Raw genomic sequence first — 57,671 nt, 5'->3', positions numbered from 1 at the left:
TACGGGCAGCAGCCCCCTGCGCCGCCGCAGGCACCGGCCCCCCAGGCGCCTCAGCAGGCCCCTCCGGCCCAGCGGCGGCCCGCGTACGAGGAGCCGGCGGCCCGGCCCGCCCCCGGCCGGGCGCCTTCGGGCGAAGACGGCTTCCACACCGGCCAGTTCTCCTTCGTCGACGAGGAGACGGAGGAGTCGGAAGAGGTCATCGACTGGCTGAAGTTCACCGAGTCGCGCACCGAGCGCCGCGAGGAGGCCAGGCGCCGCGGCCGCAACCGCGTGGTCGCCGCGGTCGTCGTCCTGGCGCTGGCCGCCGTCGGCGGCGCCGGCTACCTGTGGAAGGCCGGCAAGATCCCCGGCCTCGGCGGGGACTCGGGGACCGCCCAGCAGGCCGCGGGCGGCCAGAAGCGCGACGTCATCGTGCTGCACCTGCGCCCGGTCGGCAGCGAGGAGACCTCGACCGCGCTGCTGGTCAGCAACTCGACCACCAAGAAGGGCACCACCGTCCTGCTGCCGAACTCGCTCGCGGTGAGCGGTGAAGACGGCGGCAGCACCACGCTCGGGAAGTCCGTCGTGGAGAACGGTTCCGCCCCCACGCGTGAGGCGCTGGACGGCCTGCTCGGCACCAAGATCAGCGGTACCTGGCGGCTGGACACCCCCTACCTGGACAACCTCGTCGAGTCCCTCGGCGGCGTCCTCGTCGACACCGACGCCACCGTGAAGGCCGGGAAGAAGAAGGGCGACAAGACCCTCGTCAAGCCCGGGAAGCAGCAGGAGCTCGGCGGCCAGGCCGCCGTCGCGTACGCCACCTACCGGGGGCCGGGCGAGGGGCCCGACAAGCAGCTCGCGCGCTTCGGGCAGGTCGTCCAGGCCATGCTGAAGAAGATGTACAGCGACCCGGATCTGGCGACCAAGACCGTCGAGGGGCTCAACCAGGTCATCGAGCCGCCGCTGACCGAGAAGGACCTCGGCAGCAGCCTCGCGGCGCTGTCCGAGGAGGCCAAGGGCGGGGACTACACCACCGAGACCCTGCCCGTGGAGCCCGACGGCACGCTGAGCGAGAAGGCCACCGAGGACGTGGTGAAGAAGGTGCTCGGCGGCACCGTCACCAACACCGACTCCGACGGCATCCCCCGGGTCACCCTGCGCAACGCCACCGGCGTCGCCGCCAACACCGGCGAGGCCCAGGTCCAGATCGTCGGCGGCGGCTACACCTTCGTCTCCGGCGCCACCGCGGGCACGCAGGCCGCCTCGCAGGTGCTGTACGCCGACGCCGACCAGAAGGCGAACGCCGAGGAGCTGGCCAAGACGCTCGGCCTGTCCGCCAAGGCCGCCAAGAAGGGCGAGGTGGCCACCAACGCCGACATCACGGTCGTCCTGGGCCAGGACTACAGCCCGCCGAAGAAGGTCTGACCTGGGCGGGCGCATAACCGGTCGGGGACCGAGGACGGTCCGTGAGACCCTGGACGTACGACGTCCCCGACCGGAAAGCCTCACCAGTGACCGCCACGGACCGCTCCATCGAGCTCATCCAGACCGCCGCGCAGGCGGCCGCCGACAAGCTCGCGCACGACATCATCGCCTACGACGTCAGCGACGTCCTCTCCATCACCGACGCGTTCCTGCTGGCCTCGGCGCCCAATGACCGCCAGGTGAAGGCCATCGTCGACGAGGTCGAGGAGCGGCTGCAGAACGAGCTCGGCGTCAAGCCGGTGCGCCGTGAGGGCGAGCGTGACGGCCGCTGGGTCCTGCTCGACTACATCGACATCGTGGTGCACGTCCAGCACTCGGAGGAGCGGGTCTTCTACGCGCTGGAGCGGCTGTGGAAGGACTGCCCCGAGCTCGAGCTGCCCAAGGACGCGGTCGCCACCCGCGGCAAGGCCGATGAGCACGCCCGCGCCACCGCGGCCGCCGACGCGGACGGAGAGCTGATCTGAACGGGCACGCGCGCGGTCGCGGCCGCCGCGTCGTCTTCTGGCGGCACGGTCAGACCTCGTGGAACGTGGAGGGCCGCTTCCAGGGCTCCACGGACATCCCGCTGACCTCCACCGGTGTCGCCCAGGCCAAGCGGGCCGCACGGCTGCTGGCCGCGCTGGAACCGGACGCGATCGTCTCCTCCGACCTGCAGCGCGCCGCCGACACCGCCGCCGAGCTGGCCGCCGTCACGGGCCTGGACATCTCGTACGACGAGGGGCTGCGGGAGACCTACGCGGGTGTCTGGCAGGGCCTGACCCACGAGGAGATCACCCAGCGGTTCGGCGAGGAGTACGCGGCCTGGAAGCGCGGCGAGCCCGTACGGCGCGGCGGCGGCGAACTGGAGACCGAGGTCGCCGAACGGGCCGCCCCGGTGGTGCTCGCGGCGGCCGACAAGCTGCCCGACGGCGGTGTGCTGGTGGTCGTCAGCCACGGCGGTGCCATCCGCACCACCATCGGCCGGCTGCTCGGGCTGGACCCGCGCAGCTGGGAGGCGCTCGGCGGGCTGTCCAACACCTGCTGGTCGGTCCTCGGCGAGGGCGCCCGGGGCTGGCGGCTGCTGGAGCACAACGCCGGGACGCTGCCCGAGCCGGTGCTCGGCGACGACGACTGACGGTCCGCGGGCCGGGGGCGGGGCCGGGTCGCGGCCGATTTCAGGAATCCGGCCCCTACCGGCTAAGCTTCTTCTCGTTCGCCGGGCGGAAAAGCCCGAGGACAGCGGGGCTATAGCTCAGTTGGTAGAGCGCTTGCATGGCATGCAAGAGGTCCGGGGTTCGAATCCCCGTAGCTCCACAGAAGCACCGGATCCCGTCTCCCCTCAGGGGAGGCGGGATCCTCGCGTTTCGTCCGGCCGGTTCCGCGGCCGACCGCTTTCGCCGCGATTTCCGGCAGCGGGCAGGCGTGCCGGGGTCGGACCGTCGGTTCCCGGCTCTCCTCGTCGGCCGGTCCGGCGGCGGGGGCAGGGCGAACCGGCCCTGCCGGCGGAGCTGTTCACGGTGGCCCGGAGCCGTCCCGGGACCACCTCGCTCAGGCGGGTGCCGTGGTGCGGTCCCCGCGCCCGCGCCACGCGGCGGCCGCCGCGAGGCACAGGAACGCCGCCCCGGCGGCCGGGTAGACCGCGGACAAGGCCATCTGGGGCGCGGACTGGTGGAGTTCGGGACGCGCGAGCCCGTCCCCGTGCGGCGTGAGCCACAGCGCGTACGAGCAGAAGAGCAGGCCGAACAGCGCGGCGCCGCCCCACCGCAGCGCGGGCCGGCGGCCGCGCGGGGCACGTCCGCAGAGGAACACGAGCAGGGGGACGGCCCACACCCAGTGGTGCGACCACGAGACCGGGCTGACGAGGAGGCCCGTCACCGCACAGGACAGCACCGCCCAGGCGTGCTCCCCGGAGGCCAGGTGTGCGGCGGCGACGGCCAGGCCCGCGGCGGCCACGAGGACGGCCACGAGGAGCCACCGGCCGCCCGGGTCGCCGGTGTGCAGGGCGCGGGCGAGGACGCCCCGCAGCGACTGGTTGGCGGTGTCCTCCCCGTTGCCGGCGCGGTCGGCGGAGAAGACGGCGCCGGTCCAGAACCGCCTGGAGTCACGCGGCAGTACGAGCGCGGAAAGGCCCGCGGTCGCGGCGAAGGTGACGAAGGCCACGGCCGCCTGCCGCAGCCACGCGTTCCACCGCTCGCGCCGGCGCCAGGCGGCCACCGCCCCGCCGATCGCGAGGAAGAGCACGAACAGCAGCGGGGTCAGTTTGATCCCCGCTGCGATGCCGATGCCGATCCCCGCCGTCCGGCTCCCGCGCCGGGTGAGGTCCCACAGCACCAGGACCGCGAGCAGCAGGTTGATCTGCCCGTACCGCAGTGTCGTCCACACCGGTTCGCACCACACGGCCGCCGCCGCGACGGCGAGCGCGGCCGCCGCCGGCGGGAGCCGCCTAGGCAGTCCTGCCAGCCGGAGTGACAGATGGGCGAGCGCCACCAGCAGGCCCAGGTTGAGCACGGTCGCCGCGACCCGGCAGGCGCCGGTGCCGAGCAGCGTGAGCGGTGTGAAGAGCAGGGCGGCGAACGGCGGGTAGGTGTTGGGCAGACGGGCGTGGGTGACGCGCATCGCGTAGAGGTCCCCGCCGTTGCGCACCGTCCAGCCCTCGGCCCGGTAGACGGTGAGGTCGATCATCGAGACGTGCGCGGCCCGTTGGGCGGCCCAGAAGGCCGCGAAGGAGACCAGGCAGACGAGTGCCGCGACGAGCGTGGCCCGCCGTACCGGCAGGCCCCGGGGCGCGTTCTCGGCGGCGGCCCTGGGCTGTGTCGCGGTCACTGCGGGCTGCTCCAGTCTCGGTCGGGGAGGGGGTCAGCCGACAGTACCGGGCGCCCTGTCGGGGCGGCCAGGAATGGATTTGGCGAAGGGCCCCCATGGCCGTGTAATGTATGCCAGGTCGCCGGGGGAACCCGGGAGAACGACATCGCGGGGCTATAGCTCAGTTGGTAGAGCGCTTGCATGGCATGCAAGAGGTCCGGGGTTCGAATCCCCGTAGCTCCACTTCCACAGTGTGACGGGAGCCCGTCCGATCGCCTCGATCGGACGGGCTCTTCGCGTTCCGCGGCGGCCGCTTCCGCGGTGGCCGCCCCTCAGCCGGCCGCCGCGCGCCCGGCGAAGGCCAGTACCCTGCGCCAGGCGTCGGCCGAGGCCTCGGCGTGATCGCCCTGCTTCACGTCGAAGAAGCTGTGCGGGGCGCCCGGGTAGGTGACCACCTCGTGCTCGACCCCCGCCTCGGCGAGGGCGTGCTCGAAGGCGTTGACGTGCTCCCGCGGGATGCCGGGGTCGTCCCCCGCCATCAGCGCGAGCACCGGGGCTGTCAGCTCGCCCGCCCGCCGGGTGGGCCCGGGGGAGCCGTCCGGTCCGGGGGCGGGCCAGCAGTAGAAGCCCACGGTCCCGGCGAGGCCGTGGCCCGCCCGCTTCGTGCCCGCGAGGACGGCCAGACGGCCCCCGATGCAGAAGCCCGCGGTGACGATCCGGTGCCGCGCGCCGCCCTCGGGGGAGCGCAGATGCGCCACCGCCGCGGAGAGGTCGTCGTACAGGCCGCGCGGGGTGAGCCGCACCATGTGCTCCTCCACCGGGAAGTCCGGGCCGCGCTCGCCGGCCCCGGCGGTGCGGCCGTAGTAGTCCACGACCACGGCGTGGTGGCCGTGCTCGGCGAAGCGCCGGGCCAGCTCGATGTAGAAGCGGTAGAGCCCGCGCACATCGGGCAGGATGACGACGCCGAGGCCGGAGGGGTTCTCCGGTACGGCCTCGAAGGCGGCGAAGCGGGTTCCGTCCCGCGCGGTGAGCGTGATCAGGTGGTCCCGGACGAGGGCCTGCGGCCCGTGGGGCACCGGAGGCGCGGAGTCGGCGTCGAAGCACATGGTGCGGCTCCCTGGGGGTTCTCGCGGGTCAGTTCTCTGGGCCGGGCGTGGCCATGGCGGTGAACGGGGGCGTGCTCGTGCCCTCGACCCGCAGCCGCTGCCACAGGTCGGGGTCGGAGAGCTGACCCTCGGCCCGGCCGTGCGGGGTGCACACGGTGACGGGGACCGGCCGGCCGGCGACCAGGGCGGACAGCCGGGCGTCGGGGGCCAGCCGGCCGTACCAGTGGTAGCGGCCGTCGAGCGGCTGGAAGCAGCCGGTCAGCCTGACCTCGACGTCGAGGGCACGGCCGGCCACCAGCAGGGTGGCCGGTCCGGAGTAGCCGTCCTCGTCGTGGTCGTGGTCGTGGTCGTGGTCGTGGCGGTCGTGGGGCCCGGGGCCGTGGGCGGTCACGACAGCCAGCCGGCCTCGCGCCAGACCTTCTCCGACGGGCCGCCGATCAGCCCGATCTGCTGGTAGTACGCGGCGATCCGCTGACCCCCGTACTTCGCGTTCTCGATGTTGTTGGGGTTGGCGCGGGCCGCCGCGACCGCGGTCTTCGGATCGAGCCCGGCACGCTGGTACATCAGCGGGTTGTAGCGGTCCTTGCGCATGCCCGCCACGATCCCCGCCAGAAGCCGGCGCAGCGCGCCGAGCCGGGCCCTGGACAGGGTGGGCACGAAGCGCTCGAGCTCGGTGCGGGCGAAGGAGATGTGCCGGGCCTCCTCCACGACGTGGATGCGGGCGACCGCGCGCACGACGGGCTGGATGGTCTCGTCGCCCGACTGCTCGCGCTGGAAGCGGTCGAAGAACTCCTCGGTGAGCAGGATCAGCGCCCACAGCGCCGGCACCGGCGCGAAGGTCTTGAGCAGCAGCCCGCTGCGGAGGGTCTTCGGCGGCGTCGGGTAGATCTCGGCCCCGGTCTTCTCCACCAGCCTGGCGAACATGATCATGTGCCGGACCTCGTCCGCCACCTCGGTCAGCGCGAACTGCACCTGCGGGGTCGACACGTCGCGCTTGTAGACGTACCGGGAGACCAGGTGGAGCAGGACGTGCTCGGTCCACACCCCGACGGCGACCGAGGCGGCCAGCTCCTCACGGCTGAGCAGCATCTTCTGCTCGGTGCCGAGCGAGTCCCACAACTCGGTGCCGTAGAGCGAGCAGCGCTTCTCCGCGAGGAACCACTTGCCCTCGGCGAGCGGGGCGTCCCAGTCGATGTCCACCAGGGGGTCGTACGAGTGCCGGGCGGACGCGATGAGCAGCTGGGCCGCCTTCTTCGTCTGGCGGGCGGCCGGATCGGCCTTGGGATCGGGCTTGAGCAGTTCGGACGTCATCTCTTCCTCCTAGGACTGCGGTCGGACGATCTGGTGGACGTCCAGCGACAGGGCCTCGCGGACGGGACGGCCGGCCAGCACCTCGACGACGTAACGGGCCGTCAGGACGCCGAAGAGCAGCGAGGTGTAGACCAGCTGCGGAACGCTGTAGTCCGGCTCGTCGCGGTGGGCGCGTATGTCGGCCAGCAGGTCCCCGGGCACCAGCTCGCGCGGCACGATCCGCAGCAGCAGCTCCCACACCGACTCGGTGGCGACCTGCTCCGCGGTGACCTCGCCGGCCAGCGGCGGCAGCCCGAGGCGGTAGTCGTAGTAGCGGACGTACTGGGTCCCGGACATGTCGTAGCCGGAGACGACCGGACGGCCCTGGGCCGCCGCCTCCGCGTGCAGGGCGTACTTGGCGCGCCAGCCCGCCGGGGTGGTCACGTCGACACCGTCGACGACGATGTCGCAACCGCCCAGCAGCGCCTTGGCGTTCTCCGGCCGGATGCCCTCCGGGCGCACCTCGGCGACCGCGTGCGGGTTCACGGCGCGGACGCGCTCGGCGGCCACTTCGGCCTTGTTGCGGCCGATGTCGGCGTGCGCGGCGTGCTGCCGGTTGAGGTTGTTCAGCTCGTACGCGCCGGGCTCGGCGAGGACGAAGTGCTGGACGCCCAGCCGGGTCAGCGGGTCGACGGCCGCGCCACCCGTCGACCCGCAGCCCGCGACGAGCACCACGGCCGTCCGCAGCGCCCGCTGCGCGGCCTCCGGGATCAGGCCGCGGTTGCGCTCGGTGAACGCGGCGTAGAACGTGTCGGGGGCGCCGCCCGTCCCGGCGGCGCCGGTGGGGCCGGGGGCGGTCGTGTGGATGCCGGTCATACGTGAACCCTCCGCAGGCGGCCGCCGACCGTCTCCACCAGGCCCTTGAGGGCGTCGAGCGGATTGCGGTCGGTCAGGGCGCGGTCGATGTCTCGGATCAGTCGCTGCAGTTCCTCGCCGTGCGGAGCCCGCGCCACGAAGGGCTTCACCACGTCGCGTTGCGTGTAGAGCGGGAACATCAGGTCGTCGGCGGGCAGCGAGGGCCGGGTGCCCTCCAGCACCGTGATGTCCTTCAGGCTGCGCAGCAGCCTGCGGATCGCGATGCCCTCCTCGCCGTCGCCCACGAGTACCTCGGGGGCCGGCTCGATACGGCCGAGGGCCGTGTAGAAGCCGAGCATCAGCTCCAGTGCCAGACGCAGCCGCGCGTAGGCGCTGGAACGATTCTGCTCGGCGCGGTGCACCAGCCTCTTGACCTCCCAGACACGGCTGGTGTCGAGGTCCCCGTCGCACTCCACGTGCTCGAAGAGGTTGACCCCGTGGGCGACCTCGCACGGGAAGAGCGCCCGCGCGGGGTCCTTGAGACGCAGCGGCACCTGGTCGGTCGAGCCGACCAGCGAGAGGTAGCGCAGGATCGCGCCGCTCTCCCCGTCGAGGGCGAGCACGTGGATCTCGTTCCCGTGACCCCCGTGGGGTTCGGTCACCAGGGAGCGCCGGAAGGCGAGATCCGCGCTGGCGAACCTCAGGCGCAGGTACTGGGCGAGCCGGAAGCCGTAGATGCCGTGGCGGTACGGCTCCGGCAGCCCGTCGTTGCGCACGGCGAGGACGGTCGGGCCGCCGGGCCGCTCGCAGTGGTAGAGGAGGCTCTCCGCGGGCACCTGGGCGGCGAGCCCCGTGAAACTGGTCAGGCTGTGCACCATCTGCACCTCGGCGGCGTAGACGTCGGTGCTGCGGGCCCGTTCGAGTGTCTGCTCCATGACGATGACTCCCCCGTTCCAACAGCGCGTCTCAGGCGCGGTGGCCGTAGAGGGCGCCGGTGACAGCCAGCGCGAGGACCTCGGGGGTGCCCTCGTAGATGCGGGCCCCGAAGGACTCGCGGACGAACTTCTCGACGTCGTACTCCCGGCAGTAGCCGCGGGCGCCGAGCATCGACATGGCCTCCTCGGCCACCTCGATGGCGATCCGGTCCGCGAAGAGCTTGGCGGCGGCCGGGCCGTAGGTGGGGGCCGGCAGCATGTTGTCGGCCTGGTGCGCGGCCTGGAGGTACAGCAGCCGGGCGGCGTCGATCTTCACGGACATCTCGGCGAGCTTCCGCGCGCTGAACTGGTGCCGGTACAGCGGCACCCCGGCCTGGACGCGCTCGCCGCACCACTGCCTGGCGATCTCGAACGCGCCCCGGGCGACGCCGGTGGAGATCGCGGCGACGGTGGTGCGGGCCTGGTTGGACTGCATGGTGAGGAAGTTCCAGCCGTTGCCCTCGCCGTGCACGACATTCGCGGCGGGCACGTGGACGTCCTCGAAGACCAGGGTGGTGCCCAGGCAGGCGCGGTAGCCCATCTTGTCCGCGACCGGGCCGCGGGTCACGCCCTCGCTGTCCAGCGGGACGACGAAGGTGGTCAGGCCGTCCGCCCCGGGATGCCCCTCGAGGTTGGCGAAGACGGTGCACCACTCGGCCACCGCGCCGTTGGTGATGAACCGCTTGACGCCGTTGAGGACGTAGCCGTCGCCCTCCCGGCGGGCGGTCGTCACCTCCTGCGCGTGCGGGGAGTTCTCCGGGATGAGCAGGTCGCAGCCGGCCACTTCCTCGGTGATGGCGTTGCAGGCGAGCACCGGCTCGGCGCCGAGGAACCCGGGGACGAACCGGGCCTGGAGGGCGGGGTCGCCGGAGGCGAGCACGCTGCTCTGGCCGAGCAGCGAGGCGCCGAAGACCAGCGCGGTGCTCGCGCAGACCGCGGCCAGCTCCTCCAGGGCGACGGCGACACCGAGCACCCCCACGCCGCGGCCGCCGAACTCCTCGGGCAGCGTCATCCGCAACAGCCCCAGCTCGTGGCCCTTGCGGACGATCTCCCAGTCGAAGTCGTCGTGCGGCGCGAGGTCGTTCGCGAGCACGCGGGGCCTGACGACGGTGCGCGCGAACTCGCGGACCTCGTCGCGCAGCCGTTCCACCTCGGGCGGCAGCGTGAACAGGGAGGGCATGGCGGCCGCGCTGAGGGCGGCGGTGTCGGACAGGGTCGGCGCATTGGTGACGGTGCCGGTGCTGACGGCGGCGGTCATGGCGGTCATGCCTTTCATGGGTGTCGTCGTACGGTCGTCGGACGCGTCAGGAACGGGGCCGGGCGGACAGCTCGGCGTACGTGGCGCACACGGCCGGCAGCAGGTCGGCCAGCTGCCGGACCCGGCCGACCGGGCCCTTGATCGCCAGCCGGCGCTCCACCACGGCGTTCATCAGCGGCAGCCGGCCGCTCCAGATCTCGTGGGCGGTGTCCTGCCCCATCTCGAAGCGCAGGGTGGGCGGGAACGGCGGCTCGCCCGCGGCCACGCCGTCGGAGGAGACGAAGACGGCGGCGCCGGGCTCCGGCGGGACGAAGTACAGCGAGAGCCCGCGGTCCTTCAGTCGTGCGGTGAAGTCGTCGTCGGCGAGCAGGGCGCCGAACAGCGTCCGGTGGTCCACGGTCATGGCGGAGGGGCCTTTCGGTTCGTCGGGCTCGGGTCAGGTGGCGCGCAGCAGGTCGGCCGCGCGCTCGGCGAGCATCACGGTCGGGGCGTGGGTGTGCGCGCGGGGGATGACGGGAAGCGCGGCGGCATCGACGACGCGCAGTCCCGCCGTCCCCCGGACGCGGAACCGGGGATCCACGACCGACGCCTCGTCCGCCCCCATGCGGCAGGTGCCCACGGGGTGGTAGAGCGTCTGCGCGTGGCGGCGTACGAGGGCGGCCACGGCGTCCGCGGAACCGTCCAGGACCCCGGCGACCAGCGGCTGCCCGAGCCACGGAGCCAGCGGTTCCCGGCGGAGGATGTCCTGGGCCCGGCGGACGCCCGCGGTCAGCGTGGCCAGGTCGGTCCCGCCCGGGTCGGTCAGGTAACCGGGGTCGATCAGGGGCGCGGCCGCCGGATCGGCGGACCGCAGCGTGATCCGGCCGCGGCTCTCGGGCTGCAGCAGGACGACGCTGAGCGTCACCCCGTGCCCGGGATCGCCGCGCCCGTGGTCGAGGAACGGCACCGGCATCCAGAGCAGTTCGACGTCCGGTGGCGCCGGCCGCTCGTCGGTGCGCAGCCAGACCACGGCCTCGGCGAGGTTGGAGCTCAGCTTCCCGGTGCGGTGGCGGAAGTAGCGCATCACGTCCTCGCCCTGGTCGCCGACGCCCGGCGAGACCGGCTCGCGGGCGGCCAGCGCGAGCGGCGCGAAGAGGTGGTCGCTCAGCCCCTGTCCCACCTCGGGCAGTTCCACGGCGACCGGGATGCCGTGCGCGCGCAGTTCCTCCGGGTCGCCGACGCCGGACAGCATGAGCAGGTGCGGGCTGCCCACCGCGCCCGCGGCGAGGATCACCTCGCGGGCCGCCGCCACCGTCCGTACGCCCTCCGGGGTGGCGACCTCGACGCCGACCGCGCGGGTGCCGTCGAGCACGACCCGCCGGGCGTGCCCCGCGGTGAGCACGGTCAGGTTGTCCCGGCCGAGGGCGGGGCGCAGATAGGCGTCGGCGGTGCTCCGGCGGCGGCCGTTGCGCTGGGTGACGCGGATCGGCCCGCAGCCCTCGGGCGCCGTCCACTCGGTGTCGCCCATCGGGGGGACGCCCGCCTTGGCGCAGGCGGCGAGGAAGTCGGCCGTGGTCGGGTTGGGGTCGCGCAGGTGACGGACGTCCAGTGCCTCCTCGGCCTTGCGGAAGTACGGCTCCACCTCGGCGAATCCCCAGCCGGCGAGGCCTGCGGCGGCCCAGCCGTCGTAATCCGCCCGGTGACCGCGCGTCCAGATCTGCGCGTTGAGCGAGGAGGAACCGCCCAGGGTCCTGCCCCGCGGCCAGTAGACCTCGCGGCCGCCCAGGGCCGGCTGGGGGGCGGTGGAGAAGGCCCAGTCGTACTCCGTGCCGAAGAGCTTGGGGAAAGCGGCCGGGATGCTGATCTCCGCTCTGCGGTCGGGTCCGCCCGCCTCGACGAGGACGACCCGCACCGAGGGGTCCTCGCTGAGCCGCGCGGCGAGGACGCAGCCGGCGGAGCCGGCGCCGACCACGACGTAGTCGGCGCCGGCGACCGAGGCGGCGGGCCCGGTCACGCGATGTCCTGCGCGAGGTTGCGGATGATCTCGGACGCGAGCACCGCGTGCCCGTGCATCGAGAAGTGGATCCCGTCCCCGCTCATCAGCGTGGGCTCGTTCCGCACCGGGTGCCGCTCCATCTCCACGACGGTGGCCTCGTAGCGGCCGGCCACGGCCCTGATCCGCTCGTTCAGCGCGGTGATCCTGGTGCGGAACTCGACCAGTTCGGGGAAGGCGTCGAAGATGTCGGCGACCGTGAAGGCGAAGATGTGCGCCTTCTGCTCGCGCAGCGCCCGGTAGACGGCGTCGAGGTCGGCCTCGACGGCGTCCAGGTCGGGCTCCGGCACGAAGAGGTCGTTGCCGCCGGAGGCGACGTTCACCAGATCGGGGCCGAAAGCCAGCACCCGCTCCAGCTGCGTCTCGCGCACCTGCGCCGTGCGCAGCCCCGTCTCACCGGTGTTGAGGTACTCCAGGCCGCGCCGGGTGGCCCGCAGGGCGTTCGCCACCCGCTCGGGCCAGGACACGTCGGCGTAGCCGGGGCACGGGCCGCCCACGCCCTCGGCGAAGCTGTCGCCCATCACGGCGAACCGCTGCCAGGGCGCCGGGCGCAGCAGCTCCGCCGCCTCGTCCGCCGGGAGGCAGTGCCGGTCGGCGCCCTCCTTCGCCGGGGTCACGGCGGCGCTCATGCGGCGTCGATGGGGGTGGCGAGGGCCCGCACGACCAGGTCCTCGACGTCCTGGACGGTGGTGATGTCGGGCACCGTCCCCTGGCTCATGGAGCTGAGGCCGAAGGCGGACTCGATCTGCAGCGACAGCTCGATCACGGCGAGGGAGTCGTAGCCGAGGTCCTCCACCAGGAGGTCGGCGGGGGCGACGTCCCGCTTGCCGCTCGGGCTCATCTCGCCGACGATCTCGCGGACCCTGGCGCGGGTGTTCTCGTTGGGCATGACGGACTCACTTTCCTGAGAGGGGTACCGAGGGGTGGTTCACCGGGCGGCGGCGCGGGCCGCGGCGGCACGGATCGGGTGCGGCGCCGACCAGCGCTCCTCGTAGGCGGACAGCGCCTTGTCGATCTCCGCGCGCCAGGCCCGCCCGGCGCGGTCGGCCAGTTGGGGCAGGCCGATCAGGCGCAGCTGCTTGACCAGCCGCTCCTCGCCGATGTCGACGGCCCCCTGCAACTGCGCGGCCCGGCTGGCGAGCGCGGCGGGGATGGCGGGAGACGGGTTGTGCCGGGCCGGGCCGACGAGCACCCAGGCCGCCATGCCGATCGCCTCGAAGTGGGCGTCCTCGACCACCCGGCCGTATCCGCGCGCCACACCGTCCTCGGCGGCGCGCAGCCCGAACGAGACGTGCCGCGACTCGTCGCGCGTGACGTTGGTGAGCCCCTCCTCCAGGGCGGCCAGTCGCAGCCGCCGGGCGAGGAAGCGGGTGGTGCGCAGCGCGGTGGCGGCCAGTACGCCCTCGGTGATCAGGTGGTAGTAGACCAGGGCGCGGTACCAGGACTCGGTGTCGCCGCTGCGCCGGACCTCCGAGGTGACCCTGGTGAGTTCGGGGGCGAAGACCTTGGCGTAGTCGGCCGCCGCCTCCAGGTCGCCGCCCTCCGCGGCGTCGAGGTCGATGCCGCAGGCGTCCTCCAGGTAGGTCTGGAAGAACCGCACATGGCGCGCCTCGTCGGCGAGCTGGGTGCACAGGTAGATGCGGTCGTCCTCGGTCGGCGGGCTGTCGATGAGCGTGCCGAGGGTGTGGGTCACCGCGACCTCGCCGACCTCCAGTTCGGCCAGTGCGCCCAGCATCTGCTGCCGCATGAAGGGGGTGAGGGCGTTCCAGCGCTCCGCGTCCCGGGCCGGGGCGACCTGCGCGACGCTCCACTGCTGGCGTTCCCAGCGGCGGTAGAGGTCGGCGGAGGTGGCCAGCCGGCCCTGCCGTTCCTGCCCGTGCTCATCGGTGCCGGGTTCCGCGGTGATGTCGGGGACATAGCCCTGGCCGGGGCCGGTGTCCGTGGTGGCGGCAGTCGTCATTGCACTTTCTCCTTGTGGGAATTCACGTCTTCAGGGCATGCGTGACCGCTGCGGGAACGCGGTGGAATTCACGAATCGCGGAAGGACCTCACGGCGGATGCGCGTGCCCGGTGGGGGCGGGCGCCCGGAGGGCGCGGCGTCAGCCGGTGACGGGGGCGGCGGGAGCCGTGCCGTGCACGACCTCCCCGAGGGCCGCCCCGTCCTGGAAGCGGCGCCAGAGCAGGCGCCGGCGCGGCTTGCCGCTGGAGGTGCGGGGGATGCCGCCCCGCGCGGCGCGGACCACGGTGACCCTGACGGTGTCGTCGGTGGCGGCGCGGATCACGGCGAGGGCGCCGTCGAGCCAGCCGGAGTCGCCCGCTTCGACGACGGCCACCACGTGGTGGGCCTCGCCGGTCGTACCGAGGGCGACGGCGCAGCGCCCGGAGGGGATGCCGTCGACCGCGGTGAGCCCGGTCTCGAGGTCCTCCGCGTGCACCTTGCGGCCCCGGACCTTGATGCTGTCGCCGACCCGGCCGACCACGAACAGCTCGCCCTCCAGCAGGAATCCCGCGTCGCCGGTGCGCAGGCCGTTGTCCGTGAAGTTCGACGAGGCGTCCGGTACGCGGGAGCGGTAGCCGCCGGCCACGGACGTCCCCCGGACGCGGATCTCGCCGAAGTGCCCCTCGGGGAGCACGGCGCCGTCCTCGTCGACGATGTCCACGGCGGCGCCCGGCACCGCCGGGCCGCAGGAGGTCAGCCAGCTCGCCCCGCCGTCGGGGTGGACGGTCCCCAGCTCTCCCCGGCCGGTGGGCACGACGGGCCGGCCGGTGTGCAGTCCGCCCTCCAGCCGTACCGTGCGCGCCCCGGAGCCCGGCGTGACGCCCGAGACCGCCAGGGTGGCCTCGGCGAGGCCGTAGCAGGGGGCGAAAGCGGTGGTGCGGAAGCCGTGCGGGGCGAGCAGCGCGGCGAACGCGGCGGCGGCGCGGGGGTCGATGCGCTCCGCCCCGTTCATGGCGACCCGCCAGTGGGAGAAGTCCATTCCCTCCAGGTCCTGCGGACGGACGCGTTTGGCGGTGTAGCCGTAGCCGAAGTTGGGGGCGGTGGTCATGGTCGCGCCATGCCGGCCATGCGCCTCCAGCCAGCGCAGCGGGTTCCGCACGAAGTCCAGGGGCGACATGAGCCAGAGGTCGATCCGGGCCGTGAGCGAACCGAGGAACGTCCCGATGAGCCCCATGTCGTGGTAGAGCGGGAGCCAGGACGAGCAGGAGTCGGCAGCGGTCGTGCCCAGCCACTCGTGAATGCTCCGGACGTTCGCCGCGAGATTGTCCCGGGACACGCGGACACCCTTCGGCGAACCGCTGGAACCGGAGGTGAACTGCAGCAGCCCGAGTTCCGCCGGAGTGCGTCGCGCGGAATCTCCGACCGATAATCCGGCCGACTCCTCCAGAAGTATCACGTTGCCGCCGCCGAGTTGCGCCGAGGTCTTCTCCGCTATTTCCGCGAGGGATGCGTCGGACAGCACCAGAGCCGGTTCCGCGACTTTCAGGACGTCCGTGACGTGCTCGGTGTACCGATCATTTCCCTGGAAAGTGAGGGGCGAGGCGATCGGAGCCGGGGTGAGGCCGGCCAGCATGGTGCCGAGGAAGGCGGGTGCGAAGTCACGTACCTCGTTGACCAGCAGAGACACCACATCGCCGGGCTGCGCGCCGTGAGCGTGGAGCAAGGCCGCCACCCGGTGGGCCTCGCCGGCCAGTGTGCTGTGGGAAACGAACGACCAGCCGGTCACGGAATCGGAGAAGTGGATTCCCCGGTCGTCGGCGGCATGGTCGATCCAATCAAGAACGGTGTGCACCAGGTCCCCCCGTGGTCACTGATCTACGAGCCGGAAAATGGTCGTTCCCGAACTTCCGGCCCTGCCGCGACCGAGTCTGCCACGGGGAGGGGTTGACTGCAAGAAAATTGTTTGTGCCGACCCATTGGTAATGATCGGCGGGAGCGGATTGGTTTATTCCTTGAATTCTTTCCGGAGTGTTTTACTCCGTCGTTCGCCGAGTAATCGTGGGGAATGTTGACGGAAAACGGGAGGATGGCGGCCGGGAGAACGATTCAACGTTCTCCCGGCCGCCCGTCTCCCCGGTTCCCGGGGGGTCTCAGGATCCGGAGACCTCCGCCGGTGTCTGCGTGCCCGTCTCCTGCCGGGGGGCGGCCGCGGGGGTCCGGTCGGTCAGTCCCAGGGCGGCGAGCGCCGCCACGACGGTGACGGCCGTGCACACCCGGTACAGGTCGTGGAAGGCGTCGATGCCCGGCGCGGAGTGCGCGGCCATGATGGCGGCTAGCATCGCCGTGCCCAGGGCGCCGCCGATCTGGCGCGCGGTGAGGTTCATGCCCACCCCGGCCGCGAACTGCAGCGGCGGCAGCGCGGTCGCGGCGATGGACGACAGCGAGGTGACCGCGAAGCCGAGGCCGCCGCCGCCCAGGAGTCCGGTCGGGACCCAGGCTCCCCAGAAGTCGGGATCCGGGCCCAGGAAGTCACTGCCCATCAGCGCGGTGCAGGCGGCGAACATCAGCGCGCCGAGGATCACCAACCGCCGGTGCGTGGCCGGTTCGGAGGCTCGCCCGGCCATGGTCGAGGTGACCATGGAGGCGACCGCGCCGACGCTCATCGCCCCGGCGGCCTCCATGATGCTCCAGTGCCACACGCCGGTGGCGAAGAGCGCGCCCGCCAGCAGCCAGGCGAACATCGACACGCCGAAGACCGCGGAGACACCGTTGACCACGGCGTACTTCCGGCTTTTCCACAGCTCGGTGGCGATGGCCGGGGACGGGTGCCGCCGCGACCTGAGCACCGCGAAGGCGCCCAGGGCGAGTCCGCCGGCGAGCAGCCCGAGCGTGCGGGCGCTCGTCCAGCCCCAGGAGTCGCCCTCGGTGAGGGAGGCCACGACCAGGCCGATGCCGAGCGCGAGCGCGGCGGTGCCGACGACGTCGGGAAGCCTGCTGCCCGTCTCGGGACGGTGGCGGGGGAGCGCCCTCAGTCCGGCGACGGCCAGCAGGACACCGATGGGTACGTTGATGTAGAAGACCGCTCGCCAGCTCATCTGCTCCACGAGCACGCCGCCGATGGCCGGGCCGACCACGGCGGAGAAACCCGCCACCGCCGACCAGGTGCCGATCGCCTTGATCAGCTTCTCCGGCGGGGTCGAGGACATGATCAGGCTGAGCGCCGAGGGGATCATCCCCGCCGCCAGCGCGCCCTGCGCGAACCGCGCCACGATGAGCCACTCGGGGCCGGTGGCCGCGCCGCAGGCCAGTGAGGCGAGCGTGAAGCCGGTCAGCGACCAGAGGAAGACCCTGGTGCGCCCGACGGTGTCGGCCAGCCGTCCCGCCGGGGTCAGCACGGCGGCGAACATCACCGCGTAACCGCTGACCACCCAGGTCAGCGTGGCCATCCCGGTGTCGGGGAACTTCTCGATGATCTTGGGGAACGCGATGTTCACGACGGACAGGTCGAGGAACGCCATGAAGGTCGCGCCCGAGCAGAGGAGCAGCACCAGGCCCGGATTGACCTCGGGCCCCTCCTGCCCACTCTCTAAGCGATCGGACATAGTGCGGCACACCTCCGGTGAGCGGGTACGCGGAACTGCCGAGGGCCGGCCGTCTCGGGTAGGATCGACAGGGCCCTTACGTTCTTAGCGTGCCAAGAACGTAAGGTTCCTGTCAATGCGAGGGGAGACCTGGGTGGACGCCGACATCGATGAGCTCTGTCTGAGCTTCCTGGTCCGTCAGGCGTGGCTGAACATGCGCGGGGCCATGGACGGCGCGTTGTCGGGGCTCGGGCTGTCCGTCGCCCAGTACGCCTCCTTGCTCGTACTCGCGGACCAGCCGGGCATCACCATCGCCGACCTGGCCCGGGCCGTGGCCAGCACCCGTCAGTCGGCCAACGAACTGCTCGCCGGACTCGCCGACCAGGGTCTGGTCGAGCGCCGGCGCCACCCCACGGACGGCCGCAGCCAGCAGGTCTTCCTGACGGACGCCGGTCGCGAGCGCCTCGAGGAGGCCCGGCCCGTGGTGCGCGAACGCGAACGGGAGCTCGAGGCCGGGTTCAGCCAGGAGGAGCGCCGGCTGGCCCGGCAGTGGCTCAGGCGCATGACCGGCGACCAGCCGGCGTGAACGCCCCGTGCCGGCCCGCCGGCCGGCACGGACGCACGAGGGGCCCGGCACCATGGTGGTGCCGGGCCCCTCGTGCGAGCGCGGTCAGCGGCGGCCGCCCTCCTCCATGCGCAGCGCCAGCGCCGGGCAGCGGGCCACCGCGCGCTGCGCGGCCGCGTCCAGGTGCGGCGGTACGGGCGTGCCGGCGATGTCGGGGTAGCCGTCCCGGTCCAGCCGTACGATCTCCGGCAGCACGCCGGCGCACAGGCCGTGGCCCTTGCACAGCGTCCAGTCGACGTTCAGCCGCTTGTTGCTGGGCGCCGCGGCCGCTGCGCCCGCGGAGCCGCCGCCGCGCGGCATCGGGGGATCGGACTTCAGCAGCGGCAGCACGCCCACCGTGGGACGGCCGCAGCCGCCGCCGAGCACATGGGCGGCGAGATCGTCGGTGAAGGCGTTGATGCTGGACATCACAAAGCGCATCGAGCCGTCGGGGTGCTTGCACACGCCGCGCCCCTTGACCGCCACCGCGGTCTGCCGCAGCTGCTCCAGCGCGGCCTGTCCGCCGCCGTTGAGCACGTCCTGGAGCAGCCCGGCCATACGGGGCAGTCCGAGGCGGCACGGTCCGCACTGGCCGGCCGTCTCGGCGGCCAGCCACTGGGCGACCAGCAGCGACTCGCCGAGCGGGCACAGTCCCGGGTCCAGCGGCAGCAGGGCGCCGGCGCCGAGGGTGGCCTTGTGGGCCTCCAGGCTCTCCCTGGATATCGTCACCATCGAGGCGACGCTGGGGTCGATCCAGGCGCCGTGGTAGCCGCCGACGAGCACCCCCTGACCCGGGTTCCCGCCGCACATCTGCAGGATGTACGACATGGGGACACCGGTCGGGGTCTCCACGACCGTCTGCCGCGGCACCGAGCCGGAGACGGTCAGCATGGCGGTGCCGGGCTCGCCGGGGGCGCCCGCGGAGCCGAAGCGGATCGCTCCCATGCGGGCGCCGATGGCCAGTTGGGTGAAGGTCTCGGTGTTGGAGAAGAGCGTCGGCATCCCGCCGAGGCCGGACTCGCTCGCGCTCACCTTCTTGCCGGGCGGCAGGGGGAGGCCGCCGTTGGCCGCAGAGATGATGCCCGAGGACTCGCCCGACACGAAGCGCTCCGGCATGCGCACGATCCGGGCCCTCAACTGGCGGCCGCGCTTGGTGCCGAGGCCTCGCTCGGCCAGGGCGTCGCGCACGGACTGCTCGTTGGTGTCGCGCGTGACGCTGATGACCAGTTCGCGGGCGCCGAGGATCTCGGCGCACAGCAGGGCGCCGTCCAGCATGAGGTGCGGGGCGCGGCGCAGGATGACCGCGTCCTTGCGGCAGGCCGGTTCGCCCTCGCAGCCGTTGACCATCACGGCGGTCGGGGTGCCGCGCCGTCGCGCGGCCTCGCCGACGGCCTTGAGCTTCTTGTAGAAGGGGAAGCCCGCGCCGCCGCGGCCGCGCAGTCCCATCAGCTCCGCGAGGTCGAGCAGTTCGCCCTCGGTCAGGCTCGGCATGGAACCGTGCACGTTCAGATGGGTCACCCGGTCCAGGCGCTCCACCTCGTCGAAACCCGCGGTGATCCGGGGCAGCCCGACGGTACGCACGTCGGGGAGCACGTCACCCGCCCCCGAGCGAGGGGCGGGTGACCGGTCCGGTATGGCGGGAACGCTCATCGTTGTCCTTCATAGGGGCCGGGCGTGGACTGCTGCCAGGCGATCGGCTGGAGCCGGTCGGCCCCCAGCGGATCCACGTCCTGTGCGCCGCCCTGCACCGGCGTGCCCCATGCGGGGGTGCCGTCCCAGCCGGTCTGCTGGGGCTGCTGCTGGTACGGCACCTGCTGTTGCTGCGGGTACGCCGCCTGGGGTTCGGCGGGTACCGGCGGCATCTGCATCGTGGCGGCCGCGGGATCCAAGCCGAGGGTACGGTCCGGGACCGGGGGAGCGACAGCCGTGTACTGCTGGGCGGTGGGGAAGTTGGGCAGCGGCGGCAGCGGCTGGCTGTAGGCGCTGGCCAGGCTGGGCCCGGTCTCCTCGCGGGGTACGGCGCGCCGGCGGCCGCCCGAACCGCCCCGGGACGCGGCCCGTTCGCCGCCGAGCTTGCGGAAGGATGCGGAGCGCTCCCGGGTCTCGGGGAAGAGCGCCTCGCCACGGGTCCTGCGGAGGCGGTAGATCAGGCCGATGGCGACACCCACCAGGCAGATCCCGTAGGCCACGATGATCCACGACTTGGCCGAACGCCCGGACTGCAGGCCGTGGATCAGCGCCATGCACCAGGACGCGTAGGCGGTGCTGTGCAGGATGCGCCACCGCACGGGGTGGCGGTTGGCGGCGAAGACGCTGCGCATCGCGCCCGTGGCGGCGGCGAGGATCATCAGGTAGGCGGCGAGCACGCCGAGGGCGATGAGCCCGTCCCGGCCGGTCACGCCGAGGGGGAGGAAGGCGCCGGCGGTGGTGACCCGTACCTCGACGATCTTCGTGGTCACGTGCAGGATCAGGAACCCGATCGCGGCGACGCCCAGACCGCGGTGGATGCCCTGGGTGAGCAGGCGTTCGCGGGGCCCGAGGAAGACGGTGTCGGTGGACACCAGGCCCCAGATGACGGTGCAGCTCAGGGAGACGAGGGTGAGGACGCCGGCGCCGAAGTCCAGGAACGCCCGCAGGTACGGCCCCGCGGTGACGGCGAGGACGAGCAGGGCGGCGGCGGTGCCGGCGATCGCCCAGGCGCGGGGCGACCGTGCGGCGCGAAGGGCCCCGGACAGGATGTCGCTCGCCGGTATCGGGGGGGTCCGGCGACCGTCCGGGGACTGTCGGTTGGTGCGCATGGGGCAGACGCTAACCCCTACGGGTGGCCAGAACGATCGTCTTTCGACAACCCGGGATGAGGATCATTACGAACTGCTAACGTTGGTTTGTTCGGGCTCCGTTCGGCAAGGATGATCGGCTCCTTCTCCGAACGTCCGGTCTCCGGCACCATATGTCCGCATTCCGGATCGGATCGCCCTCCCAATTGCCCTTTCGTGGGCCTTCCTTGAGTCCTTCTTGGCGAACACATGTACCTGGCATGAGCTGTTCATCGCGAGAGTGGCGTGGCGGTCTCCGCGCGCTGCCGGTTCCGGCGCGCCGCCACTCCGCGAGAACTTCACACAGCAGGGGGTTACATGAGTTCAACCCGCTCGAGAAGGCGGGCCGGCCTGGCCCTGGCGGCGACACTGCCGCTGGTCGCCGGCGCTCTGGCGATGGGCATACCCACCGCGCAGGCCGACGCGCCGCACGGACGGCACGGCCTGGCCGGAAGCAAGCCGGTCTGGGCCACCGCCAAGGCCGACAGGGGCGCCACGGCCGACTCGGCCGACGTCACCCTCCGGGTCTACCTCGCCGGCCGCGACGCCCAGGGGCTGGCGGCCTACGCCAAGGCCGTGTCGGACCCCGATTCCGCCTCGTACGGCGCGTTCCTCTCGGCCAAGCAGGCCAAGGCCCGCTTCGGCGCCACCGCGCAGCAGGTCGCACAGACCCGGCAGTGGCTGGAGTCCTCCGGGCTCCGGGTCACCGGCGCCAACGACCACTACCTGACCGTCACCGGCGACGTCGCCGACGCGGAGCGGGCGTTCGGCACCCAGCTCCACAACTACGCGAAGGGCGCCAAGACCTACCACGCCCCGACCGGAACGGCCTCGGTGCCCGCCTCCCTGGGCGGCGCGGTGCTCACGGTCACCGGCCTGGACAACTCCCCGCGGCGCGCACGGCACCAGGACACGCTGCCGCCGCCCGGCGCCGTCTTCAAGAACGCCGGCCCCTTCTCCACGTACTACGGGTCGAACACGAACAAGAAGCTGCCGGTCGCCTACGGCACGCGCGCCCCCTACGCCGTCAAGGGCTACACGGGCAAGCAGCTGCGCGCGGCCTACGGAGCCGGCTCGTACAACGGCAAGGGCGTCACCGTCGCCATCACCGACGCGTTCGCCTCCCCGACGATCGTCGCCGACGCCAAGAAGTACGCGGCCCGCAACGGCGACGCGGCGTACAAGCGGGGCCAGCTCTCCCAGGTGCTGCCGGGCGACTACCGCTACACCAGCCCCGACGAGTGCGACGCCTCCGGCTGGTACGGCGAGGAGACCCTGGACGTCGAGGCGGTGCACGCGGTCGCCCCGGCCGCCGACATCACCTACGTCGGCGCCTCCTCCTGCACCGACGACGACCTGCTCGACGCGCTCGGCAAGATCGTCGACCACCGCCTCGCCGACATCGTCTCCAACTCGTGGGGCGACCTCGAGTCCAACGAGACGCCGGACATCGCCGCCGCCTACGACCAGATCTTCCAGATCGGCGCGGTCGAGGGCATCGGCTTCTACTTCTCCTCCGGCGACGCGGGCGACAACGTCGCGAACCCGCTGGGCACCGGCGCGAAGCAGGTCGACACCCCGGCGAACTCCCCCTGGGTCACCTCCGTCGGCGGCACCTCGCTCGCCGTCGGCAAGGGCGACAAGTACCAGTGGGAGACCGGCTGGGGCACCCTGAAGGCGACGCTGGCCGAGGACGGCTCGAGCTGGACGGCCTTCCCCGGCGCCTACACCTCCGGCGCGGGCGGCGGCACCAGCAAGCTGTACGCGCAGCCGTTCTACCAGCGCGGCGTCGTCCCCGACTCGCTCGCCCGGGCCAACGGCGGCACGGTCAGGCAGCGCGTCGAGCCCGACATCGCGGCCGTCGCGGACCCGAACACCGGCTTCCTGGTCGGCCAGACGCAGGCCTTCCCGGACGGGTCCCTCCAGTACAGCGAGTACCGGATCGGCGGCACCTCGCTGGCCGCGCCGGTCATCGCGGGCGTGCAGGCGCTGGCGCAGCAGGCCCGGCACGGTGTGCCGATCGGCTTCGCCAACCCGCTGATCTACGACCGCTACGGCACCGGTGCGTACCACGACGTGACCGACCACCCGCTGGGCCGCGGCAAGGACCTCGCGGTGGTCCGCGTGGACTACGCCAACGGCTTCGACGCGGCGGACGGCACGATCACCTCGCTCCGCAGCCTCGGCAAGGACAGCTCGCTGTCCGCGGTCGTCGGCTACGACGACGTGACCGGCGTCGGCACCCCGGCGCGCGGCTACCTCGACACGTACAAGCCGCACCACCGCTGAGCACCACCGCTGAGCACCACCGCTGAGCACGGCCGCTGAGCACGGCCGGAAACGGCACGGAAGGGCCCGCACCGGGGGGAACCTCGGTGCGGGCCCTTCCCGCTCTGGGGTACCCTGACCCCATGCGTGCCGTACGCCTTCTGCTTAGTGAGCCGTGCTGACCAGGATCGATGTCAGTGCGGCGCCCCTCCTGTGCGAGGGGCTTTTTCGTTTCCGCAGCTCCGCGGTTCCGCAGGCAGATGCCCGTACGGCGGCCGGGCCGCAGGCCGTCATGACAGCGATGGAGTACGAAGGACGATGAGCGAGACCACCCCCGCCGCGGAGGCGGCTGCGCCCCACCGCTACACGGCCGCCCTGGCCGCCGACATCGAGAGCCGCTGGCAGGACTTCTGGGACGCGAACCAGACCTTCGCCGCCCCGAACCCCACCGGTGACCTGGCCGGGGACGGCGAGCTGGCCCGGCCCAAGAAGTTCATCATGGACATGTTCCCGTACCCCTCGGGCGCGGGACTGCACGTCGGCCACCCGCTGGGCTACATCGCCACCGATGTCTTCGCCCGCTTCCAGCGCATGACCGGCCACAACGTGCTGCACACCCTGGGCTTCGACGCCTTCGGCCTGCCCGCCGAGCAGTACGCGGTGCAGACCGGCACCCACCCCCGGGTGTCCACCGAGGCCAACATGGAGAACATGAGGCGGCAGCTGCGCCGCCTGGGCCTGGGCCACGACACGCGCCGGTCGTTCGCCACGATCGACCCGGACTACTACAAGTGGACCCAGTGGATCTTCCTGCAGATCTTCAACTCCTGGTACGACGAGCAGGCCGACCGGGCCCGCCCGATCGGCGAGCTGGTCGAGCAGTTCGAGAAGGGCGAGCGGGACACCCCGGACGGGCGCCCCTGGGCCGAGCTGACCCCCGTCGAGCGTGACGCCGTCCTGGGCGAGTACCGCCTGGCGTACGCCTCGGAGTCCCCGGTCAACTGGTGCCCCGGCCTGGGCACCGTGCTGGCCAACGAGGAGGTCACCGCCGACGGCCGCTCCGAGCGCGGCAACTTCCCCGTCTTCAAGGCCAAGCTGCGCCAGTGGATGATGCGCATCACCGCCTACGCGGACCGCCTGCTGTCCGACCTGGACGCGCTGGACTGGCCCGAGGCGATCAAGCTGCAGCAGCGCAACTGGATCGGCCGCTCCGAGGGCGCCAAGGTCGGCTTCGCCGTCGAGGGCCACCCGGGTGATCCGATCACCGTCTTCACCACCCGCCCGGACACCCTGTTCGGCGCCACCTACATGGTGCTGGCCCCCGAGCACCCGCTGGTCGACACCGTGGTGCCGGCCGCCTGGCCGGAGGGCACCAAGGACGCCTGGACCGGCGGCGCGGCCACCCCGGCCGAGGCCGTCGCGGAGTACCGCAGGCAGGCGCAGGCCAAGTCGGACGTCGAGCGGCAGACCGAGGGCAAGAACAAGACCGGCGTCTTCAGCGGCGCGTACGCCGTGAACCCGCTGACCGGCACCCGCATCCCGGTCTTCGTCGCCGACTATGTCCTGATGGGCTACGGCACCGGCGCCATCATGGCCGTCCCCGGCCAGGACGAGCGCGACTGGGAGTTCGCCACCGTCTTCGACCTGCCCGTCGTCCGCACCGTCCGGCCGCCGGAGGGCTGGGAGGGCGAGGCGTACACCGGCCAGGGCCCGGCGATCAACTCCGCCAACGACGAGATCGACCTGAACGGCCTGGAGGTCGCCGACGCCAAGCGCAAGGTCATCGCGTACCTGGAGCAGCGCGGCATCGGCGAGGGCACCATCAACTACCGCCTGCGCGACTGGCTGTTCAGCCGCCAGCGGTACTGGGGCGAGCCCTTCCCGATCGTCTACGACGAGGACGGCGTGGCCCACGCCCTGCCCGAGTCGATGCTGCCGCTGGAGCTGCCCGAGGTCGAGGACTACTCCCCGCGCACCTTCGAGCCGGACGACGCCGACACCGAGCCCGAGACCCCGCTGTCCCGCAACGCGGAGTGGGTCCACGTCGAGCTGGACCTGGGCGACGGCCGGGGCGTGCGCCCGTACCGCCGCGAGACCAACACCATGCCCAACTGGGCCGGTTCCTGCTGGTACGAGCTGCGCTACCTGGACCCGCACAACGACCGCAAGCTGGTCGACCCCGAGATCGAGCGGTACTGGATGGGCCCGCGCGAGGGGCAGCCGCACGGCGGTGTCGACCTGTACGTCGGCGGCGCCGAGCACGCGGTGCTGCACCTGCTGTACGCGCGTTTCTGGTCCAAGGTGCTGTTCGACCTGGGGCACGTCTCGTCCGTCGAGCCGTTCCACAAGCTGTTCAACCAGGGCATGATCCAGGCTTACGTCTACCGCGACGGCCGCGGCTTCCCCGTCCCGGCGGCCGAGGTCGAGGAGAGGGACGGCGGCTACTGGTACGGCGGCGAGCAGGTCAAGCGCGAGCTGGGCAAGATGGGCAAGTCCCTGAAGAACGCCGTCACCCCGGACGAGATCGCCGCCGAGTACGGCGCCGACACCCTGCGCCTGTACGAGATGGCGATGGGCCCGCTGGACGTCTCCCGTCCCTGGGACACCCGCGCCGTCGTCGGCCAGTACCGGCTGCTGCAGCGGCTGTGGCGCAACGTCGTGGACGAGACGACCGGCGAGGTCACGGTGACCGGGTCCGAGCCGGACGAGGACACGCTGCGCGCCCTGCACAAGGCGATCGACGGCGTCCGCCAGGACCTGGAGGGCCTGCGTTTCAACACCGCCATCGCCAAGATCACCGAGCTGAACAACCACCTGACCAAGGCGGGCGGCCCCGTGCCGCGCTCGGTGGCCGAGCCCCTGGTGCTGCTGATCGCGCCGCTGGCCCCGCACATCGCCGAGGAGCTGTGGCGGCGGCTGGGGCACGACGGGTCCCTGGCGCACGAGGACCTGCCGGTGGCCGACCCGGCGTACGTGGTGGACGAGACCGTCACCTGCGTCGTGCAGATCAAGGGCAAGATCAAGGCCCGTCTGGAGGTGCCGCCGACGATCTCCGACGCGGACCTGGAGGCCCAGGCCCTGGCCGACCCGGCGGTCGTCGCCGCGCTGGACGGTGCGGGGGTCCGCAAGGTGATCGTGCGGGCGCCCAAGCTGGTGAACATCGTCCCGGCGTGACGGCGTGACGGCGTGACGGCGTGACGGCGTGACCGCGTGACGGCGTGACGGCGTGACGGCGTGACGGCGTGACGGCGTGACCGCGCGTCGGCCGGGTGATGGGTGGCGGGCTGACGGCCGCCTGATCACCGGGCCGGCGCAAGTCGGTGTAGGGGGCGGGCAAGGGTTCTCCCGGAACCCTTGCCCGCCCCCGTCCGTTTACCGTGGACGTACAACCGGTCCAGCAGACCGGGCCGGTCGGACGGACCGGGCCGACCAGGCAGAGGAGCCGCCGTGGATGTCGCCGTCGCCGTGATCCTGCTGCTCTTCGCCTCCTTTGTGGCGCTCGGCGTCGTCGCCGCAGTCAAGACGGCGCGGGCGGTCAAGCGCGGGGTGGAGCGCACCAGCATCGAGGCACGCCGCGTGGTCGAGGACACCGGCCTCAAGGCCCGCCGCTACAGTCGGCCCGGGCCCGCCGGGAAGCTCGCCGAGCTGCGCCTGGCGCTGCGTACGTCCGTCACGAGCACGGGCGAGGCGCTGGAGGGACAGGCGGCCGTCGACCCGTCGCTGAGCGAGGCCGTCGCCCTGCTCAGCCGCCTGCGCTCGCACGCCCGGGAACTCGACGCGGAGCTGAGGCTCCTGGAGCGCGAGCCCGACCGCGCCCGCATCGCCGCCCGGATCGGCGAGCTCGAGGAGCGCACGCGGCGCATCACCCACTCCGCTGACTCGCTGCGCTGGGCCGCCCAGGATCGCGCCCGCCGCTTCGCCGACGACGACCTCGCCGCGCTGGGCCGCGACATCGACCTGGAGGCCGGGGCGTTGCGGCACTGGGCTCCCGCGGCGCTCCCGGAGCCGGGACCGGGGCCGGCACCGGAACCGCGTATTCAGCCGGGGGCGCGGCGCGAGCGGACGTCCGAGCCCGGCGCCGGTCAGCCGCCCAAGGCGCTGTGACGGGCCGCACGCGGCCGGGACGCGTCCCGGGGACGTTCACCCGGGTTCACCTCGGCGGAGCCGTACTGTCGCCCGGCCTTCGGCGCGGGTAACCTCCCGCACATGTCGTCCCATGTCGCTATCGTCACCGATTCCACGGCCTACCTGCCGCAGGAGGCCCTGACCCGGCACCGGATCACCGTGGTGCCCCTGGCGGTGGTGATCGGCGACGAAGCGCTGGAAGAGGGCACCGAGGTGTCGGCGCCCGCGGTGGCCCGCGCCCTGCAGCGCCGCAAGCCCGTCACCACGTCGCGGCCGAGCCCCGAGGAATTCGCCGCCGCCTACCGCGCGGTGGCGGAGTCGGGCGCGACCGAGATCGTCTCCCTGCACCTGTCGGCCGAGTTCTCCGGCACCTATGACGCCGCGCTGCTCGCGGGGGCGCAAGCGCCGGTGCCGGTGCGCGTGGTGGACACCGCCATGGTCGCCATGGCCCTCGGCTTCCCCGTGCTGAGCGCCGCCGAGGCGGCGGAGGCGGGCGGTTCCGCGGACGAGATCGTGGCGGCGGCGGAGAAGCGGGCCTCGGACACCTCGGCGTACTTCTACGTGGACACCCTGGACTACCTGCGCCGGGGCGGCCGCATCGGCGCGGCACAGGCACTGCTGGGGTCGGCGCTCGCGGTGAAGCCGCTGCTGCAGCTGGACGAGGGCCGCATCCAGCTGCTGGAGAAGGTCCGTACGGCCTCCAAGGCGCTGGCGCGGCTCGAGGAGATCGTCGTCGAGCGGGCGGGCACCCGGCCGGTGGACATCGCCGTCCACCACCTGGCCGCCGCGGACCGCGCCTCCGCCTTGGCGGAGCGGCTGCGGGCGCGGGTCCCCGGACTCAGCACCCTCATCCTCAGCGAGGTCGGCGCGGTGATCGGTGCGCACACGGGCCCCGGGCTGCTGGGGGCGGTCGTCTCTCCGCTGTGACGTCTGGCGGGTGACGGAGTTATCCACAACCTGCGGACAATCCACAGGACTTGAGCAAGATCATCTCTTGGGCGGTGGTCCGCCTACCGTCCCTGACATGGGATCGACCACCGCAACTCCTCGTCACCGCAGGCATTCGTCGGCAGCCGCCGGCGCACCGGACCCTGCCGCGGTCCGGGAACGGGCCGCCGCGCTCTTCGACCGTCCGCCGTCGCGTCCCGCGCCACGGGGTGCGCCGCGGCCGCCGGAACGAGGGGTCCGGCCGGAGACCGAACGACCGGGGCGAGCGGAGCCGGCGGCGCGACCGGAACGGCCGGCCATGCCGGACCCGCCGGGGCGCCGGGCCGTGCCGGACCCGCCGGGGCGCCGCGTCGGGGGCGCCTGGCGTCTGGCCCTCACCGAACGCCTCCCCACCTGGTTCTCCGTCCGCTGCGGCATCGAGGCGAGGACCGCGGCCGCCCTCGCCGTCGTGCTCCTCGTCGCCCTGGCCTTCGCGGTGCACCACTTCTGGACCGGCCGGCCGCGCACCGTCGCGGTGCCCCCGGTCGCCGCGGCGCTGCCCGCCGCGGAGGCCCCGGCCGCCGCCCGGACCTCCGCCGCGGCCGGGCCGCGGGCGCCGAGCCCCGCGCCGGGCGCGAAACCGGTGCTGGTCGTGGACGTCGCGGGCAAGGTCAAAGTGCCGGGGCTGCGCCGGCTGCCCGCGGGGTCCCGCGTGGCGGACGCCGTGGCCGCCGCCGGGGGAGCGCTGCCCGGCGCGGACACCAGCGCCCTGAACCTGGCCCGCCCGCTGGCCGACGGGGAGCAGATCGTCGTCGGCCGCCCGGTCCCGCCGCCCGTCGCCGGGGTCCCGGGGGTCGCGGGGGTCGCGGGCGCGAGCGGTCCGGTGAGCCTCAGCACCGCCACCGCCGAGCAGTTGGACGCCCTGCCCGGTGTGGGTCCGGTGCTCGCCCGGCACATCATCGACTACCGCGGACGGCACGGCGGTTTCACGTCCGTGGAGCAACTGCGTGACGTCAACGGCATCGGGGACCGCCGGTTCTCCGATCTCAAACCGCTGGTCACCCCGTGAGCGCCTCCCGCCCGGCGGTGCACGCGGCGGCCGTCTCCCCCCGGGGCGCGTCGAACCCGCGCCAGGAAGGCCCGCCGGACCTGCGTCTGGTGGCACCGGCCGTCGCGGCCTGGCTCGCCGCGGGCGTCGCCCTCGCCGTGCCGGGGCGAGCCGTGGCGTGGGCGTGCGCGGTGGTCCTCCTGGCGGCGGCGTCGCTCGTACGCCGGTGGGCGACGGCGGCCACCATGGCGCTCTGCGCGGCGGCGTCCGCGGCCGTCGCGGGGCTGCACGCCGCGGATCTGCATCGCGGTCCGGTGCCCGCCCTGGCGGCCGAACACGCGCACGCGCGGGTCGAGTTGCGGCTGACCGCGGATCCCCGGCTGATCCGCCCGCAGGTGAGCGGGGCGGTGCGGGCCCCGGACGCGGTGCTGGTGGAGGCCGAGGCGGTGCGCGTGGCGGCGAGGGGCGCGGCGACCGCCGTCCGCACGCCGGTCCTGCTCATCGCCCGGCAACCGGCGCGCGAGTGGCTGACGTTGCTGCCGGGGACACACGTCGACGCGGAGGCCCGGCTCGCTCCGGCGACGGGCCCGGGCGACCGGATCGCCGCGGTGCTGTCGGTCCGCGGGCCGCCCCGCGTCGTCGAGCCGCCGGGCCGTGCGCAACGGGTGGCCGGCGGGCTCCGGGCGGGACTGCGCGAGGCCACCGAGGGCCTGCCGCCCGACGCCCGGGCCCTCCTTCCCGGGCTGGTCGTCGGGGACACGTCCCGTGTCCCGGTGGAGCTGCACGACGCGTTCGAGGCCACCGACCTGACCCATCTGACCGCGGTCAGCGGTTCCAACCTCTCCCTGGTGCTGATCCTGCTGATCGGTCCCCCGGGGCTCGCCCTGCGCGCCGAACGCGGCGGCCTGGCGCCGCGACTGGCTCTCCCGCTCCGCGTGACGGCCGTGCTCGGCGGAGCGCTCACCGCGGGGTTCGTCGTCGTGTGCCGGCCGGACCCGAGCGTGCTGCGCGCGGCCGCCTGCGGGCTGATCACCCTGCTGGCCATCGGTACGGGCCGCCGCCGCAGCCTGCTGCCCGCGCTGTGCGGAGCCGCCCTCCTGCTGCTCCTCTACGACCCCTGGCTCGCCCGCTCGTACGGCTTCGCGCTGTCCGTGCTGGCCACCGCCGCGCTCCTCCTCCTCGCGCCGCGCTGGAGCGCCGCCCTGCGACGCCGGAGGGTGCCGCCGCGCCTCGCGGAGGTCCTGGCCGCGGCGGCGGCCGCCCAAGCGGTGTGCGCCCCCGTGGTGGCGGTGCTGGCCGCCCACGTCAGCCTGGTCGCCGTCCCCTGCAACCTGCTGGCGGAACTCGCGGTCGGCCCCGCCACCGTCCTCGGGTTCGCCGCCCTGGCCGCGGCGCCCTTCGCCATGCCCGTCGCCAAGGCCCTCGCCTGGGTCGCGGCCTGGCCGGCCGGCTGGATCGCGGCGGTGGCCCGTCGTGGCGCCGCCCTGCCCGGGGCGACGATCGACTGGCCCGGCACCTGGGCGGGCGCCCTGCTGCTGGCCGCCGTCACCGTGGTGCTGGTCGCAGCCGGGCGCCGCGTCCTGCGCCGTCCCTGGCTGAGCGCCGCCGCGGCGCTGCTGCTCGTGCTGGCCGTCGTACGTCCGGTGCCGCTGCCCCGCGCGGTGACGGGCTGGCCGCCGCCGGCCTGGCGGCTGGTGGCCTGCGACGTCGGCCAGGGCGACGCGCTGGTGCTCTCCGCGGGCGACGGCGCCGCCGTCGTGGTGGACACCGGCCCGGAGCCCCGCCTCGTCGACCGCTGTCTGCGCTCCCTCGGGGTCACCAAGGTTCCGCTGCTCGTCCTCACCCATTTCCACGCCGACCACGTCGCCGGCCTTCCGGGGGTTCTGCGCGGCCGCTCCGTGGGCGCCATCGAGACCACCACCCTCGACGAGCCCTCCGACCAGGCCGCCTTCGTACGCCGTCAGGCGGCCGGCGCCCGTGTCCCCCTGCTGCGCGCGGCGCCCGGGGAGCGCCGCCGGCTGGGCTCCCTGGACTGGAGCGTGCTGTGGCCGGCCGCGCCCTCCCTCCTCGAGGGCGCCGACGACGCCAACCCGAACGACGCCAGCGTCACGCTGCTGGTGCGCACGGCGGGGCTCACCGTGCTCCTCCTCGGAGATCTGGAGCCCGCGGCCCAGCGCGCGCTCCTGACCACCGTCCCGGACCTCCCCCGCGTCGACGTCCTCAAGGTCGCCCACCACGGTTCCGCGTACCAGGACCCGGAGCTCCTGGCCTGGCTGCGGCCCCGTCTGGCGCTTGTGAGCTGCGGTGCGGGCAACCCGAAGGATCACGACTAGCAGTCCTAGGAGTGACCCACTTATGGCGGCATCTTCGCTGGTCAGCGGCACCGGGCAATCGACTCCCTTGACCACACACGTGACGACTATCGACACCCTCCGCGGAGTGAGCGCGCTTCGCCTGTCCGTACTGACCGACGAGACCACAAGCCCCGAGCGTCAGCGGGAAGCCAACCGTGCTGCCGCCGCCGCGCTCGGTATCGACCTGGGCGACCGGGAGGCCGTAGACCTGGGCGTCAGTGCTTCGAAGACCACGCCGTTCGAGCGGCCGGAGCTAAAGGAGTGGCTGCGCCGGCCGGAGGATTTCGACGCGCTGTTGTTCTGGCGCTTCGACCGTGCCGTGCGCTCCATGGACGACATGCATGCTCTGAGCACCTGGGCGCGCGATCACCGCAAGATGATCGTGTTCGCGGAGGGTCCGGGCGGCAGGCTCGTGCTCGACTTCAGGAACCCGCTCGACCCCATGGCACAGCTCATGGTCACGCTCTTCGCGTTCGCAGCGCAGATGGAAGCACAAGCGATCCGGGAGCGCGTCACGAGCACGCAGGCAGCCATGCGGGTCATGCAGCTTCGCTGGCGTGGCAGTCGTCCCCCGTACGGCTACAAGCCGGCACCGCTCGAAGGCGGAGGCTGGACGCTCGTACAGGACCCGGAGGCGGTTCCCGTCATTGAGCGCATGATCCGTGAGCTGATGGACGGGAGCAGCGCAGCGGCCATCGCAGCGGGGTTGAACCGTGACAGCGTGCCCAGCCCGCGCGATCACTGGAGCTTGCGGCAGGGACGCGAGACAGGTGGGAAGACGGGTGGCCGCGCTGGCGAGACCGTCACACGCGGGCGCTTTGCCTGGCGGCATGGCACCGTGAAGGGCGTTCTCACGTCGGAACGCGTCCTCGGTTGGAAGCTGGCCGGCGAGAAACCCGTACGCGACAGCGAAGGCGCGCCCGTGATGGCCACGCCGGAGCCGATCCTGACGCGCGAGGAATTCGACGCGATCGGCGCGCGCTTCGCTGAACTGGCCATGGAGGACAGCGCGGGAGCTGCTGATCGCGTGGACACCGTGGCGCTTCTGCTGCGCGTGATCATCTGCGACGGGTGCGGCGGACGCTTGTACTTGCAGCGCGCCGGCCGCACGGAGATCTATCGGTGCGGGTCGATTACGCGGGGGCATGCCTGCGCAGCGCGCGCCACGATCAAACGCACGTGGGCGGAAGACTTCGTGGAGCGGGAGTTTCTGCGCGCTGTCGGCGGGCTGAGGCTCACGCAAACGCGCACGGTCCCCGGATACGACCCGCAACCCGAGATCGACGCGACAGCCGCGGAGTACGAAGCGCACATGGAGTCTGAAGGGACGCAGACGAACCCGGTTACGCGCGGCATTTGGGAGAAACGCCGTGACGCACTGGACAAACGGGTCACAGAATTGATGGCGCGCGATCGTGTGGAGCCGCGCACGGAAGTGACCCACACGGGTCGCACGTTCGTGGAGGAGTGGGAGGCGGCGGACACGGGGGAGAGGCGCGCAATGCTCGTTGAAGCGGGCGCACAGTTGCGGGTGCGGAGAGCGAAGCGCGGCAAGCACGAGCAGCTTGACGAAGGACGTGTGAGCTTCGAGCTTAAGGAACCGTTCTTCGCGGACGCAGCAATGGAGTTGGGGGCGGTGCTGTGATGACGGGAAGCCGCGCGCTGCTGACAGCCGGCGAGGTAGATAGCTGGGCATCGGAGTATCAGGCAGTGTCCGTGCGCTGGGAGACGCTGAGAGCGCGGCTGGCTACTGAAGAGAACGAAGACCGGCGAGACCGCATCAGACAGCAGCTACGGCGGATCGAAGCTCTCATGGCGGCGCTGCTGGGCGATACGGCGGCGCTGAGCCGGTAGCGACACCACACGGGCCCCGGACGCTTCCCTCACAGCGGGGGAGGTGCCCGGGGCTTCGTCGTGGCAATCGACCCGCTAGACACAGAATGCAGGCAGTTTTCCGGGGACTGGCGGAGCGGAGGAGAGAACGTGAGCGCTGACGCGATTTGGGAAACGATCATGTCGTGGGCTGCGGAGGACTCCCACCGTGGACGACTCACACGAGCGTTTCGCGACAACACGGGTGACAGCGCGGTACTTCAGGCAAAGCGACTGGCGATGCTTGGGCTGCTCGCAGAGAAGCAGGCAACTCGCGTGGCGGGCTTGTCGCTGGCCTAACCTCCCGACACCACACGAAAAGCCGTCCGGCACTGATACCGGGCGGCTTTTTCGCGCACAAGTTTCGTTGCATTTCGTGGCAACTCGCGAACGAATCGGTGACGAAAGCCGCCAACATCACGCCGCACGCCACGAAAGGCAACGCATCAACCACGAAAGGCAACGTAACTCATGCACCGTTCGCAACTCATCACGCTACTGCGCGTAGCCGAAGCCGTGCTGTGGGATCTCGGCAACGTATCCCCTGAAGTGGTCGACGCACACCAGCGGATTGCAGCCGGTCTGCGCGCTGTAGACGCAGCCGAGACCTGCCCACAGTGCGGGAAGAGCCTGCAACAGCGCGGTACGGGGCGACCTAAGACGTACTGCGGTGCGACCTGCCGTTCGGCTGCCTACCGGGCTCATCGGGCCGACTGAGACAGCGGAGCAGGTGCCTACTTTCTGTTAGCTGTTTCTTTTTTAGGTACTACAAATACACATCCAGACTCCCTATGGGCCCTTAAGGAAAACCAAGAGCCTGTACGGACTCCCGAAAAGGGGAACGCACGTGTGGACCGACGGCGCAGACCGCTGTGAGCGCTGGGGATGCGAAAAGACTGTTCATGGGGACTCCCGATACTGCTCCCCCGGATGTCGCGCCGGCGACTGGCGGGATACCCAGCGCGGAACGCTGCGCGATGAAGTGGACTGCGAACTGTGCGGCTCACCGTTCTTCCCGCGCTACGGGAACCAGCGGATATGCGACTACAACAGTGGGCAGGCAGACACGACTTGCAAGGGACTACAGGATGAGCTGATGGACGCGCGGGAAGAACTTCATGAAGAGCGCATGCGCGCTGTCTGTGAGCGTGACGGGTGCGCTGATCCGGTTTTCAGCCCCGGTCGTGGTCGTCCGCGGCGGTTCTGTTCTCCGCGTTGCAAGACCGCGCACTACCGGGCAGCGAAGCGGAGCTAGCTTCCGGCTACCGAGCCTTCGACTCCCTAGTTACAGGGTGAGGCAAGCAATCGACTCGCTAGTTACTTGGTGAGAGGTGATTTCGCCTCACGCGGACGGGCAGCACCCGTAGATGTCCGCACCTTAAGCCCCCGCGCGTGGGAGTGCCGCTTAGCCGCACGCATACGCGCATCTGACGGCCGTACCGGTCGAGCAAGAACAGTGGACTGCTGCCCCGCTGCTCGTGCTCCCGGTGCGGCCGTTTTTGTTTTTGGCAGCAATCCAAAGGATTTTTCGCATGCCTACTTATCAAGCTGTGCACCGCCGTTTGCGTACCCAGCGCGGACCCGCCAGACACCGCCCGTGCGCATGGTGTGGCAGGAACGCCAACGCTTGGGCGTATCAACACAACGGCGGTGATGACGAGTTGCGCAACCCTGCCGGCGCGCCGTACTGCGCAGACCTTTCGCGATACAAGCCGATGTGTCACGGCTGTCATCACACGCTTGATCGGCTGATGCGCATTGACGACGAGTATCGCTACTTGCGCATCCTCGTGCGCAGCGCGGAGAGGTACATGACTACCTCGCCTGAGCGTCGGGAGCGTGACCGCGTGATTCGCCTGGCGCGTGTGGCTGCCGCTGCTGCCTATGCGGAGTCATGCACGCGGCCTACTCACGGTGAGTGGGTTGCGTCGCTGCGCCTTGCGCCCGGGGAGGCTGTGCGAGGTACGACGCTATACGCGCGTTACCGCACGTGGTGCGCATGCAACGACGTGAAGCCGCTGGGCAAGCTCACGTTTTATCGGTGGCTTTCCGACGAGCACGGCTTCGTCAAGAGCCCCGGGGTTGTGCTGGCCGCGCCATGCTGAGGAGACAGCAAATGGACACATACGAAATTGTCAAGGCGTTCGTAGACCTCAACACCGAGCGCGTATCCCAGCACCGCTGGACAAAGTTTGACTTGCTTCACCGTGCTGTGACGGCGTACAACGCGCGCTTTGGTCTCGGCAGACTCCGCGACGATGAAGAGTTCGCGGCCGCTTTCCGTGCGCTGGGGCACGAGGTGGCTTGGATTGAGCACGAGCGCCAGGGAATTGTACGTGCCGTATTCGGCTTGAACGCCATCCGCGGAGATTGGACACCGCCAGCGCGCTGAGACGCGCATTAAAGCTCCCTAGGAACCGTTCCTAGGATTACCGCGGGGAGCCAAACCCCGCAGAACGGATAGTGACATGCAAGCCCCTAACCCCGCTGATCTCATGGCTGAAGCCACCGAGCTGGGCCCGGTCGTCGCCACCGCCCGGACCGTCGTTACCGTCGAAACGCGCGGTCTCAACACTGGGCAGGCCAGCGCCATGGCGGATGAGCTTGTGCAGGCTGCCCGCAAGGCGCGCACCACGCTTGCCGACGTGACTAAGTACCCGGAGGGTCGCCGTGCGCGGGCTGACGAGATCATCGCTGACGCGCAGACCAGCTACAACGAATGGCGCGCGCGTGTCGAGACCATTGAACTCGTGTACCTCGCGGAGCTGCGCGCGGAGCTTTTCAAGGCACCCACGGGCACTGCCGGGCTGATCGCTCGGCAGGACGCTGAGCAGTTCCTCCGCCGGCGCGACATCCCGCTGCAGGCTGTGTTCCAGAATCTTGTCCGTGCCGGTGGAGACGTTGCGCAGCTTGCCGTGTCCCCTTGGCTGGAGATCGTCGCTGCCAGCCGCAACGCGGACGCCAAGGAACTGCGCAAGATCGCCGAAGCGGAGTACATGCGGCGAAACGCTGGCGCGGAGAAGCTGACTTCCGCGCCGATCCAGTACGCCAAGATCCGCGCGGCCATGGCTGCTATCGCGCGTGAGTGCCTGGGAGTCAACGCGTCTGCGTTCGCTAAGCGTGCCCTGTACTGGGGCAACAATGAGGCGATCAAGGATGCGGAGATCGACGCTCTGCGGGCTCAGCTTGTCCGGCAGCAGGAGAAGCAGCAGTAGCCGTCTGTCGGTGGGGTCGCTTGGCACAGCGCGTGCTGAGCGGCCCTTTCGGCGTACCCGGGCATACCCAGCGGACGGACACAGCCGACTGCCCCCGACCTGCCGGGGGATCAGGCGACTGACCGTGCTGACGCCGATCGCTCGACCGTCACGCACGGTGCCCAGGGGGTGGGGGACCACCTGCTAGGGGGTGGGGACGATGAACGCGGGGGAGGGCGCTGTCCGGTTTGCCCAGTTCAAACACCCTGATGTGACGTGCGACACACGCACGCACTGTTACCGCCGGCAGGAGGTGATCGGCCATGGCACGCGGAGGCGCATGAGCCCGTTCGGGGCCGGTGTCGATTAGCGCCTACCTAGGCTGCCATCGTCGTCCAATGCCGCTTGCGCCCGAAGGGCAAAATCGTCTATCGCTCGGTTGACTTTCCTGGCAAGGGCTACAACGTCCCTACGGAAACTTCGCTGGAGTCGCTTACCGTCGATTAGAGCGTCTGCAGTTTGCGTCAAGTGGGCGAGCAGGGAGATGCGGGCTGCGAGTTTGTTGCCTAGACGGTCGATTTTTATGGCTTCCTGGCTGACTCGACGCGGACCAGCCAAAGCTACGTCCGTCGCACTCTTTTTGAGCCGCGCCGCCGCTTCGCTGATTGAGTCGGCCGCTTCTTCGCCGAGATCATCGGGTATGAGCTCACGATGGGTGTAAGACATAGATTCGACACGGAACGATGAAGTCACGGAAATGAATTCCTTGTAGATCTCAAGACGGGGTTCTCGCCTCTCCCTTCGATGCTCTGCGCGGGCAGCGATGCGCGCCCCCTCTCGCTGTGCCCAACCCGTGGCCAGCGCTGCGCCTATCGTCGCTACCGAACCCGCAAGTGCCCCTAGTACGGCGGCTGTCCCAGCGTCCATGTCCGGCATGGTGCCGTAGGGACGCCAGGCTCACAAGGCGGCATCCGCGTCGCCAGCGATCACAGCGTGCGCATCCTGCGTGAACGCGCTCAGCTGCCCGCTGAATTGCTGCATTGCGGATGTGTTCTCAGCAAACCAGTCTTCCCGCTCCTGAAAAAGCTCTACCCCTATCCCCTGGAGCTGTGTCACGGTTCGGTTGGCCTGCCTGTACATCTGCTCGGGACCTACGAGCGCGATCAGTGCCACGACGCTTGTGGCCGCTTGTATGGAAGCCAAGTGCTCTTGCACAAGCGGGTTTGCGACGTCGTGGCGTGGTGGCGAGCCATCACCAGCCATCCGCGCCCGTCGGATAGCGAGCAGAGCATCTCTGGTTCTATAGCAAGCATCAATAAGCGCTCCGTACGCCTTCTGCCGCTCCTGCCGTAGCCAGTTGCGGTGCTCCGCTCCTTCCTGATCTCGCACTTGCTTGCGCGCCGAACGGGCAGCGACGAGTGCGCCCCCGAGTGAGCCAAGCAGGGTGCCAGCGATGCCGAATGCTGCCGCGATGACTGCGGCGCTGCCTTCATCCATGGTCGGCATGGTGCCGCAACTGGGCTTGTGCTGAGGTGGATTGCCTCAGCCGGCTGGCCGCGTGAACGAGTGAGCCCCGCAATGATCAGCCTTCAGGCCGGTCGGTGCGGGGCTCTCTTGCGTTGTCAGCCTGCCTGCCGCCATCGGTTACCGGGCACACACGTGACACACGCGCACGGAGGCCATACCTGCGAAGCCATCGGAGGCAGGTGATCGGTCTGCGTCGTCTCCACGGTCCGGCCGAAGGTGCGCCCGCTGTCGTGGCTCACCCGGAGCGTCATCAGCGCACGGGGCTCGGCAAGCTCAGCCAACAGCGACGCGACGACTTCCGGCCACGGGGCGTGCTCCCACATGTCACCCACCAGTGGGCTCCGCGGGCTCGTCCTCCGTGCTGTCGTCGGTACGCATCCCGTCAAGGCGCATACCGCGCGACACAGCGACCCGCAGCACGTCCACGAGCGAGGTGGACGCGGCAGTGAGCAGCACGCGGGACGGTTCGTTGATGAGCCGCGTCGTCTTGCTCAAGTCGAGCAGTTCCGTGATCTTCGACAGCACATCTGCTGCGCGTTCGATCTGCGCGTGCTCAGTCTCGTCGGCAAGGCGCGCGATCAGACCGCTCGGATTGTCGTCTGGCGTGTACGCGGGCTTCCCGTTCAGTTCAGTCCACGGGAGCAGTCGCAGCCCGGCGATTCCTTCGCTCATGCCGCGCGCCGGGGTTCGGGCCCATGTGTGGCACGCGTCGTTCACGTGGTCGCCACTGTGGTCAGCCGGAAGGTTGCAGGCCCCGTACCGCCAGCTGTCAGCGGGCGCGTCGGGAAGGTTGCCGCAAGGCTTTGCCGCAGCGTTCATGCCGCACTCTCCCGCGCGTAGTCCTGCCCCATGGCTGCCAGCGCGAGAGCACGGCGCCGTTCCCGCTGTCGTCGCGCTTCCTCGGCACGTTCGTGGTGGACGAGATACCGGGGCACGAGCGGCAGGCTGTCGGCGTCGAACACTGTCGCTGGGCGCGGAGAACGGTGGGCGGGTAGCGCGCTGCGGACGCGTCGGACCCGCTGTGCCGGCTGCGGTGCTGCTGCGCGACGACGACCATGAGCGGGCAAGAGCCACGCGACGAGCGCAGCGATAAGGTTCCACATAGCCGAAGCTCCAATCTTCGGTTAGCCCCAGGTGTTGACCCTGCCCGGTCACCCTGGGGCGTTTTATTCGCCGGTTCGAGACTAGCTGACTAGTGCACTACTGCGATAGCCGAACAGCGGACTAGTGCCCACGCTGAGTACATGGATCTTGACCGCTCCGTTCCCTTCGCCCCTCAGGTTGCCGACGATCTACGGCGCCGGCTCGACGCTGGGGAGTGGCAGCGCGGAGAGCGGTTCCCGGGCACCGTGGCGCTGAGCGCGGAGTACGACATAAGCCAATCGACAGCCGTGCGCGCGGTCGGAGTGCTCGTGGCCGAAGGCAGGCTGCGGAAGGTGATCCCGCGCGGGTTCTTCGTGGTGTGAGCGCATCGCGATGATGGGTTGACGCGCCGGCCAATGTGCTAGAACTGCAAGTCACAAGCCTTCGGAAACCCGTACGGGCACCCGTCCCCCCGCACCCTCGCCGCGCTGCGCGCCCAGGGCACCACCGTGCTGCGCACCGACCGGGACGGGCCGGTCGCCGTCCTGGGCGACCGGGAGGGACTGCGGGCGGCCGCGGCCGGTCCGCCGCCCGCCGCGGAGCGGGCCGGGCGGGGACGGCGAAGGGCCCGCACCGGTGCACGACCGGTACGGGCCCCACGGGTGCCGGGGACGGGCGGCGGCTCAGACGTTCTCCAGGCCCATCTCCTCCTCGGGCACGGAGATCACCCAGCGGGTGCTCTGCCGCGGCCGGAGGTAGCAGAGCCAGTAGGCGAGCGAGGCGGCGACGATCACACCGGTGATCACCAGGTCCGTCGCGGTCTGCTGGGTCAGCACGTACGCCAGCACGACGACCAGCAGCAGCGGCACCGCGGGCCACAGCGGCATGCGCCAGGCCGCGCGCTCCTTGTGCCCGCCGCGGCGCGAGCCGAGGGCCGCGAGCGCGACGACGATGTACATCGCGGCGACGGCGACACCGGTGACGCCGCTCAGCGTCTCCACCGGTACGAAGCAGAGCACGGCGCCGGGCACGCCCACCGCGAGCGTCGCGATCCACGGGGCGCCGAACCGCTTGCTCAGCGTGCCGAAGGCCCTGTTGACCGGGGCCGGCCAGGCGCGGTCCCGCGCGGAGGCGTACAGCACCCGGGAGTTCTGGATGACCATCACGATGCCCGCGTTGATGATGGCCAGCGCGATGCAGAGGCTGATGAAGGTGCCGACCGCAGAGTTGCTCCAGCCCTGTACGAGCGCGGAGAGGTCGCCGGCCATCAGGGAGTTCATGTCGGGCGCGCCCAGCGTGATCGCGATCGTCGGCACTATCACCACGACGGCGCCGATGCCGAGCGTCCACAGCACGGTCCGCGAGACCGTGCGCCGCGGGTTCTCCATCTCCTCGGACAGGTACACGGCCGTGCTGAAGCCCTGCAGCACGAAGAGCGCGATCGCCAGGCCCGCGATGATCGTCCCCGCCGTGACGGCCGTGCTCACCCCGTGCCCGGCCTCGGTCACCGGGTGGATCAGCACCGAGGCCGGCCGCGAGCTGTGGGAGAAGCCGAGGAAGGCCACCACCGCCGCCGCGACGACCTCCAGGACCAGGAAGATGCCGGTGATCCAGGCGTTGGCCCGCAGGTCCAGCAGACCCATGACGGTGGCGAGCAGCATGACGGCGGCGCCCGCGATCTTCGGGTCGATCTGCATGATCGGCGCCAGGTACTCACCCGTGCCGAGCGCGATGATCGGCGGCACGATCATCACGACGATCAGGGACAGTACGAACACGATCCATCCGGCCAGCCTCCCGATGAGCGTGCCGACCATGGCGTACTCGCCGCCCGCGCTCGGTATCAGCGTGCCGAGTTCCGAATAGCAGAACGCCACCGCGACGCAGAGGACCGCGGCGACCACGATCGTCAGCGCCGTCCCGGTTCCCAGGTCGGCGAAGAGCGGGGGCACGATGACGAAGAGCGAGGAGGCGGGCGTCAGGCACGACAGCGTCAGAAGCGTTCCGCCGACCACGCCGATCGACCTCTTGAGCGACTTGGGCGCCTCGATGGGCGGGGCGAGCGGCGAGTGCGGGGCCGTCGGCGGGTGGAGCGTGTCGGTCATGCGCGCATCCGATCGGGTCGGGCTTGAGGGGGCTACCGCCTCCGGTCCAGGGAAACACGGAACGGAATATTCACTTCCGTTTCCGAGGATGAAACCGCGCCCGTCAAGCCCCCGTCAAGAGTCTCCGGACAACGAAATCCGAAGATCCACTGCCTCATGTGCGACGTAAAACCGGCAACTTAAGGCAGCCCGCTGTGCATATCAGTGCTCGGAGATCAGAATAGCCACACCCCTTCCTTCATCAGGTCCCGGTCTCGCATCTCGGTCACCGTCCCCCAGGCCTGCACCCATTGCGGCCGGACCGCGTAGAACGCGTAGGAAGGTCCGTCACCGCGGGGATCCCACACGGCCTTCGCCGCGAAGGCGTCGCCGACGCCGTGCGGCAGCCGCGCGAACTCCACGACCCGTGCGGTGCCGTCGATGAGCACCAGATCCCGGGTGTGCCCCAGGCTCAGCCGCACCCGTCCCGATGCCTCCAGGTTCCGCCCGGTGGGATTCGTCCTCCGGGTGGCGAGCCACAACTCCTGCCCGTCCCACCAGAACGACAGCGGGACCAGGCACGGCGCGCCCTCCCCGTCCGCCGTCGCCACCCACACGTCCTCGTCGTCCCTGAGCCGGACCATCGCCCCGGCGTGCCGCTCGCGCAGTGTTAGAGTCATACGGCGAAGCTATCCGGGCCCCGCGTGATCGTCGCGGGTTTCCCAGGACCGGCGCGAGGGACGCCTCCCCGCCCGGCGCGGGTCAGGGCACCACCGCCGTCGCGGTGACCTCCACCAACTGGCCGGTGTACCCGAGGCAGCCGACCCCGAGCAGCGTCGACGTGTGGGGCCCCTCGCCCAGCCCCGAGGCCCGTACGACCTCCCAGACCCGCGACAGGTCCGCGGGGTCGGCGCCCACGACGTAGACCGTGCTGGCCACGACGTGCTCCAGGCCGCTGCCCACGGCGCGCAGGGCCTTGTCGAGGTTGGCGACGACCTGGTGTGCCTGGGCGACCGGATCGCCGGGCCCCACCAGGGCGCCCTGGGCGTCCAGCGGTACGGAACCGGCCATGAAGGCGAGCCGCTGCCCGGCCTCGACGACCGCGGCGTGCGCGTAACCGGGCGGTGGGAACAGGGTCGGGACGATCGTGCGACGCACCACGGGGGCCTCCTGGCTCGAACCGGCTGACCCGGCGATCCTGCAGAACCGCCGCCGCCGGACGCATCCGGTTTTCGCACCCCGGTCCGCTCGCCGCGGCGAAGCCGGGAGTCCGCTGAGAAGTGCAACCGCCGTGTCACGGCTTGCCCATGGCTCCGTCTCGGCACGCATGAAGGGCGGAGGGCCGTGGCAGGTTGACGGCATGACCATCATCGGCTGGATCATTCTGGGCCTGATCGCGGGCGCCGTCGCGAAGATACTGCTCCCCGGCAAGGACCCGGGCGGAGTGGTCGGGACGACGCTGATCGGCATCGCGGGCGCGGTGGTGGGCGGCTGGATCTCGGCGAAGTTCCTCGACCACCCCATCACCAAGGACTTCTACGACCTGCCCACGTGGGGCGCGGCCATAGGCGGCGCGCTCGTCCTCCTGATCATCTACCGCATCCTGTTCGGCGATTCCCGCTGACCGCCGGCGCGGGCAGCAGCTGCACGTCCTCCCGGCGCACGGACAGCGCCTGCGAACGGTCCGGGTCCCACAGCCAGATCCAGTCCCCCGAGGCACCGAAGGACAGGACGGCGTGGCCGGCCGGCACCGGGCCGTTCTCCACGGGGACGGGGCCCCCGCCGACGGGCACCACGCACATCAGGGCGCCGCGCACCCCGAAGTACGCCGCCGGGGCGTGACCCCGGTGGACGGCGCTCGCCGCTTCCCGGGCGGCGCGGTCCGCGTCATGGACCCCGGTGAGGAGCGCGGTGGCCGCGAAGGCCGCCGAGAGCAGCACGGTGAGGGCGACCAGGGCGAGGCGGTTGTCGCCCTTGGCGATGTGCACGTGCCGCAGCCACCCCGCGACCGCCGTGAAGAACAGGACGAACCCCAGCGCGAGGCCGAGCGGTTCGGCGGCGGCCGCGTACGGCCACAGGTCCCCGGCGGAGCGGACGGAACCGGACGGGACGCCGAAGCGGTCGAGGTAGAACGCCTGCATCAGCCGGCCGAGCCAGGTCACCAGCGACCACCCCACCGGCAGGGCGAGCGGCACCAGCCAGACCGCGTTGCGTGAGAACCACGAGTCGCGCAGGGCGAAGTAGACCCCCGGCGCGCAGAAGAGGGCCGCCGCGGTCAGCGGCCACCACAGGAGTCCCCTGCCGTCGAGGGCCGTCCACCCCAGCACCGCCGCCGCGGCGACGGCCGCACCGGGCAGCACCCGCACCCGGGACGAGGCTCGGCGCCCCGCGGCGGCCGTCGCCTCCTCCTCCGTCTCCGGCGGTGCGGGCCGCAGTTCGTAGGCGTCGGAGGCGAAGGTGAGGCCGCCCAAGGGACGTTCCGTGAGCTCGCGCTCGACGGCCTCCCGGGTGAGCCCGCCCGGCAGCCGCAGCAGCCGGTGCGCGCCGCGCCCGCCGCACGCGGCCCACCACCGCGCGAGCCGGTCGCGCCACCCGGTGCCCGCGCCGGGACGCCGGATCACGCGGTACTCGGTCCGCGGGTCGTCCGGCCGCAGCAACAGCGCCGCGTCCCGGACCCACAGGGCGAGTTGGTGGGTCCTCGCCAGCCGCTCCACGGCCCCGCACGCCGCCTTCTCGGCCCGCCGGCGGGAGCCGCTCAGCCGAACCTCGACGACGAGCGCGACGCGGCCGCCGTCGGCCGTGGCCGGGGCGTCCTCACGGCCGGCGCGGCGCACCGCCCAGCCGCGTGCCTCCATCAGCCCCTGGGCGAGGGCGAGCTCGTCGGCCTGGTCGACGGCCTCGACCAGGAGACGTACGCGCTGGTTGAACGGGACGGCCGGGAGCGCCCCGGCCGTCCCGGGGCGTTCGGCCCCCGGCTCCTGCGAGCGACGGCGCTGTGCGGGGACCCGCAGCGGCACGGCCTAGTCCTCCTCCTCCAGCCAGCCCTCGAACTCCTCCGCCAATTCGTTCAGAGCGGTGGGGTCCAGTTCCTCGTCGTCGTCGTTGATGACGACGAGCCATTGGGCGTCCTCGGCGTCGTCCTCGCCCGCGAGGGCGTCACGGACGAGCTGGGGGCGGGCGGGTAGGTCGAAGCGCTCGGCGGCTTCGTCGGCGGCGTCCTCGGCGGCGTCGCGGTCGGGGAGGACGAGCACATGTCTGACGTCATTCACCGGGACATTGTGTCGGACCCGCGTGGGATGCTGGACCGCGATGGCCAGGAACAGTACGACAGACAGCCCGCTCGCCCCCCTGACGATCGCGGTGGGGCAGGAGGACCTGCTCCTCGACCGTGCGGTACGGGAGGTCGTGGAGGCGGCGCGCGCCGCCGACGCCGACACCGATGTGCGCGACCTCACTCCGGACGCCCTCCAGCCGGGCACGCTGGCGGAGCTCACCAGCCCGTCGCTGTTCGCCGAGCGCAAGGTCGTGGTCGTACGGAACGCACAGGATCTGTCCGCGGACACCGTCAAGGACGTCAAGGCCTACCTGGACGCCCCCGTCGAGGAGATCACGCTCGTCCTGCTGCACGCGGGCGGCGCCAAGGGCAAGGGTCTGCTGGACGCGGCGCGCAAGGCCGGTGCGCGCGAGGTGGCCTGCCCGAAGATGACCAAGCCCGCCGACCGGCTGGCCTTCGTCCGGCAGGAGTTCCGCACCCTGGGCCGGTCCGCGACCCCCGAGGCCTGCCAGGCCCTGGTGGACGCCATCGGCAGCGACCTGCGGGAGCTGGCGAGCGCCTGCGCCCAGCTCGCCGCCGACGTGGAGGGCGCGATCGACGCGGCGGTGGTGGCCCGTTACTACACCGGCCGGGCCGAGGCCACCGGCTTCGAGGTCGCCGACCTCGCGGTGACCGGCCGCGCCGCCGAGGCACTGGAGCGGCTGCGCTGGGCGATCGCGGTCGGCCAGCCGCTACCCGGCATCACCTTCGCGCTCGCCTCGGGTGTCCGGGCGATCGGCAAGCTCGCCTCCGCCCCGCGCGGGGCGCGCTCCGGTGACCTGGCCCGCGAGCTGGGCATGCCGCCGTGGAAGATCGACCGGGTACGCCAGCAGATGCGCGGCTGGTCCGCCGACGGCGTCTCCGCCGCTCTGCGCGCGGTCGCCGACGCCGACGCCGCGGTCAAGGGCGGTGGCGCGGACCCGGCCTACGCGCTGGAGAAGGCGGTCGTCGCCGTCGCGCGGGCCGCACGGACCCGCTGATCCCGCGGCGGACGGACCCGGTCATGCCGAAGGGCCCCGTACCGAGGAGGTAGGGGGCCCTTCGGAGGCCGCACCCGCGTGGCGAACGCAGGCCGCGTGCGGCCGGAACATCATGGGTGCCGGTGGAGGAGCGGGTGAGAGGGACCGCTGTGTCCGTCACCGGCGGGTACCGCTACGGGAAGGCTCAGCCCTGGAGGCCGGCCACCTTCAGCGCCAGCGCCGACTTCTTGTTGGCGGCCTGGTTCTTGTGGATGACGCCCTTGCTCACGGCCTTGTCGAGCTTCTTGGACGCGAGGCGCGCGGCCTCGGTGGCCTTCTCGACGTCGCCGGTGGCCACGGCCTCGCGGGTGCGACGGATGGCGGTCTTGAGCTCGGACTTGACGGCCTTGTTGCGCAGGCGCGCCTTCTCGTTGGTCTTGTTGCGCTTGATCTGGGACTTGATGTTCGCCACGAAAGAGCCTTTTCAGGTTTGATGATGGGGTCCGCGCCTCGGGTAGAGGGTCACGAGACGCGACTGCCCAGGTTAGCAGTCGGCCGCCGCGCCGCCCAAACCGGTGGCCGGTGGCGGGTCCCCCGGCCCGTCCCGCACCGCCCGGCACGGTCGTGGGCCCGGGCCATGGGACTATGGGAGCCATACGTATCGATCCGACCAGAGGCGACAGGCGCCTCAAGAGACAGGACCCTGCGTGCCCGCGACCCCTTCGAACGTGCCGGAGCCGAGCCGTACCGACCCGGCGCTGATCCGCAATTTCTGCATCATCGCGCACATCGACCACGGCAAGTCGACGCTCGCCGACCGCATGCTCCAGCTCACCGGTGTGGTGGACCAGCGGCAGATGCGCGCCCAATACCTCGACCGGATGGACATCGAGCGCGAGCGCGGTATCACGATCAAGTCCCAGGCGGTCCGGCTGCCCTGGGCGCCCACCGAGGGCGCAGGCCAGGGGAAGACCCACATCCTGAACATGATCGACACCCCGGGGCACGTGGACTTCACCTACGAGGTCTCCCGGTCGCTGGCGGCCTGTGAGGGCACGGTCCTGCTGGTCGACGCGGCGCAGGGCATCGAGGCGCAGACGCTGGCCAACCTCTACCTGGCGATGGAGAACGACCTCACCATCGTCCCGGTGCTGAACAAGATCGACCTGCCGGCCGCGCAGCCCGAGAAGTTCTCGGAGGAGCTGGCCAACCTCATCGGCTGCGACCCCTCCGACGTGCTGAAGGTCTCCGCCAAGACCGGCCTCGGCGTCGAGGCGCTGCTGGACCGCGTCGTGGAGACCGTCCCGGCCCCGGTCGGCGTCGCCGACGCGCCCGCCCGCGCGATGATCTTCGACTCGGTCTACGACTCATACCGCGGCGTCGTCACCTATGTCCGGGTCGTCGACGGTCAGCTCAGCAAGCGCGAGCGGATCAGGATGATGTCCACCGGCGCGACGCACGAGCTGCTGGAGATCGGCACCAACTCGCCCGAGATGCTGTCGGCCGACGGCCTCGGCGTCGGCGAGGTGGGCTACCTGATCACGGGTGTGAAGGACGTCCGCCAGTCCAAGGTCGGTGACACGATCACCCAGCAGACCAAGGGCGCCACCGAGGCCCTGGGCGGCTACAAGGACCCCAAGCCCATGGTGTTCTCGGGCCTGTACCCGCTGGACGGCTCCGACTACCCGGAGCTGCGCGACGCCCTGGACAAGCTGCAGCTCAACGACGCCGCGCTGGTCTACGAGCCGGAGACCTCCGCGGCCCTCGGCTTCGGTTTCCGCGTCGGCTTCCTCGGCCTGCTGCACCTGGACGTGATCCGCGAGCGGCTGGAGCGCGAGTTCGGGCTCGACCTGATCGCCACCGCGCCGAACGTGGTCTACCGGGTGGTGATGGAGGACGGCGCCGAGCACGTCGTCACCAACCCCAGCGAGTTCCCCGAAGGCAAGATCGCCGAGGTGTACGAGCCGGTGGTGCGGGCCACGATCCTGGCGCCCACGGAGTTCATCGGCGCGATCATGGAGCTCTGCCAGACCCGGCGCGGCTCGCTGCTCGGCATGGACTACCTCTCCGAGGACCGGGTGGAGATCCGCTACACCCTCCCGCTCGCCGAGATCGTGTTCGACTTCTTCGACCAGCTGAAGTCCAAGACCCGCGGTTATGCCTCCCTGGACTACGAGCCCACCGGTGAGCAGACGTCCAGCCTGGTCAAGGTCGACATCCTGCTGCACGGCGACAAGGTGGACGCCTTCTCGGCGATCACGCACAAGGACGCGGCGTACGCGTACGGGGTGCGGCTCGTCGCCAAGCTGCGCGAACTCATCCCGCGGCAGGCCTTCGAGGTGCCCATCCAGGCCGCCATCGGTTCGCGGGTGATCGCCCGCGAGACCATCCGCGCCATCCGCAAGGACGTCCTCGCCAAGTGCTACGGCGGTGACATCTCCCGCAAGCGGAAGCTGCTGGAGAAGCAGAAGGAGGGCAAGAAGCGGATGAAGATGGTCGGCTCCGTGGAGGTGCCGCAGGAGGCCTTCATCGCGGTGCTCTCCAGCGACGAGAACGCGGCCAAGAAGAAGTAGCCGCGGCGGGTCGGCCGAGGCGGTCCGACGCCGCGCACAGGAAGGGCGCTTGTCCGATTACCGGGCAGGCGCCCTTTCGTATGAGAGGTCCGGCATTCGGGTGATTGGCAAAAACCCCGGCCGGTGCGGTTTCTGCCGGGAGTCCACGACGTTACTCATCGTGACAGCGGCGAAAGGCGTCGCTGTGGAAGGGGAATGTGAAGTGAAGTACTCGAAGGCCGCGGCCGTCGTCGCCGGTTCCGTGATCGCGCTGGGCGCCGCCGGTGCCGCCGCGTCCCCCGCCTTCGCCGGGGAGGCCCTCCCGCTCGGCAACGGGCCGATGAAGATCCTGGACGCCAAGGACGAGGTCGCCAAGACCGGTCTGAAGGCGGTCACCGGCAAGACGGGCGAGCTGCTCGGCGGAGCGGGCAAGACCGGGGGCACCAAGGGCATGATCGGCGGGCTGCCCATCGGCGGCTGAGCGCCGCGCTCTCCGCGGTGCCGCCGGTGGGCGGCCGCAGCGGTGGCCGCAAGGCGGGCTCCCCGGATTCCGGGAGGGCCCGCCGTTATGTGTATGCACCATGTATTTGGTCGTCACGGTTGCATCGCGGTGGCCGCGGCCCCTTACCAAGCGGGCGCCGATTCCCTACTCTGATCACCACTCGGTAGTTACTCACGAGTCACCCAGCTAAGAGGCGGGCCCCCGGAGGTTGTCGTGACCGACACGCAGACTTTGATCGAGAACCGGCCGCCCTCCGTGGCGAGCCTGTTCCTGGAGCGCGTCGAGGCGACGCCCGATGCCGAGGCCTACCGCTTCCCGGTGGCGTCGGCGGACGGCGGTGCCGAGTCATGGAGGTCGCTCACCTGGAAGCAGGCCGCGGAACGGGTCCACGCCGTCGCCGCGGGCCTGATGGACCTGGGGGTGCGCCCCGAGGAGCGGGTGGCGATCGCCTCGGCCACCCGGGTCGAGTGGATCCTGGCCGACCTCGGCGTGCTCTGCGCCGGTGCGGCGACCACCACCGTCTACCCGAGCACCAACGCCGACGAGACGGCCTTCATCCTGGCCGACTCCGGCAGCCGGGTGCTGATCGCCGAGAACGCGGTGCAGCTCGCCAAGGCCGTCGAGCGCCGTGCCGAACTTCCCGACCTGGTCCACGTCGTGGTCGTCGACGCCGACGGCGCCGACCTCGGGGACGACGGGTGGGCGCTCTCGCTGGCCGAGCTGGAGCAGCGCGGCAAGGTCTACCTGGAGAAGAACCCCGAGGCCGTCCGCAAGGCCGTGGGCGAGATCACCAAGGACCAGCTGGCCACCCTCATCTACACCTCCGGCACGACCGGCCGCCCCAAGGGCGTCCGGCTGCCGCACGACTGCTGGGCGTACATGGCCAGGGCGATCCAGGCGAACGGCCTGCTGGAGGCGGACGACGTCCAGTACCTCTGGCTGCCGCTGGCGCACGTCTTCGGCAAGGTGCTCACCGCCGGGCACATCACCATCGGCCACGTGACCGCGGTCGACGGCCGCGTCGACAAGATCATCGAGAATCTGCCGGTCGTGCAGCCCACCTACATGGCCGCCGTTCCGCGCATCTTCGAGAAGGTCTACAACGGCGTCGCCGCCAAGGCCCGCGCCGGCGGCGGGGCCAAGTACCGGATCTTCAAGTGGGCCGCCGAGGTCGCCCGCGAGTACGCCAAGGTCACCCAGGACAACCGCCGCCGCACCGGCAACGCGAGCGCCCCCTTCGGGCTCACCGCCCAGCACGCCGTCGCCGACCGCCTGGTGTACGCCAAGCTCCGCGACGCCTTCGGCGGCAAGCTGCGCGCCTGCGTCTCCGGCTCCGCCGCCCTCTCCCCGGAGATCGGCTACTTCTTCTCCGGCGCCGGCATCCACATCCTGGAGGGCTACGGGCTGACCGAGTCCAGCGCCGCCAGCTTCGTCAACCCCGGCGAGGCCTACCGGACCGGCACGGTCGGCAAGCCGCTGCCCGGCACCGAGGTCCGCATCGCCGAGGACGGCGAGATCCTGCTGCGCGGCCCCGGCATCATGCAGGGCTACCACGGGCTGCCCGAGAAGACGTCCGAAGTGCTGGAGTCGGACGGCTGGTTCCACACCGGTGACATCGGGGAGCTGTCCGCGGACGGCTACCTCACCATCACCGACCGCAAGAAGGACATCATCAAGAACTCCAACGGCAAGTACATCGCGCCGGCCGCGGTCGAGGGCCAGTTCAAGGCGGCCTGCCCGTTCATCAGCAACGTCCTGGTGATCGGCGCCGACCGCAACTTCTGCACCGCCCTGTTCGCCCTCGACGAGCCCACGATCCTCGGCTGGGCGAAGGAGAACGGCCTGGCGGGCAGGCCGTACGCGGAGGTCGTCGGCTCCGAGCAGGTACGGGCCCTGATGGACGGCTATGTGCAGCGGGTCAACCAGGACCTGCAGCGCTGGCAGCAGATCAAGACCTTCCGCGTGCTGCCGCGCGACCTGGACGTCGAGCACGGCGACCTCACGCCGAGCCTGAAGCTCAAGCGGCCGGTCGTGGAGCGGGAGTTCAAGGAACTGATCGACGACATGTACGCCGGTACGCGGGAGGACTGAGCGGGCCGGGCGCCTCAGTCGCCCGTCCGGGGGCCCGGCAGGCCCACGCCGCGCAGCGCGCGTTCCAGCCGGGCCACGCGGTGGGCGAGCGCGGTGACGTCCGGGCGGCCGTCGGCGGCGAGTTGCCGCTCGACGGCCGCGAGGCGCTGCTCGACCGCCTCCAGCCGGTCCCGGTCGCGCTCCAGCAGTCCCCGCAACTGGCGTGACTTGTGGTGCAGTTCGAGGAAGACCGTCACCTTGGCGCGCAGCACCCAGGGGTCGAAGGGCTTGGTGAGGTAGTCCGCCGCGCCGGTGGCGTAGCCGCGGAAGGCGAAGGTGGTGTCCAGGTCGTTCCCGGTCAGGAAGATGATCGGGATGTCCTTGGTCTGGTCGAGGCGCTTGATGTTCGCGGCCGTCTCGAAGCCGTCCATGCCGGGCATCAGGACGTCGAGCAGCACCACCGCGAACTCCTGGCGCAGCAGTGCCTTCATCGCCTCCTCCCCGGAACGGGCGCGGACCAGCGGCTGGTCGAGGGTGCCGAGGATGGCCTCGAGGGCGACGAGGTTGTCCTCCATGTCGTCGACGAGGAGGATGCCCGCCTTCCCCGCGACCGTGCCGGTGGCGCCCGTGGTCACGACGCGGGCCTCGCGGGGTCGTCGGAGCCGCCCGGGCCGCCGGGGCCCGGACAGGCCCGTCCGTCGTCCCGCCCCGCCTCGGGGTCGAGCAGCAGGTGCGCCGCGTGCAGCAGGCGGTCCACGTCCACCGGTTTGGGCACGTAGTCGTTGGCGCCGCAGGCGATCGAGCGTTCGCGGTCGCCCGGCATCGCCTTCGCCGTCAGGGCGATGATCGGCAGCGCGGCGAAGCGCGGGGTGCGGCGGATGGCCTCGATCGTCTCGTAGCCGTCCATCTCGGGCATCATGATGTCCATCAGCACCAGGGCGACGTCGGGGTTCCGCTCCAGGGTCTCGATGCCCTCGCGGCCGTTCTCCGCGTACAGGACGGGCATCCCGATGCGGCCCAGGACGTGGGTGAGGGCGAAGACGTTGCGGATGTCGTCGTCGACGATGAGCACCCGATTGCCGGTCAGCACCCGGCCGGCGCGGCCGTCCCGCCACTCGTCGATCCGGTTCGAGGTGGGCCACGTGTCGTCCGGCGCGCCCGGGCCCGACGTCCGGGGACCGGTGTCGTACGTCTCGGCGGCGGGAGCCGGGCATCCCCCGGCCTCGCCGAGGGCGCCCGCGGGGCCGTGCTGCGGCTCCGGCTCGCCGGGGGCGCCGTGGCCCGCGTACACCGCCGGGACGTAGAGCGTGAAGGTGCTGCCCCGGCCGGGCTCGCTCTCGGCGACGATGCGGCCGCCGAGCAGCCCCGCGATCTCCCGGCTGATGGACAGGCCCAGCCCGGTGCCGCCGTACTTGCGGTTCGTGGTGCCGTCGGCCTGCTGGAAGGCCTCGAAGATCACCGGGAGCTTGTCGCCGGGGATGCCTATCCCCGTGTCCCGCACGGCGAAGGCGATCAGGTCGTCGGCGCCCTCGCAGCGTGACACCCGCAGCTCCACCCGCCCCTGGGAGGTGAACTTGATCGCGTTGGAGAGCAGGTTGCGCAGCACCTGCTGCAGCCGCTGCTCGTCCGAGAACATCTCGCGGGGCACGTCCTCGGCCACGGCGACGTCGAAGGCGAGTCCGCGGTCCAGGGTGATCGGCCGGAACGTGGCGTGCACATAGTCCAGCAGCTTGATCAGCGGCAGCTTCTTGGGGCGGAGGTCCATCCGGCCCGCCTCGATCTTGGAGAGGTCCAGGATGTCGTTGATCAGCTGCAGCAGGTCCGAGCCGGAGCGGTGGATCGTGGTGGCGAAGTGCACCTCCTGCTCCGACAAATGGGTGTCCGGGTTGTCCGCGAGCAGCCGGGCCAGGATCAGCAGCGAGTTGAGCGGGGTGCGCAGCTCGTGCGACATGTTGGCCAGGAACTCGGACTTGTACTGCGAGGAGGTGGCCAGCAGGGCCGCCTTCTCCTCCAGTTCGGCGTTGGAGCGCTGCAGCTCGCCCTGCTGCCGCTGGAGTTCGTCCGAGCGCTCCTGCAGTTGCTGGGCGAGCCGCTGGGACTCCGACAGCAGCGACTCCGTGCGGGAGTTGGCGATGATCGTGTTGATCGCCACGCCGATGGTGCTCACGAACTGGTCGAAGAAGGCCAGGTGGACGTCGGAGAAGCGGGAGAAGGAGGCCAGCTCGATGACGCCGAGCAGCTCGTCCTCGAAGAGGATGGGGATGATCACGACACTGGCCGGGGCGGCCTCGCCGAGGCCCGAGGTGATCGTGATGTAGTCGGGCGGCGCCTCCTCCACGAGGATGCGCTTCTTCTCCATCGCCGCCTGCCGCACCAGCCCGTGGCCGGGCATGCCCGGGGTGTCCACCGTGGCGCCCTGCGCCGAGCCGTACCCCGCGATGAAGGCCAGCCCGCGCGGGGCCCGCGGCTGGGCGGTGCCGCTGCGGTCGGCGTCGGTCTCGGCGAGGAAGAACGCCCCGTACTGGGCGTTCACCAGCGGGGTCAGTTCGCGCAGGATGAGGTCCGCGACCTCCATCAGGTCGCGGTGCCCCTGCATCAGGCCGGCCAGACGGGCCAGGTTGGACTCCAGCCAGTCCTTGGCGCGGGTGGTCTCGCGCAGGTTGGCCACCATCAGGTTGACGTTGTTCTTCAGCTCGGCGACCTCGCCCTGCGCCTCGACGGCGATGCTGCGCGACATGTCGCCCTGGGCGACGGCGGAGGCCACCTCGGCGATGGCCCGCACCTGGGTGGTGAGGTTGGACGCCAGCTCGTTCACGCCCGTCGTCAGCCGCTTCCACGTGCCGTACACGCCCTCCACCCGGGCCTGACCGCCCAGCTGGCCCTCGCTGCCGACCTCACGGGCGACCCGGGTCACCTCGGAGGAGAAGGACGACAGCGTGTCGACCATCGTGTTGATGGTCGTCTTCAGCTCCAGGATCTCGCCGCGCGCGTCGACGTCGATCTTCTTCGACAGGTCGCCCTGGGCGACGGCGGTGGCGACCTGGGCGATGTTCCTGACCTGTGAGGTCAGGTTGTCGGCCATGAAGTTGACGTTGTCGGTGAGGTCCTTCCAGACGCCGGAGACGCCGCGGACCTGAGCGCGGCCGCCGAGCCGGCCCTCGGTGCCGACCTCGCGGGCCACCCGGGTCACCTCGTCCGCGAAGCCGCGGAGCTGGTCGACCATCGTGTTGATGGTGTCCTTGAGCTCCAGGATCTCGCCGCGGGCGTCGACCGTGATCTTCTTCGACAGGTCGCCGTTCGCCACCGAGGTCGTCACCTGGGCGATGTTGCGGACCTGTGAGGTGAGGTTGGACGCCATGAAGTTGACGTTGTCGGTGAGGTCCTTCCAGACCCCGGACACGCCGCGGACCTGGGCCTGACCGCCGAGGTTGCCCTCGGTGCCGACCTCGCGCGCGACCCGGGTCACCTCGTCCGCGAAGGCCGAGAGCTGGTCCACCATCGTGTTGATGGTCGACTTGAGCTCCAGGATCTCGCCCTTGGCCTCCACGGTGATGGTCTTGCCGAGGTCGCCCTGGGCGACGGCGGTGGCGACCTGGGCGATGTTCCTGACCTGTGAGGTCAGGTTGTCGGCCATGAAGTTGACGTTGTCGGTGAGGTCCTTCCAGACCCCGGAGACGCCGCGGACCTGGGCGCGGCCGCCCAGTTGGCCCTCGGTGCCGACCTCGCGCGCGACCCGGGTCACCTCGTCCGCGAAGGCCGAGAGCTGGCCGACCATCGTGTTGATCGTCGACTTCAGCTGCAGGATCTCGCCCTGCGCGTCGACCGTGATCTTCTGCGAGAGGTCGCCGTTGGCGACCGCCGTCGTCACCTGGGCGATGTTGCGGACCTGTGAGGTGAGGTTGGACGCCATGAAGTTGACGTTGTCGGTGAGGTCCTTCCAGACCCCGAAGACGCCGCGGACCTGGGCGCGGCCGCCCAGCTGGCCCTCGGTGCCGACCTCGCGGGCCACCCGGGTCACCTCGTCCGCGAAGGCCGAGAGCTGGTCCACCATCGTGTTGACGGTGAGCTTGAGCTCCAGCAGCTCACCGGTCGCCTCGACCGTCACCTCGCGGGTCAGGTCGCCCCGCGCCACGGCCGTGGTCACCAGCGCGATGTCGCGGACCTGGGCGGTCAGCCGGGCCGCCATCGTGTTGACCGCCTCGGTCACGTCCCGCCAACTGCCGGACAGGCCACGCACCTTGGCGCGGCCGCCGAGCCGGCCTTCGGTGCCGACCTCGCGGGCCACCCGGGTCACCTCGCCGGTGAACAGCGAGAGCTGGTCCACCATGCGGTTGACCGCCCGGCCGAGCCGGCGCAGGTCCCCGCGCAGCGGCCGGCTGCCGTCGTGCAGGTCCACCCGCTGGGTCAAGTCCCCGTCCGCCACGGCGTCCAGCACACGGGTGGCGTTCGCCGCCGGGATGACGAGCGCGTCGATCAGGGAGTTCGCCGCCTGCACGCTCATCGCCCAGGAGCCCTGGCCCGGGCTCTCCGCGAGCCGCTCGTCCAGCCTGCCCCGGCGTACGACCTCCCGCTTGACCCGGCCGAGTTCGGCGGAGAAGTGCTGCTCGCGGGCGACGATCCGGTTGAACGTTCCGGCGAGTTCGGCCAGCACCCCCTCCGTCCCGTCGCCCAGCCGCACCCGGAAGTCGCCGTCGCACAGGGAGCGCATCGCCGTCAGCAGCGGCCGCAGTTCCGCCGCGCGTATCCACTCGCCGTCCGCAGGCGGGTCGGCGACACGCGGACGCCCGGGAGTCGCGGTTTTCGGGGCGGGAACAGCCGATTTAAGAGCCATGACGGCCTTCTTCGGTGACTCGGCGCTTATGAGCGCGCTCAGTCTGTCACGCTGGTCGTGCCGTTAAGGGCGCAATGCCGGATCTGCTCGGGAGCCGCACAGTGGGGCCAGATTCCATGCCACGGGAGTTCGTTTCCCGTACCAGCCTGCCCGGCAACCAGCTGGCGGCCTCCGCGGCAAGGAAGTTCGTCCGTGCCGCGCTGGCCGAGTGGACCACCGAGGAGCCCTGGCCGGCCGAGAGCATCGGTGACGACCTCGTGGACGACGCGGTGCTGCTCGTGAGCGAACTCGTCACGAACGCCGTCATCCACGCCGGCACCACCGTCGAGCTGCTCTGCCGGCTGGAGAGCACGGCGCCCGGCGGACGCGAGGAGGGCGGACTCGTCGTCGAGGTCTCCGACCACCACCCGGCCCGGGTCGTCCGCGACCGGGCCGAACTCGCCCGCGAGGGCCGCGACGGAGGGCGCGGACTGCAGCTGGTCTCCGCGCTCTCCGAGGAGTGGGGCATCACCTACCGGCGCGAACTCAAGACCATCTGGTGCCGGCTGGCCGCCGACCGCGAGCCCGCGGGGACGCTGCCGCCGGCCCCCGAGGCCGACCGCGCCCTGCTGCGCGGGCTGCGCGCCACCGAGATCCTCGCGCCGACGGCGCACCGCCTGCCGCGGCGGCACGACAGCGAGTGGATCAACCGCGGCTCGCTCTCCTTCCTCGCCGAGGCCTCCGACCTGCTCGCCGGGCAGCTCGACGAGGACATGGTCGCCTCGCTCGCCGGGCAGCTGCTCGTGCCCCGCCTCGCCGACTGGTGCGCCGTCTGGCTCTCCGGGGACGGTCCCGAGGGCAGCGAGCCGCGCCTCGCGCGCGTCTGGCACGCCTCGGAGAGCCGCATCGACGGGCTGCGCATGGTGCTGGAGAAGGAACCGCCGCCGCCCGCCTCCCGCGCCGGCGCCGTGCCCTGGCCGTGGCCCGCCACCGCCGAGGGCGCGGACGCGGTCGGCGCGGCGCTCGCCTGCCCCCTGGTCACCGGCGGCCGCTGGCACGGCACGCTGCTGCTCGGGCGCACCGGGCTGATGCGCTTCCCCGACGAGGTCATCGGCCTCATCGAGGACTTCGCGCGCCGCGTCGCCCTGGCGGTGGGCACGGCCCGCCAGTACACGCGCCAGGCCATGATCAGCCGGGTCCTGCAGCGCGGCCTGCTGCCCGCGGGGCTCGGCGCGGTGCCGGGCGTCGACACGGCCGTCGTCTACGAGCCCACGCGTGCCGATGTCGTCGGCGGCGACTTCTACGACCTCTTTCCCGCGGGCGGCGGCCGCTGGTGCTTCGCCCTCGGCGACGTCCAGGGCAATGGCCCCGAGGCCGCCGCGGTCACCGGCCTCGCCCGGCCCGTCATGCGGCTCCTCGCGCGCGAGGGGTACGGCGTCACGGAGGTCCTCGACCGGCTCAACCGCGCCCTCGCGGACGAGGCCGCGGCGGCCACGCTCGGTGACGCGCTCGGGCCGGGATGGGACACGGGACCGCGGTTCCTGTCCCTGCTGTACGGAGAGATCGTGCCGGAGGGGGCGGGGGAGGGGGCGCCGGGCGGCGCCCTGTGCACCTTGGCCAGTGCCGGGCACCCCCTTCCGCTCCTGCTCACAGGGGACGGCGCGGTACGGCCCGCCGCGGTGCCGCAGATACTGCTGGGGATCACGGACGACGCGCGGTACCGCAGCGAATCGTTCCGGCTGGCCCCCGGGGACACGTTGCTGTGCGTCACGGACGGGGTGACGGAGCGGCGCAACGGGAGCCGCCAGTTCGACGACGACGACGGGCTCGCGGCCGTGCTGGCGGCTTGCGCCGGGCTGGGGGCGGCGGGGGTGGCGGAGCGGATCCGGCGGGCGGTGCACGAGTACGACGTGGCGCCGCCGGATGATGATCTCGCGGTGCTTGTGCTTCAGGCCCAGTGAGGGGTGCTGCGCTGCGCTCGCGGTCGGGGGTGCCCCTTGCGGCCGGTTGTTGTGTGCGGGTCGTTTGCGCCTGCGGCGGGCGGTTCTCCCGCCCTCCCTCCCGATTGCCCCGGACGGTTGGTGCGGGCCTCGCGCGTGCGTGGTGGGCCGGGGTCGGGGCCTCCGGGGCTGGGCATTCTGTACCGCATATTTATGTGCATGGCGGGCGGTCCAGGTCGGGCCCCGGATGCCGCACAACAAATACACGTCAGCGTCCAGAACGCCCACCCTCCCCCAGCCTTCGGCCGGGGGTGCCCCCAACTCCCCCGCCCCCTCCGTATCG

General features: G+C 71.5%; 47 protein-coding genes and 2 tRNA genes (1 of these 49 running past the window's edge). 23 read left to right on the top strand and 26 right to left on the bottom strand.

Going from position 1 to position 57,671, the window contains the following annotated elements:
- The 4 genes from CHF15_RS29275 to CHF15_RS29260 form a co-directional block, all read left to right on the top strand.
- Positions 1-1,404, top strand: partial view of an LCP family protein gene (locus CHF15_RS29275; protein WP_089226907.1) — the 3' portion only. It extends 372 nt beyond the left edge of the window; only the last 1,404 of its 1,776 coding nucleotides appear in the window; the start codon falls outside the window, past its left edge; its stop codon occupies positions 1,402-1,404.
- An 86-nt stretch (positions 1,405-1,490) separates the two neighbouring features.
- Positions 1,491-1,928, top strand: coding sequence for a ribosome silencing factor (gene rsfS, locus CHF15_RS29270; protein WP_089226906.1), 438 nt, complete (start codon positions 1,491-1,493; stop codon positions 1,926-1,928).
- Complete coding sequence (locus CHF15_RS29265; protein ID WP_089226905.1) at positions 1,925-2,578, top strand: histidine phosphatase family protein; 654 nt, start codon at positions 1,925-1,927, stop codon at positions 2,576-2,578. The genes rsfS and CHF15_RS29265 overlap by 4 nt, the downstream gene beginning before the upstream one ends.
- A 106-nt stretch (positions 2,579-2,684) precedes the next feature.
- Positions 2,685-2,757, top strand: a tRNA-Ala gene (locus CHF15_RS29260).
- 234 nt (positions 2,758-2,991) lie between these two features.
- On the opposite strand, the gene CHF15_RS29255 is transcribed toward CHF15_RS29260, so the two are convergent.
- Complete coding sequence (locus tag CHF15_RS29255) at positions 2,992-4,266, bottom strand: glycosyltransferase 87 family protein (RefSeq protein WP_089226904.1); 1,275 nt, start codon at positions 4,264-4,266, stop codon at positions 2,992-2,994.
- Between the two features lie 149 nt (positions 4,267-4,415).
- Between CHF15_RS29255 and CHF15_RS29250 the strand changes: the two genes are divergently transcribed.
- Positions 4,416-4,488: transfer RNA gene (locus tag CHF15_RS29250), tRNA-Ala, on the top strand.
- Between the two features lie 89 nt (positions 4,489-4,577).
- Here the strand turns inward: CHF15_RS29250 and CHF15_RS29245 are convergent.
- From CHF15_RS29245 to CHF15_RS29185, 13 genes are all read right to left on the bottom strand, one after another.
- Entirely contained in the window at positions 4,578-5,351 is a 774-nt protein-coding gene (locus CHF15_RS29245; protein ID WP_089226903.1) for a dienelactone hydrolase family protein, read from the bottom strand.
- A 28-nt stretch (positions 5,352-5,379) separates the two neighbouring features.
- Positions 5,380-5,742 carry a DUF4873 domain-containing protein gene (locus tag CHF15_RS29240; RefSeq protein WP_089226902.1) on the bottom strand — a complete coding sequence of 121 codons (363 nt, stop codon included), beginning with the start codon at positions 5,740-5,742 and terminating at the stop codon, positions 5,380-5,382.
- A complete protein-coding gene (locus tag CHF15_RS29235; protein WP_089226901.1) occupies positions 5,739-6,662 on the bottom strand; it encodes an AurF N-oxygenase family protein in 924 nt (307 codons plus the stop codon). Before CHF15_RS29235 ends, CHF15_RS29240 begins: the two co-directional genes overlap by 4 nt.
- A 9-nt stretch (positions 6,663-6,671) precedes the next feature.
- The gene (locus CHF15_RS29230; RefSeq protein WP_089226900.1) at positions 6,672-7,517 is read right to left on the bottom strand and encodes a HesA/MoeB/ThiF family protein; all 846 of its coding nucleotides are present in this window, start codon (positions 7,515-7,517) and stop codon (positions 6,672-6,674) included.
- On the bottom strand, positions 7,514-8,431 hold the full coding sequence (locus CHF15_RS29225) for a hypothetical protein (protein ID WP_089226899.1): 918 nt from the start codon (positions 8,429-8,431) through the stop codon (positions 7,514-7,516). The genes CHF15_RS29230 and CHF15_RS29225 overlap by 4 nt, the downstream gene beginning before the upstream one ends.
- A gap of 31 nt (positions 8,432-8,462) precedes the next feature.
- Positions 8,463-9,746 (bottom strand): acyl-CoA dehydrogenase family protein, encoded by a 1,284-nt coding sequence (locus CHF15_RS29220; protein WP_245939090.1) that lies wholly within the window; start codon positions 9,744-9,746, stop codon positions 8,463-8,465.
- Positions 9,747-9,774: 28 nt separating this feature from the next.
- Positions 9,775-10,131: a hypothetical protein gene (locus CHF15_RS29215; RefSeq protein ID WP_089226898.1), complete on the bottom strand. Its 357-nt coding sequence runs from the start codon at positions 10,129-10,131 to the stop codon at positions 9,775-9,777.
- Between the two features lie 33 nt (positions 10,132-10,164).
- On the bottom strand, positions 10,165-11,721 hold the full coding sequence (locus CHF15_RS29210; RefSeq protein ID WP_089226897.1) for a GMC family oxidoreductase: 1,557 nt from the start codon (positions 11,719-11,721) through the stop codon (positions 10,165-10,167).
- Positions 11,718-12,389 carry an SGNH/GDSL hydrolase family protein gene (locus CHF15_RS29205; protein ID WP_089226896.1) on the bottom strand — a complete coding sequence of 224 codons (672 nt, stop codon included), beginning with the start codon at positions 12,387-12,389 and terminating at the stop codon, positions 11,718-11,720. Before CHF15_RS29205 ends, CHF15_RS29210 begins: the two co-directional genes overlap by 4 nt.
- Positions 12,386-12,649 carry an acyl carrier protein gene (locus CHF15_RS29200; RefSeq protein WP_089226895.1) on the bottom strand — a complete coding sequence of 88 codons (264 nt, stop codon included), beginning with the start codon at positions 12,647-12,649 and terminating at the stop codon, positions 12,386-12,388. The genes CHF15_RS29205 and CHF15_RS29200 overlap by 4 nt, the downstream gene beginning before the upstream one ends.
- A gap of 39 nt (positions 12,650-12,688) precedes the next feature.
- A complete protein-coding gene (locus CHF15_RS29195; protein WP_089226894.1) occupies positions 12,689-13,720 on the bottom strand; it encodes a ribonucleotide-diphosphate reductase subunit beta in 1,032 nt (343 codons plus the stop codon).
- Between the two features lie 139 nt (positions 13,721-13,859).
- Positions 13,860-15,551, bottom strand: a complete 1,692-nt coding sequence (locus CHF15_RS29190; RefSeq protein WP_107418579.1) for an AMP-binding protein — start codon at positions 15,549-15,551, stop codon at positions 13,860-13,862.
- Between the two features lie 298 nt (positions 15,552-15,849).
- On the bottom strand, positions 15,850-17,301 hold the full coding sequence (locus tag CHF15_RS29185; RefSeq protein WP_089226892.1) for a DHA2 family efflux MFS transporter permease subunit: 1,452 nt from the start codon (positions 17,299-17,301) through the stop codon (positions 15,850-15,852).
- Between the two features lie 115 nt (positions 17,302-17,416).
- On the opposite strand from CHF15_RS29185, the gene CHF15_RS29180 reads away from it, so the two are divergent.
- On the top strand, positions 17,417-17,866 hold the full coding sequence (locus tag CHF15_RS29180) for a MarR family winged helix-turn-helix transcriptional regulator (RefSeq protein ID WP_089226891.1): 450 nt from the start codon (positions 17,417-17,419) through the stop codon (positions 17,864-17,866).
- Between the two features lie 84 nt (positions 17,867-17,950).
- On the opposite strand, the gene CHF15_RS29175 is transcribed toward CHF15_RS29180, so the two are convergent.
- Together CHF15_RS29175 and CHF15_RS29170 are read right to left on the bottom strand one after the other, a co-directional pair.
- The gene (locus CHF15_RS29175) at positions 17,951-19,534 is read right to left on the bottom strand and encodes an NADH-quinone oxidoreductase subunit NuoF family protein (protein ID WP_245939089.1); all 1,584 of its coding nucleotides are present in this window, start codon (positions 19,532-19,534) and stop codon (positions 17,951-17,953) included.
- Complete coding sequence (locus tag CHF15_RS29170) at positions 19,531-20,682, bottom strand: hypothetical protein (protein ID WP_089226889.1); 1,152 nt, start codon at positions 20,680-20,682, stop codon at positions 19,531-19,533. The genes CHF15_RS29175 and CHF15_RS29170 overlap by 4 nt, the downstream gene beginning before the upstream one ends.
- Positions 20,683-21,018: 336 nt before the next feature.
- Between CHF15_RS29170 and CHF15_RS29165 the strand changes: the two genes are divergently transcribed.
- The 10 genes from CHF15_RS29165 to CHF15_RS29115 all read left to right on the top strand — a co-directional run bounded on the left by CHF15_RS29165 (position 21,019) and on the right by CHF15_RS29115 (position 36,509).
- Entirely contained in the window at positions 21,019-22,989 is a 1,971-nt protein-coding gene (locus tag CHF15_RS29165) for a S53 family peptidase (protein ID WP_089226888.1), read from the top strand.
- A gap of 297 nt (positions 22,990-23,286) precedes the next feature.
- Complete coding sequence (leuS, locus tag CHF15_RS29160; RefSeq protein ID WP_089226887.1) at positions 23,287-26,142, top strand: leucine--tRNA ligase; 2,856 nt, start codon at positions 23,287-23,289, stop codon at positions 26,140-26,142.
- Between the two features lie 273 nt (positions 26,143-26,415).
- Positions 26,416-27,072, top strand: coding sequence for a hypothetical protein (locus CHF15_RS29155; protein ID WP_089226886.1), 657 nt, complete (start codon positions 26,416-26,418; stop codon positions 27,070-27,072).
- Between the two features lie 102 nt (positions 27,073-27,174).
- Positions 27,175-28,020 carry a DegV family protein gene (locus CHF15_RS29150; RefSeq protein WP_089226885.1) on the top strand — a complete coding sequence of 282 codons (846 nt, stop codon included), beginning with the start codon at positions 27,175-27,177 and terminating at the stop codon, positions 28,018-28,020.
- Positions 28,021-28,339: 319 nt separating this feature from the next.
- Positions 28,340-29,089 carry a ComEA family DNA-binding protein gene (locus tag CHF15_RS29145; RefSeq protein ID WP_245939088.1) on the top strand — a complete coding sequence of 250 codons (750 nt, stop codon included), beginning with the start codon at positions 28,340-28,342 and terminating at the stop codon, positions 29,087-29,089.
- Entirely contained in the window at positions 29,086-31,401 is a 2,316-nt protein-coding gene (locus CHF15_RS29140) for a ComEC/Rec2 family competence protein (RefSeq protein WP_089226883.1), read from the top strand. The genes CHF15_RS29145 and CHF15_RS29140 overlap by 4 nt, the downstream gene beginning before the upstream one ends.
- A gap of 106 nt (positions 31,402-31,507) precedes the next feature.
- On the top strand, positions 31,508-33,067 hold the full coding sequence (locus tag CHF15_RS29135) for a recombinase family protein (protein WP_089226982.1): 1,560 nt from the start codon (positions 31,508-31,510) through the stop codon (positions 33,065-33,067).
- Complete coding sequence (locus tag CHF15_RS29130) at positions 33,067-33,276, top strand: hypothetical protein (RefSeq protein WP_143681655.1); 210 nt, start codon at positions 33,067-33,069, stop codon at positions 33,274-33,276. Before CHF15_RS29135 ends, CHF15_RS29130 begins: the two co-directional genes overlap by 1 nt.
- 2,134 nt (positions 33,277-35,410) lie before the next feature.
- The gene (locus tag CHF15_RS29120; protein ID WP_089226880.1) at positions 35,411-35,686 is read left to right on the top strand and encodes a hypothetical protein; all 276 of its coding nucleotides are present in this window, start codon (positions 35,411-35,413) and stop codon (positions 35,684-35,686) included.
- A gap of 103 nt (positions 35,687-35,789) precedes the next feature.
- Complete coding sequence (locus CHF15_RS29115) at positions 35,790-36,509, top strand: hypothetical protein (RefSeq protein WP_089226879.1); 720 nt, start codon at positions 35,790-35,792, stop codon at positions 36,507-36,509.
- A gap of 936 nt (positions 36,510-37,445) precedes the next feature.
- Here the strand turns inward: CHF15_RS29115 and CHF15_RS44500 are convergent.
- Together CHF15_RS44500 and CHF15_RS29100 are read right to left on the bottom strand one after the other, a co-directional pair.
- Positions 37,446-37,985 carry a hypothetical protein gene (locus CHF15_RS44500; protein WP_143681654.1) on the bottom strand — a complete coding sequence of 180 codons (540 nt, stop codon included), beginning with the start codon at positions 37,983-37,985 and terminating at the stop codon, positions 37,446-37,448.
- Between the two features lie 354 nt (positions 37,986-38,339).
- On the bottom strand, positions 38,340-38,834 hold the full coding sequence (locus CHF15_RS29100) for a hypothetical protein (RefSeq protein ID WP_143681653.1): 495 nt from the start codon (positions 38,832-38,834) through the stop codon (positions 38,340-38,342).
- Between the two features lie 425 nt (positions 38,835-39,259).
- Between CHF15_RS29100 and CHF15_RS29090 the strand changes: the two genes are divergently transcribed.
- A complete protein-coding gene (locus CHF15_RS29090; protein WP_089226874.1) occupies positions 39,260-39,481 on the top strand; it encodes a GntR family transcriptional regulator in 222 nt (73 codons plus the stop codon).
- A 300-nt stretch (positions 39,482-39,781) separates the two neighbouring features.
- On the opposite strand, the gene CHF15_RS29085 is transcribed toward CHF15_RS29090, so the two are convergent.
- From CHF15_RS29085 to CHF15_RS29075, 3 genes are all read right to left on the bottom strand, one after another.
- Entirely contained in the window at positions 39,782-41,203 is a 1,422-nt protein-coding gene (locus CHF15_RS29085) for an APC family permease (protein ID WP_089226873.1), read from the bottom strand.
- A gap of 215 nt (positions 41,204-41,418) precedes the next feature.
- Positions 41,419-41,862: a pyridoxamine 5'-phosphate oxidase family protein gene (locus tag CHF15_RS29080; RefSeq protein WP_089226872.1), complete on the bottom strand. Its 444-nt coding sequence runs from the start codon at positions 41,860-41,862 to the stop codon at positions 41,419-41,421.
- Between the two features lie 82 nt (positions 41,863-41,944).
- Positions 41,945-42,343: a RidA family protein gene (locus CHF15_RS29075; RefSeq protein WP_245939087.1), complete on the bottom strand. Its 399-nt coding sequence runs from the start codon at positions 42,341-42,343 to the stop codon at positions 41,945-41,947.
- A 199-nt stretch (positions 42,344-42,542) separates the two neighbouring features.
- Between CHF15_RS29075 and CHF15_RS29070 the strand changes: the two genes are divergently transcribed.
- Positions 42,543-42,806 carry a GlsB/YeaQ/YmgE family stress response membrane protein gene (locus CHF15_RS29070; RefSeq protein ID WP_089226871.1) on the top strand — a complete coding sequence of 88 codons (264 nt, stop codon included), beginning with the start codon at positions 42,543-42,545 and terminating at the stop codon, positions 42,804-42,806.
- Here CHF15_RS29070 and CHF15_RS29065 read toward each other — a convergent pair.
- Positions 42,772-44,199, bottom strand: coding sequence for a hypothetical protein (locus CHF15_RS29065; RefSeq protein ID WP_089226870.1), 1,428 nt, complete (start codon positions 44,197-44,199; stop codon positions 42,772-42,774). The two genes, CHF15_RS29070 and CHF15_RS29065, sit on opposite strands and share 35 nt — an antisense overlap.
- Before the next feature lie 3 nt (positions 44,200-44,202).
- A complete protein-coding gene (locus CHF15_RS29060; RefSeq protein WP_089226869.1) occupies positions 44,203-44,451 on the bottom strand; it encodes a hypothetical protein in 249 nt (82 codons plus the stop codon).
- Positions 44,452-44,491: 40 nt separating this feature from the next.
- Between CHF15_RS29060 and holA the strand changes: the two genes are divergently transcribed.
- Positions 44,492-45,475, top strand: coding sequence for a DNA polymerase III subunit delta (gene holA / locus CHF15_RS29055; RefSeq protein ID WP_089226868.1), 984 nt, complete (start codon positions 44,492-44,494; stop codon positions 45,473-45,475).
- 184 nt (positions 45,476-45,659) lie between these two features.
- Here the strand turns inward: holA and rpsT are convergent, their stop codons facing one another.
- Positions 45,660-45,926: a 30S ribosomal protein S20 gene (gene rpsT / locus CHF15_RS29050; protein ID WP_018556617.1), complete on the bottom strand. Its 267-nt coding sequence runs from the start codon at positions 45,924-45,926 to the stop codon at positions 45,660-45,662.
- Positions 45,927-46,161: 235 nt separating this feature from the next.
- On the opposite strand from rpsT, the gene lepA reads away from it, so the two are divergent.
- From lepA to CHF15_RS29035, 3 genes are all read left to right on the top strand, one after another.
- Entirely contained in the window at positions 46,162-48,027 is a 1,866-nt protein-coding gene (lepA, locus tag CHF15_RS29045; protein ID WP_089226867.1) for a translation elongation factor 4, read from the top strand.
- A 202-nt stretch (positions 48,028-48,229) separates the two neighbouring features.
- Positions 48,230-48,487, top strand: a complete 258-nt coding sequence (locus CHF15_RS29040; RefSeq protein ID WP_018556619.1) for a hypothetical protein — start codon at positions 48,230-48,232, stop codon at positions 48,485-48,487.
- A gap of 234 nt (positions 48,488-48,721) precedes the next feature.
- On the top strand, positions 48,722-50,599 hold the full coding sequence (locus tag CHF15_RS29035; protein WP_089226866.1) for an AMP-dependent synthetase/ligase: 1,878 nt from the start codon (positions 48,722-48,724) through the stop codon (positions 50,597-50,599).
- A 14-nt stretch (positions 50,600-50,613) separates the two neighbouring features.
- On the opposite strand, the gene CHF15_RS29030 is transcribed toward CHF15_RS29035, so the two are convergent.
- Together CHF15_RS29030 and CHF15_RS29025 are read right to left on the bottom strand one after the other, a co-directional pair.
- Positions 50,614-51,153, bottom strand: a complete 540-nt coding sequence (locus CHF15_RS29030; protein ID WP_245939098.1) for a response regulator — start codon at positions 51,151-51,153, stop codon at positions 50,614-50,616.
- 56 nt (positions 51,154-51,209) lie between these two features.
- Positions 51,210-55,286, bottom strand: coding sequence for a HAMP domain-containing protein (locus CHF15_RS29025; RefSeq protein ID WP_245939097.1), 4,077 nt, complete (start codon positions 55,284-55,286; stop codon positions 51,210-51,212).
- Between the two features lie 239 nt (positions 55,287-55,525).
- Between CHF15_RS29025 and CHF15_RS29020 the strand changes: the two genes are divergently transcribed.
- On the top strand, positions 55,526-57,349 hold the full coding sequence (locus tag CHF15_RS29020) for a SpoIIE family protein phosphatase (protein ID WP_089226864.1): 1,824 nt from the start codon (positions 55,526-55,528) through the stop codon (positions 57,347-57,349).
- Positions 57,350-57,671: the final 322 nt, after the last annotated feature.

This window comes from Actinacidiphila glaucinigra, from assembly GCF_900188405.1.
GTDB lineage: Bacteria > Actinomycetota > Actinomycetes > Streptomycetales > Streptomycetaceae > Actinacidiphila > Actinacidiphila glaucinigra.
The sequence above is the reverse complement of the archived record's forward strand: the minus strand, read 5'-3'. Positions and strand labels throughout refer to the sequence as shown.

Coding starts and splice junctions, on each gene's coding strand:
- CHF15_RS29245 (WP_089226903.1), bottom strand. CDS start 5,351: ATGTGCTTCGACGCCGACTCCGCGCCTCCGGTGCCCCACGGGCCGCAG.
- CHF15_RS29235 (WP_089226901.1), bottom strand. CDS start 6,662: ATGACGTCCGAACTGCTCAAGCCCGATCCCAAGGCCGATCCGGCCGCC.
- CHF15_RS29230 (WP_089226900.1), bottom strand. CDS start 7,517: ATGACCGGCATCCACACGACCGCCCCCGGCCCCACCGGCGCCGCCGGG.
- CHF15_RS29225 (WP_089226899.1), bottom strand. CDS start 8,431: ATGGAGCAGACACTCGAACGGGCCCGCAGCACCGACGTCTACGCCGCC.
- CHF15_RS29220 (WP_245939090.1), bottom strand. CDS start 9,746: ATGAAAGGCATGACCGCCATGACCGCCGCCGTCAGCACCGGCACCGTC.
- CHF15_RS29215 (WP_089226898.1), bottom strand. CDS start 10,131: ATGACCGTGGACCACCGGACGCTGTTCGGCGCCCTGCTCGCCGACGAC.
- CHF15_RS29205 (WP_089226896.1), bottom strand. CDS start 12,389: ATGAGCGCCGCCGTGACCCCGGCGAAGGAGGGCGCCGACCGGCACTGC.
- CHF15_RS29200 (WP_089226895.1), bottom strand. CDS start 12,649: ATGCCCAACGAGAACACCCGCGCCAGGGTCCGCGAGATCGTCGGCGAG.
- CHF15_RS29195 (WP_089226894.1), bottom strand. CDS start 13,720: ATGACGACTGCCGCCACCACGGACACCGGCCCCGGCCAGGGCTATGTC.
- CHF15_RS29185 (WP_089226892.1), bottom strand. CDS start 17,301: ATGTCCGATCGCTTAGAGAGTGGGCAGGAGGGGCCCGAGGTCAATCCG.
- CHF15_RS29180 (WP_089226891.1), top strand. CDS start 17,417: ATGCGAGGGGAGACCTGGGTGGACGCCGACATCGATGAGCTCTGTCTG.
- CHF15_RS29175 (WP_245939089.1), bottom strand. CDS start 19,534: ATGAGCGTTCCCGCCATACCGGACCGGTCACCCGCCCCTCGCTCGGGG.
- CHF15_RS29170 (WP_089226889.1), bottom strand. CDS start 20,682: ATGCGCACCAACCGACAGTCCCCGGACGGTCGCCGGACCCCCCCGATA.
- CHF15_RS29165 (WP_089226888.1), top strand. CDS start 21,019: ATGAGTTCAACCCGCTCGAGAAGGCGGGCCGGCCTGGCCCTGGCGGCG.
- leuS (WP_089226887.1), top strand. CDS start 23,287: ATGAGCGAGACCACCCCCGCCGCGGAGGCGGCTGCGCCCCACCGCTAC.
- CHF15_RS29150 (WP_089226885.1), top strand. CDS start 27,175: ATGTCGTCCCATGTCGCTATCGTCACCGATTCCACGGCCTACCTGCCG.
- CHF15_RS29145 (WP_245939088.1), top strand. CDS start 28,340: ATGCCGGACCCGCCGGGGCGCCGGGCCGTGCCGGACCCGCCGGGGCGC.
- CHF15_RS29130 (WP_143681655.1), top strand. CDS start 33,067: ATGACGGGAAGCCGCGCGCTGCTGACAGCCGGCGAGGTAGATAGCTGG.
- CHF15_RS29120 (WP_089226880.1), top strand. CDS start 35,411: ATGGACACATACGAAATTGTCAAGGCGTTCGTAGACCTCAACACCGAG.
- CHF15_RS29115 (WP_089226879.1), top strand. CDS start 35,790: ATGGCTGAAGCCACCGAGCTGGGCCCGGTCGTCGCCACCGCCCGGACC.
- CHF15_RS44500 (WP_143681654.1), bottom strand. CDS start 37,985: ATGGATGAAGGCAGCGCCGCAGTCATCGCGGCAGCATTCGGCATCGCT.
- CHF15_RS29100 (WP_143681653.1), bottom strand. CDS start 38,834: ATGAACGCTGCGGCAAAGCCTTGCGGCAACCTTCCCGACGCGCCCGCT.
- CHF15_RS29090 (WP_089226874.1), top strand. CDS start 39,260: ATGGATCTTGACCGCTCCGTTCCCTTCGCCCCTCAGGTTGCCGACGAT.
- CHF15_RS29085 (WP_089226873.1), bottom strand. CDS start 41,203: ATGACCGACACGCTCCACCCGCCGACGGCCCCGCACTCGCCGCTCGCC.
- CHF15_RS29080 (WP_089226872.1), bottom strand. CDS start 41,862: ATGACTCTAACACTGCGCGAGCGGCACGCCGGGGCGATGGTCCGGCTC.
- CHF15_RS29070 (WP_089226871.1), top strand. CDS start 42,543: ATGACCATCATCGGCTGGATCATTCTGGGCCTGATCGCGGGCGCCGTC.
- holA (WP_089226868.1), top strand. CDS start 44,492: ATGGCCAGGAACAGTACGACAGACAGCCCGCTCGCCCCCCTGACGATC.
- CHF15_RS29030 (WP_245939098.1), bottom strand. CDS start 51,153: ATGGAGGACAACCTCGTCGCCCTCGAGGCCATCCTCGGCACCCTCGAC.
- CHF15_RS29025 (WP_245939097.1), bottom strand. CDS start 55,286: ATGCGCTCCCTGTGCGACGGCGACTTCCGGGTGCGGCTGGGCGACGGG.
- CHF15_RS29020 (WP_089226864.1), top strand. CDS start 55,526: ATGCCACGGGAGTTCGTTTCCCGTACCAGCCTGCCCGGCAACCAGCTG.